Annotated in this window: 54 protein-coding genes, 1 tRNA gene and 1 pseudogene (1 of these 56 running past the window's edge); 23 read left to right on the forward strand and 33 right to left on the reverse strand. The window is 37.1% G+C overall.

The window, feature by feature from the left end:
- Positions 1-326: 326 nt before the first annotated feature.
- From J3U71_RS10495 to J3U71_RS10535, 9 genes are all read right to left on the reverse strand, one after another.
- The gene (locus J3U71_RS10495; protein ID WP_267394196.1) at positions 327-890 is read right to left on the reverse strand and encodes a hypothetical protein; all 564 of its coding nucleotides are present in this window, start codon (positions 888-890) and stop codon (positions 327-329) included.
- Positions 891-907: 17 nt separating this feature from the next.
- On the reverse strand, positions 908-1,951 hold the full coding sequence (locus J3U71_RS10500) for a helicase HerA domain-containing protein (protein ID WP_267394198.1): 1,044 nt from the start codon (positions 1,949-1,951) through the stop codon (positions 908-910).
- Positions 1,952-1,954: 3 nt separating this feature from the next.
- Positions 1,955-2,269 carry a hypothetical protein gene (locus J3U71_RS10505; RefSeq protein ID WP_267394200.1) on the reverse strand — a complete coding sequence of 105 codons (315 nt, stop codon included), beginning with the start codon at positions 2,267-2,269 and terminating at the stop codon, positions 1,955-1,957.
- A gap of 192 nt (positions 2,270-2,461) precedes the next feature.
- Positions 2,462-3,943, reverse strand: coding sequence for a hypothetical protein (locus J3U71_RS10510; RefSeq protein ID WP_267394202.1), 1,482 nt, complete (start codon positions 3,941-3,943; stop codon positions 2,462-2,464).
- 460 nt (positions 3,944-4,403) lie between these two features.
- Positions 4,404-5,231, reverse strand: a complete 828-nt coding sequence (locus J3U71_RS10515) for a hypothetical protein (protein WP_267394204.1) — start codon at positions 5,229-5,231, stop codon at positions 4,404-4,406.
- A 67-nt stretch (positions 5,232-5,298) separates the two neighbouring features.
- Positions 5,299-6,126: a hypothetical protein gene (locus tag J3U71_RS10520; RefSeq protein WP_267394206.1), complete on the reverse strand. Its 828-nt coding sequence runs from the start codon at positions 6,124-6,126 to the stop codon at positions 5,299-5,301.
- Positions 6,127-6,157: 31 nt separating this feature from the next.
- A complete protein-coding gene (locus J3U71_RS10525; protein ID WP_267394208.1) occupies positions 6,158-6,616 on the reverse strand; it encodes a hypothetical protein in 459 nt (152 codons plus the stop codon).
- A 294-nt stretch (positions 6,617-6,910) separates the two neighbouring features.
- A tRNA-Thr gene (locus J3U71_RS10530) sits at positions 6,911-6,983 on the reverse strand.
- A 153-nt stretch (positions 6,984-7,136) separates the two neighbouring features.
- Entirely contained in the window at positions 7,137-7,334 is a 198-nt protein-coding gene (locus J3U71_RS10535; RefSeq protein WP_267394210.1) for a hypothetical protein, read from the reverse strand.
- A 417-nt stretch (positions 7,335-7,751) separates the two neighbouring features.
- Here J3U71_RS10535 and J3U71_RS10540 point away from each other — a divergent pair, with 417 nt between their 5' ends.
- Both J3U71_RS10540 and J3U71_RS10545 read left to right on the forward strand, forming a co-directional pair.
- On the forward strand, positions 7,752-8,453 hold the full coding sequence (locus tag J3U71_RS10540) for an MgtC/SapB family protein (protein WP_267394212.1): 702 nt from the start codon (positions 7,752-7,754) through the stop codon (positions 8,451-8,453).
- Between the two features lie 118 nt (positions 8,454-8,571).
- Positions 8,572-9,771: a DUF2974 domain-containing protein gene (locus J3U71_RS10545; protein WP_267394215.1), complete on the forward strand. Its 1,200-nt coding sequence runs from the start codon at positions 8,572-8,574 to the stop codon at positions 9,769-9,771.
- Between the two features lie 68 nt (positions 9,772-9,839).
- Here J3U71_RS10545 and J3U71_RS10550 read toward each other — a convergent pair whose 3' ends face one another.
- From J3U71_RS10550 to J3U71_RS10565, 4 genes are all read right to left on the reverse strand, one after another.
- The gene (locus tag J3U71_RS10550) at positions 9,840-9,998 is read right to left on the reverse strand and encodes a YtxH domain-containing protein (protein WP_127326213.1); all 159 of its coding nucleotides are present in this window, start codon (positions 9,996-9,998) and stop codon (positions 9,840-9,842) included.
- 169 nt (positions 9,999-10,167) lie between these two features.
- Positions 10,168-11,553: a replicative DNA helicase gene (gene dnaB, locus J3U71_RS10555; protein ID WP_267394217.1), complete on the reverse strand. Its 1,386-nt coding sequence runs from the start codon at positions 11,551-11,553 to the stop codon at positions 10,168-10,170.
- A 30-nt stretch (positions 11,554-11,583) separates the two neighbouring features.
- A complete protein-coding gene (gene rplI / locus J3U71_RS10560; protein WP_267394220.1) occupies positions 11,584-12,039 on the reverse strand; it encodes a 50S ribosomal protein L9 in 456 nt (151 codons plus the stop codon).
- A gap of 11 nt (positions 12,040-12,050) precedes the next feature.
- Positions 12,051-14,072, reverse strand: coding sequence for a DHH family phosphoesterase (locus J3U71_RS10565; RefSeq protein ID WP_267394222.1), 2,022 nt, complete (start codon positions 14,070-14,072; stop codon positions 12,051-12,053).
- A gap of 341 nt (positions 14,073-14,413) precedes the next feature.
- Between J3U71_RS10565 and J3U71_RS10570 the strand changes: the two genes are divergently transcribed.
- Both J3U71_RS10570 and J3U71_RS10575 read left to right on the forward strand, forming a co-directional pair.
- Entirely contained in the window at positions 14,414-14,812 is a 399-nt protein-coding gene (locus J3U71_RS10570) for a MerR family transcriptional regulator (protein ID WP_103752647.1), read from the forward strand.
- Positions 14,813-14,828: 16 nt separating this feature from the next.
- The gene (locus J3U71_RS10575; protein ID WP_267394225.1) at positions 14,829-15,152 is read left to right on the forward strand and encodes a DUF4260 family protein; all 324 of its coding nucleotides are present in this window, start codon (positions 14,829-14,831) and stop codon (positions 15,150-15,152) included.
- Between the two features lie 113 nt (positions 15,153-15,265).
- Here J3U71_RS10575 and rpsR read toward each other — a convergent pair whose 3' ends face one another.
- The 9 genes from rpsR to dnaA all read right to left on the reverse strand — a co-directional run bounded on the left by rpsR (position 15,266) and on the right by dnaA (position 25,305).
- The gene (gene rpsR / locus J3U71_RS10580; protein WP_090093298.1) at positions 15,266-15,502 is read right to left on the reverse strand and encodes a 30S ribosomal protein S18; all 237 of its coding nucleotides are present in this window, start codon (positions 15,500-15,502) and stop codon (positions 15,266-15,268) included.
- Positions 15,503-15,524: 22 nt separating this feature from the next.
- Positions 15,525-16,052 (reverse strand): single-stranded DNA-binding protein, encoded by a 528-nt coding sequence (gene ssb / locus J3U71_RS10585; RefSeq protein WP_103752645.1) that lies wholly within the window; start codon positions 16,050-16,052, stop codon positions 15,525-15,527.
- 50 nt (positions 16,053-16,102) lie between these two features.
- Positions 16,103-16,399, reverse strand: coding sequence for a 30S ribosomal protein S6 (gene rpsF, locus J3U71_RS10590; protein ID WP_220220418.1), 297 nt, complete (start codon positions 16,397-16,399; stop codon positions 16,103-16,105).
- Between the two features lie 198 nt (positions 16,400-16,597).
- Positions 16,598-19,087, reverse strand: coding sequence for a DNA gyrase subunit A (gene gyrA, locus J3U71_RS10595; RefSeq protein ID WP_103752643.1), 2,490 nt, complete (start codon positions 19,085-19,087; stop codon positions 16,598-16,600).
- 9 nt (positions 19,088-19,096) lie between these two features.
- On the reverse strand, positions 19,097-21,061 hold the full coding sequence (gyrB, locus tag J3U71_RS10600; protein WP_103752642.1) for a DNA topoisomerase (ATP-hydrolyzing) subunit B: 1,965 nt from the start codon (positions 21,059-21,061) through the stop codon (positions 19,097-19,099).
- Positions 21,054-22,190, reverse strand: coding sequence for a DNA replication/repair protein RecF (gene recF / locus J3U71_RS10605; RefSeq protein ID WP_267394230.1), 1,137 nt, complete (start codon positions 22,188-22,190; stop codon positions 21,054-21,056). The genes gyrB and recF overlap by 8 nt, the downstream gene beginning before the upstream one ends.
- Before the next feature lie 5 nt (positions 22,191-22,195).
- Positions 22,196-22,417 carry a S4 domain-containing protein YaaA gene (gene yaaA / locus J3U71_RS10610; RefSeq protein WP_267394286.1) on the reverse strand — a complete coding sequence of 74 codons (222 nt, stop codon included), beginning with the start codon at positions 22,415-22,417 and terminating at the stop codon, positions 22,196-22,198.
- Positions 22,418-22,634: 217 nt separating this feature from the next.
- Entirely contained in the window at positions 22,635-23,765 is a 1,131-nt protein-coding gene (gene dnaN, locus J3U71_RS10615) for a DNA polymerase III subunit beta (protein ID WP_267394232.1), read from the reverse strand.
- A 172-nt stretch (positions 23,766-23,937) separates the two neighbouring features.
- Positions 23,938-25,305, reverse strand: coding sequence for a chromosomal replication initiator protein DnaA (dnaA, locus tag J3U71_RS10620; RefSeq protein ID WP_267394234.1), 1,368 nt, complete (start codon positions 25,303-25,305; stop codon positions 23,938-23,940).
- A gap of 433 nt (positions 25,306-25,738) precedes the next feature.
- On the opposite strand from dnaA, the gene J3U71_RS10625 reads away from it, so the two are divergent.
- The 6 genes from J3U71_RS10625 (at position 25,739) to J3U71_RS10650 (ending at position 30,508) form a co-directional block, all read left to right on the forward strand.
- Positions 25,739-27,397: a BglG family transcription antiterminator gene (locus tag J3U71_RS10625; RefSeq protein WP_416381438.1), complete on the forward strand. Its 1,659-nt coding sequence runs from the start codon at positions 25,739-25,741 to the stop codon at positions 27,395-27,397.
- A gap of 2 nt (positions 27,398-27,399) precedes the next feature.
- Complete coding sequence (locus J3U71_RS10630; protein ID WP_258562407.1) at positions 27,400-27,837, forward strand: PTS sugar transporter subunit IIA; 438 nt, start codon at positions 27,400-27,402, stop codon at positions 27,835-27,837.
- A 2-nt stretch (positions 27,838-27,839) separates the two neighbouring features.
- The gene (locus tag J3U71_RS10635) at positions 27,840-28,124 is read left to right on the forward strand and encodes a PTS sugar transporter subunit IIB (RefSeq protein ID WP_220234984.1); all 285 of its coding nucleotides are present in this window, start codon (positions 27,840-27,842) and stop codon (positions 28,122-28,124) included.
- 2 nt (positions 28,125-28,126) lie between these two features.
- A complete protein-coding gene (locus J3U71_RS10640) occupies positions 28,127-29,386 on the forward strand; it encodes a PTS ascorbate transporter subunit IIC (protein ID WP_267394238.1) in 1,260 nt (419 codons plus the stop codon).
- 1 nt (position 29,387) lies between these two features.
- Entirely contained in the window at positions 29,388-30,125 is a 738-nt protein-coding gene (locus J3U71_RS10645; RefSeq protein WP_220268792.1) for a sugar isomerase domain-containing protein, read from the forward strand.
- A 98-nt stretch (positions 30,126-30,223) separates the two neighbouring features.
- A complete protein-coding gene (locus J3U71_RS10650) occupies positions 30,224-30,508 on the forward strand; it encodes a hypothetical protein (protein WP_103752631.1) in 285 nt (94 codons plus the stop codon).
- Positions 30,509-30,600: 92 nt separating this feature from the next.
- On the opposite strand, the gene J3U71_RS10655 is transcribed toward J3U71_RS10650, so the two are convergent.
- Positions 30,601-30,861: a hypothetical protein gene (locus J3U71_RS10655; RefSeq protein WP_267394241.1), complete on the reverse strand. Its 261-nt coding sequence runs from the start codon at positions 30,859-30,861 to the stop codon at positions 30,601-30,603.
- 183 nt (positions 30,862-31,044) lie between these two features.
- Complete coding sequence (locus J3U71_RS10660) at positions 31,045-31,893, reverse strand: helix-turn-helix domain-containing protein (protein WP_267394243.1); 849 nt, start codon at positions 31,891-31,893, stop codon at positions 31,045-31,047.
- 435 nt (positions 31,894-32,328) lie between these two features.
- Here J3U71_RS10660 and rpmH point away from each other — a divergent pair, with 435 nt between their 5' ends.
- From rpmH to J3U71_RS10700, 8 genes are all read left to right on the forward strand, one after another.
- Positions 32,329-32,469, forward strand: a complete 141-nt coding sequence (gene rpmH, locus J3U71_RS10665; RefSeq protein WP_003549412.1) for a 50S ribosomal protein L34 — start codon at positions 32,329-32,331, stop codon at positions 32,467-32,469.
- Positions 32,470-32,520: 51 nt separating this feature from the next.
- The gene (rnpA, locus tag J3U71_RS10670; protein WP_103752628.1) at positions 32,521-32,889 is read left to right on the forward strand and encodes a ribonuclease P protein component; all 369 of its coding nucleotides are present in this window, start codon (positions 32,521-32,523) and stop codon (positions 32,887-32,889) included.
- A 1-nt stretch (position 32,890) separates the two neighbouring features.
- Positions 32,891-33,757, forward strand: a complete 867-nt coding sequence (locus J3U71_RS10675; RefSeq protein WP_220220409.1) for a membrane protein insertase YidC — start codon at positions 32,891-32,893, stop codon at positions 33,755-33,757.
- Positions 33,758-33,856: 99 nt separating this feature from the next.
- Positions 33,857-35,242 carry a tRNA uridine-5-carboxymethylaminomethyl(34) synthesis GTPase MnmE gene (mnmE, locus tag J3U71_RS10680; RefSeq protein ID WP_267394245.1) on the forward strand — a complete coding sequence of 462 codons (1,386 nt, stop codon included), beginning with the start codon at positions 33,857-33,859 and terminating at the stop codon, positions 35,240-35,242.
- Between the two features lie 10 nt (positions 35,243-35,252).
- On the forward strand, positions 35,253-37,151 hold the full coding sequence (mnmG, locus tag J3U71_RS10685) for a tRNA uridine-5-carboxymethylaminomethyl(34) synthesis enzyme MnmG (protein WP_267394247.1): 1,899 nt from the start codon (positions 35,253-35,255) through the stop codon (positions 37,149-37,151).
- A gap of 265 nt (positions 37,152-37,416) precedes the next feature.
- On the forward strand, positions 37,417-39,231 hold the full coding sequence (gene spxB / locus J3U71_RS10690; RefSeq protein ID WP_267394249.1) for a pyruvate oxidase: 1,815 nt from the start codon (positions 37,417-37,419) through the stop codon (positions 39,229-39,231).
- A gap of 106 nt (positions 39,232-39,337) precedes the next feature.
- Entirely contained in the window at positions 39,338-40,723 is a 1,386-nt protein-coding gene (gndA, locus tag J3U71_RS10695) for an NADP-dependent phosphogluconate dehydrogenase (protein ID WP_267394251.1), read from the forward strand.
- Between the two features lie 92 nt (positions 40,724-40,815).
- Positions 40,816-42,372 (forward strand): ClC family H(+)/Cl(-) exchange transporter, encoded by a 1,557-nt coding sequence (locus J3U71_RS10700; RefSeq protein WP_220220405.1) that lies wholly within the window; start codon positions 40,816-40,818, stop codon positions 42,370-42,372.
- 72 nt (positions 42,373-42,444) lie between these two features.
- On the opposite strand, the gene J3U71_RS10705 is transcribed toward J3U71_RS10700, so the two are convergent.
- The 5 genes and pseudogenes from J3U71_RS10705 to J3U71_RS10720 form a co-directional block, all read right to left on the reverse strand.
- Entirely contained in the window at positions 42,445-43,779 is a 1,335-nt protein-coding gene (locus J3U71_RS10705; protein ID WP_267394253.1) for an MFS transporter, read from the reverse strand.
- Between the two features lie 210 nt (positions 43,780-43,989).
- Positions 43,990-45,300, reverse strand: a complete 1,311-nt coding sequence (locus tag J3U71_RS10710; protein ID WP_103752620.1) for an NCS2 family permease — start codon at positions 45,298-45,300, stop codon at positions 43,990-43,992.
- 203 nt (positions 45,301-45,503) lie between these two features.
- Positions 45,504-46,498: pseudogene (locus J3U71_RS10715) on the reverse strand (DASS family sodium-coupled anion symporter).
- 103 nt (positions 46,499-46,601) lie between these two features.
- On the reverse strand, positions 46,602-46,742 hold the full coding sequence (locus tag J3U71_RS11665) for a hypothetical protein (RefSeq protein WP_416381439.1): 141 nt from the start codon (positions 46,740-46,742) through the stop codon (positions 46,602-46,604).
- A gap of 183 nt (positions 46,743-46,925) precedes the next feature.
- Positions 46,926-48,233, reverse strand: a complete 1,308-nt coding sequence (locus tag J3U71_RS10720; RefSeq protein ID WP_267394255.1) for an NCS2 family permease — start codon at positions 48,231-48,233, stop codon at positions 46,926-46,928.
- Between the two features lie 229 nt (positions 48,234-48,462).
- Here J3U71_RS10720 and J3U71_RS10725 point away from each other — a divergent pair, with 229 nt between their 5' ends.
- Positions 48,463-49,257, forward strand: coding sequence for a Cof-type HAD-IIB family hydrolase (locus J3U71_RS10725; RefSeq protein WP_267394257.1), 795 nt, complete (start codon positions 48,463-48,465; stop codon positions 49,255-49,257).
- Positions 49,258-49,260: 3 nt separating this feature from the next.
- On the opposite strand, the gene J3U71_RS10730 is transcribed toward J3U71_RS10725, so the two are convergent.
- From J3U71_RS10730 to J3U71_RS10740, 3 genes are read right to left on the reverse strand one after another with little or no spacing between them, the layout of a single operon-like run.
- The gene (locus J3U71_RS10730; RefSeq protein ID WP_267394288.1) at positions 49,261-50,109 is read right to left on the reverse strand and encodes an amino acid ABC transporter substrate-binding protein; all 849 of its coding nucleotides are present in this window, start codon (positions 50,107-50,109) and stop codon (positions 49,261-49,263) included.
- On the reverse strand, positions 50,099-50,764 hold the full coding sequence (locus J3U71_RS10735) for an amino acid ABC transporter ATP-binding protein (RefSeq protein ID WP_267394259.1): 666 nt from the start codon (positions 50,762-50,764) through the stop codon (positions 50,099-50,101). The genes J3U71_RS10730 and J3U71_RS10735 overlap by 11 nt, the downstream gene beginning before the upstream one ends.
- Before the next feature lie 15 nt (positions 50,765-50,779).
- Positions 50,780-51,421 carry an amino acid ABC transporter permease gene (locus J3U71_RS10740; RefSeq protein ID WP_267394261.1) on the reverse strand — a complete coding sequence of 214 codons (642 nt, stop codon included), beginning with the start codon at positions 51,419-51,421 and terminating at the stop codon, positions 50,780-50,782.
- A 265-nt stretch (positions 51,422-51,686) separates the two neighbouring features.
- On the opposite strand from J3U71_RS10740, the gene J3U71_RS10745 reads away from it, so the two are divergent.
- Positions 51,687-52,937, forward strand: coding sequence for a glycoside hydrolase family 16 protein (locus tag J3U71_RS10745; protein ID WP_267394263.1), 1,251 nt, complete (start codon positions 51,687-51,689; stop codon positions 52,935-52,937).
- Between the two features lie 175 nt (positions 52,938-53,112).
- Here the strand turns inward: J3U71_RS10745 and J3U71_RS10750 are convergent, their stop codons facing one another.
- Positions 53,113-53,826: a MurR/RpiR family transcriptional regulator gene (locus tag J3U71_RS10750; RefSeq protein ID WP_267394264.1), complete on the reverse strand. Its 714-nt coding sequence runs from the start codon at positions 53,824-53,826 to the stop codon at positions 53,113-53,115.
- A gap of 151 nt (positions 53,827-53,977) precedes the next feature.
- On the opposite strand from J3U71_RS10750, the gene J3U71_RS10755 reads away from it, so the two are divergent.
- The 3 genes in view from J3U71_RS10755 to J3U71_RS10765 are tightly spaced (at most 40 nt apart) and all read left to right on the forward strand, a layout consistent with a single transcriptional unit that may run on beyond the window.
- Positions 53,978-54,763, forward strand: coding sequence for a carbohydrate deacetylase (locus J3U71_RS10755; RefSeq protein WP_267394265.1), 786 nt, complete (start codon positions 53,978-53,980; stop codon positions 54,761-54,763).
- Between the two features lie 40 nt (positions 54,764-54,803).
- A complete protein-coding gene (locus J3U71_RS10760; protein ID WP_267394268.1) occupies positions 54,804-56,417 on the forward strand; it encodes a PTS transporter subunit EIIC in 1,614 nt (537 codons plus the stop codon).
- Positions 56,418-56,439: 22 nt separating this feature from the next.
- On the forward strand, positions 56,440-57,671 hold the 5' portion of the coding sequence (locus tag J3U71_RS10765; protein ID WP_267394270.1) for a 6-phospho-alpha-glucosidase. 94 nt of this gene lie beyond the right edge of the window; only the first 1,232 of its 1,326 coding nucleotides appear in the window; the start codon lies at positions 56,440-56,442; its stop codon lies beyond the right edge, outside the window.

The following is a 57,671-nucleotide window of genomic DNA, read 5'->3' on the forward strand; positions in this document are numbered from 1 at the left end:
ATGATTATGGTTGATATACGCCCATTCGATTGCGCCAGAATTATCTAGTATATTAGGGAGTTCTTGGGACTTAACTTTCAAATGGATTAAATCCTGTACATACATGAACTGTCTGGCTCTAATTTCTTTCTTCATTCACGTCACCTCCTTTCTATTGTCTGCACAGTTGCACACTTCGTGACATTTAGATAACGAGCCCCTTAAATGTCACAGTTAGTAACTGATTGGAACTTCTCTCACAGTTGAAGCTTATTAACTCTTTTGTGCCTAATGTGGCGCTTTGCTGCTCCTTTGCTTGCGCAAAAGCAGCAGCGCCACAACGGCAGTTAATAACGAGTTGCTTCTACCTTGTAGTAATTTCCAGTTCGTTCATGTGATGAAAAAATATACTCTGGATTGTTTTCTTTAATTTGCATCAGAATCGTTGGCAATTCTTGGTCAAGATTATTGGTTGCACTTGATGTTTTTGGTAAAAACAGCCAAACTATTAGACTATTTTTTCGCTTGTCGATATACCAGCCTTGAAGTGCCTGATTGAAGGCTCTTTCAACAGGATCATTAATTGGTTGATTTTTCCATTCATTACCAACCTTAACCTGAGTAGTTTTTGGTTGTACTTTTGAAAATCTACGTAAATTATAGGTTTGAACTACCGAACTACAGTAATTTCGGAAGCTATTGCCGCGTTGGTACTTAATTGTTATCACTACCATTGCAAACAAGATTACTAACATCAATATAGTTGCTACAGTTACTGCTTGCTTAATATTATTAAGCAGACCGCTAACGCTGTAAGGTTGAATAAGGATTGTTATTAGTATCGCAACTATTTCAACTAAAGTTACTAATGGTAAATAATATCCAATTTCTAATTTTGAAATACTCTTCATAATAATTACTTCCTTTTTTAATATGTTGGTGCCAGAAATGGCAACACGTTGTATGGATGATCATCATCAACTATCTGGATTATTCCAGTACCCTGACCCATTGGGATTACTAATCCCGTGGGGTCGAGGTCTGGAAAGAGAAACTGGGTGGTTTTCTTGTTGATGTTACCCAGCTGGACGCTGACGTTGACCTGTTCCCTTACTGATGTTGGTACAGCGGTATGATCCAGCCTTTGGCCACATAGGATAAGATGCACCCTAGTGGCGCGACCAAGCAAGGCAATCTGCGATAACAACGCGAAGAACGAATCTTTAACAGACTTATTCAAGCCTTCGGTTAGGGCTAGGACTTCGTCAATTACGATTGTAATTGGCTTGAAATCCTGACTTTGATTATCATATAGAGCTGCCTGCCTGTTATAGATAGTATCCAGTGCCTTGCTTAATTCATCACTTACTGATGAAACATAATCAGACTTAGACGAATTTTCCATTGGATATAGTGCTTGAAAGCCATGATCTCTTGCCCAGCGACTAGGTTGATCTCGTTTGGGATCAATGATGATCAGCTCTGAAACATTAATCAAAGTAGCTAATAGATAAGTAAGGAAATAACTTTTCCCAGCGCCCGAATTACCAGCAATTGCTATACTGGTAACCTTGTCGAAGTTGATTGAGAAATCCTTCATTAATGGGATTATGTTGTCCTTACGCTTGGCGAAATAATTATCAAGGTTTTCAAACTTAAGCCTTTGAGCTGTGCCCTTTCTCCACGGGAAGTAAAGGCCTCGTCTTACTTCGATTGGATTGTCATACAATGGAACGAAGTAGATGCCATTCTGCTTGAGTACCGTATAGTTGGGATAGAGTGCTGCATTGGCTATCTGATATATGCGCTGATACAATTGATCATCTAATAGGTAGCCAGCGGGAAATCTAGGAATGAAGATGAAGCCATTATTCCTAATGCTAATATCAAAGCTGTTAGTATAGGTGGTTTCGCCTTCAATACCTAATGCCATATTGAGGCACCTAATGAGATATTGTCTAATATTCGTCATGTGCTACTTCACTTCTTTCAGTGAATCAGCCTTGAAGTACACTTTGTTGCGAACTTCACAAGCTTCAAGATTGTTGAAATTAACTTTTGATAAATAAACTGGTAGTTTAATTTGATTGTCAAACTTAACTTCAAAGGGCTCCTGTCCCTCTTGGCTAAACCAGGCTCTATATCCAATCACTACATCAGTTGGCCGATTGTCTTGCCATTTGTGCTGCACTTCCGGTTCTGTACTAAGACTATATATTGGTTGGTTATTATCAATATAGTTGTTGGCTGTATCAGCGGAGTAACCGCCGTTTCTTCTTATTGCTTTCATAATAAAAGCTCCTTTTTTTAAAAATTAATGGAGGGATTCCGATCCCAGCACAAGCTCTATTTCAGCTTGTAATTTTATTTTATAGTGTCTTTTTATAATTTTTTTGGAGAATTTCGGTTCACTCTGAATTTAAAATAAAAAAATCCAGCAGTATTTGATACTGCTGGATTAACAAACCTACTATATATAGTCTTAATTATTTAGTATTTGTTTGGCTGATTTTTCTACGGAACTAATAATCGCATTAATTTGGCCCGAAAGCTCATTATCAATTTTAGCTAAATCGGTAATTGGGATTGTCGTTTGCACCCAATTTTTACGACTATTCTTATTTATTTTTGATAATTCTTGCGGTAATTTTTCTTTCAAAATTTTCCGCAAGCTTAAATTGTCGATATCACTCTTTTTTGATTCGATATATTCGATTTTATCCTTAGCAAAACTATTACTTGCGAAATTGTTTGGTTGATATAGCCATTTTATTTTTTGATCAATATAAAATTTCATCTTTCCTTTAAAATAGTTAAACTTCGTTTCTACGGTATTGAAAGCATTGTAGTCTATTTTGACTTCTTGATTATTTTTAAAAAAAGCATGTGATTCTAATTCATCTATTAATGAAAACTTTTCTGTAAATTTAGGTTCAGAAATAGGATAATTTTCATCATTTTTAGCAAAATTATAATCTAAAATTGCATTAAATAATGTTTCGTTAATGTAGGTTTCGCGGTTATTTCTTGCTAGCCATTTTTTATTATTCATCTCAATTTGGCTACTGGATAATTCTATTTTTTGATATTTATTTGAATCTTCATTAATTAACTTTCTTATTTGCTTTCTGATCGCGTTTTTACCAATTTTAATGGCTGGTTTAGCCATTCTATTATTCAATGCCTCTAAGGCGTAGGTTACCGAATAGAATTTTTGATCTTGATTTTTGTTTTCGATAATTCCTGCATTTATTTCTTCATACTGATTAGTTCCTTTCTTTTTGTTATTTTGTAATTTGCTAATCCGATTTAGTATTTGCCAAATTTTCAATAAATAAGCAGAATCGATAACTTCCACGGTACTAGAAGTAGAAGTGTTAGTATCCATGGACTCAGAAGCACCGTCTAATGATTGTGGAATAAATTGGATTTTAGCAGCATTAATAGAATCAATATCTATATTATTTTTTTTGGCAAAAATTTTAAAATCATTGGCATCAGTGTGAATTTTCCGATAATCATTGAAATTATATGGATTTTTAATATAACCATATATTAACTCCCTTAAATTAAAAAATAACTTTCCCCTATCTAAGTTCAAATAAAAACCTTTAAACATAATTTCCTTGTAAATATTGTTTTCCTTAGTTTTATCAATTAGTTTGATTAATTTAGTTAAGTTTTTGACATTTATTAGCTCTACTTTATCCACATCCGCATCTTCTTCATTTTTAAATTTATCATGAGAGTTTTTGGCAAAATCAACTTCATTATGACTTGCTAAAATAAAATCAATGTTATTAGCAATTGAAAAAGACAATAATTCATCGTGGCTCCAGTTCTCATCAATAATAAAATTAAGTGCTGTTATTAGCCACTTTAAGATGCCATTAATACTAAATGTGACTGAGCCATTCATTAAGTCTAGATATGTTTGGGGAGCAAATTCTTTATATTTATACATTTTCAACATCTTTTATATATAATTTCCTATAAAAAAGGCGATTAGAATTTATCCTAATCGCCCCACCAGTATTGAAACTGGTTCAGTATGGTCATATAACTAAAACTAATGACCATAAATCAGCTACACATGAAAATCATGGCTTGCAGGAACTACCAGACCGAAGCATGATAGCACTGCAAATTACGTAGATAGAACAGTTTGCTAGTAGTTACTAAAACTACCAGTAACAACCGTATAATTAGAACGTCTTTTTCGTCCGCAAGCTGTCCAACGGACGGTAAGCAGATGAACCGCTTACAATTAAATTGTATATTATATATATACATAAATCAAGCAAAATTTCCATTAGTTGCAAGATATTAGAAATTAACTAACAATAATAGTTGAAAATAACAACAAACGAACATTACTCATTTGAGTCATTTTAGTCACCTTTCTTGAGATATTTTTGGTTTAATTAATAATCAACACGATTTTTGTATGGTTTGAAACTATGATAATAGTTTTTACCCTTAGTTTTATTTAAAGTACCGATTGATTTGTAGGTTACCTTTGCTGGTTTGAACTGATCAATATCTTCCGTACGAATGTAAACTACACCTAGATTACCATCAACAGAATAGCTATATACTGGATAGTAATCATGATTATCGTTCATATGGATGGCTGTTAGGCCAATGAAGAATCCTTGGTTCTTACCGTGGTCTTGACCGTCATATGAAAGCGTTAACTTTCTGTGACCGTCTTTTCGATCGCTATAAATAGTATTATTCTTCGTGTAATCACCTTCATATTCACCAGAATATTCATCATAGCCATTCCATGATTCAGCCAAAGAACCATAATAACACTCTACTGGTGCATGATTTTTCTTGAATTTGAATCCATAAGGCACATGGTAGAATTCAGCTGGAATAAGCATTTCGACACTGTCACTTTGATGTTCTATAATATATTGTTGACCATGTATATATCCAGCTCCAACAGCTGTAGCCCATTCACGTCCGGGGTTCATTGTAATATTTGCTAATTTATATGGTTTGCTAAGATAGGCATTACCAACATTATTGCCTGGTACCCATGATGCATAGAATTTTCGAGTTCCTATGTAATGCTTGCCAGGCACTTTTGATAGTTGCAATAATTTATTATAATCTTTTGTTTTTGCTGTTTGAAGTGATTCTGCACTAACAGTAGTAGTGTTGAGTGCAGTGGCAGTTACTTCAACAGAACCAAGTAAAGCACCTGCTAGTGCTAACTTAGTGATAACTTTTGTGAATTTCATTTTTATTTCTTCTTTCGTATGAAAATATAACATACGTGAAAACGTATTATTAACGTTTCTGATTTAATTAATAATCAACACGATTTCTATATGGTTTAAAACTATGGTAGTAATTTTTACCTTTTGTTTTATTAAGAGTCCCAATAGATTTATACGTAACCTTTGCTGGTTCGAATTGGTCAATATCTTCAGTGCGGATGTAGACTACGCCTAGATTACCGTTATTAGAATAACTGTATACTGGGTAGTAATCTTCACCATCATTCATATGAATGGCTGTTAAACCGATAAAGAATCCGGGATTCTTTTCACGGTTTTGACCATCATATGCTAGTGTTAACTTTCTATGACCGTCTTTGCGGTTACTGTAGATAGTATTTACACCAGTATAGCCAATCCCATATTCGTCTAAGTAATCATCATAACCATTGTACGATTCAGCCAATGAACCATAGTAGCATTCTACAGGTGCGTGGTTTCTTTTGAATCTAAACCCGTAAGGCACATGGTAAAATTCAGCTGGAATTAGCGTTTTTACACCGCCTTCATTTTGAGTAACAAAGAAAGCACGTCCGTGAATTGTACCTGCACCAATTGTACGGTCCCATTGACGTCCTGGATCAATCATTGGACCTGCTAATTTATATGGATTCATTCGATACCAATCACCAACATTATTACCTGGAACCCAATCATTGAAATAACGTGGTTTTGTATATGTAATTCCTATTTTATTAGCCAATTTTTGCATTTTGTTATAATCTTTAGTTTTTGAAGTTGGGAGCATTGTATGAGCACTGATAGTAGTAGTATTTAGTGCAATTGTAGTTACTCCAACAGAGCCAAGTAACGCACTCGCAAGTGCTAACTTAGTAATAATTTTTGTGAATTTCATTTTGAATTCTTCTTTCGTATTTTTTTTAGCACTATTTTTTTACTTTAGTAAAGTTATTAAATCCGCCGTGATAGCCTAAAGTTAGAACTTTGCCGCTCATCTGTAAATAATTATCATCTCGGTATGGACCGTGTCCTTTCAGGACTGGTTGACCATTCTGAAGTGAAACTAACCTAATAATATGGCTCCGGTGGTCATAACCAGAAGGAACATAGCCAATGAAATGCCATTTTACTTTCTTTGCTGAAACTTTCATTTTCATCGCTGGCACAGCCATATTCTTGTTAATATGTTTTGACTCAAATGAGTATTGTGGTTTTGATTTCCATGTGCCACGCATTTTCTTAGGAATTGTTATGCTAGATGCATGAACCTGATTAGTACCCAGATTATTAGTATTGTTTTTTTCTGCATAGGCTCCTATCCCAAGTAGCAAAGTCATAAAAACAACTGCAATTATTGGTTTAATTACTTTTTTCATTTGATTCATTTCTTTTCTTCTTTTCTAAAAATCCAACTACAACGTTACCAATATATTTAGTATACTATTATATTTTTTTCTGGATTGGAAAATATTAATGTGCACATTCCTGCACACGTAAAAGTGACTAATAACCTTGATATACCAGCTTTTATTTCTATCTAAGAGTTTTTTCACGGAACACGCTATTTTGCGTGTTCCGTTTGTGTTCTTTATTATCTTTTATAAACAAAAATTAACCTTAACTTACCTGCGTAAAACGTTGATAAATTAAGGTTAATGAATTTAAATAATTCTTATTTATGCTGACTAGAGGATTCGAACCTCCGACCTCATCATTACTAGTGACGTGCTCTGCCAACTGAGCTAAGTCAGCATTGTCAAACTCGACAACGATATTTATTAAACCATATCAGTTAGCTTTACGCAAGTACTTTTCACCAGTAAATTTATTTTTTTGTTGCAAAAAAGCGCTTTTGTTGCCAGCTAAACTTAAAAATCGCTATTTCAATCTAATTTACAAATAATTTTACTCGCTTACTGCTGCTTGTTTTGGCTCTTCGATTTTCATGAAGAGCTGAACAACAAAAGTCACGATTGCAGCAATTGCTGCTAAAATTATTGTTGCACGCAGTTCCTCAAAATTGATTTCTGCTGCATCATTGGAAATAATCTTGCGCTGTGTTACACAGTGCAAGGATTTTTCAACTTTATCTTGACTACCCACTATTCAAGAACTTTTTGGGCAAAAAGTCTATCATCCATTCGCTTAACCCCTAAGCATTAACATTAATTTTCCTGCATCAAATTTTGCTATTCGTAAAAGCTGTCCTTAAATATTTACGTTTACAATCACCTATTGTTCTATCTTTTCAATGATTTATTAACTAACGAAGTCGTCAAACATCCAAAGCCAATTAAATATTAGTTAATTAATTATTTACTGCGACCATAGTAAGTAATTTCTCAAGATTACTTAAAAAACAAATTCACTTTACTAATCTATTGAGGCTTAGGACTTCAATGATTTCATTGATCCTTTCAGTCTAATTTTCATAAACATTTAAAAAACTATATTCTAATACTATTTATTTTAGAGTATAATATAACGTGATTTATTTAGAAATGGAGTGATATTGATATAATGGCAAATATAGCACCGATTAATGCCCAATTGCCTTGGTTATTAAGGTTGTTGGTAGCCTCTTTATGCGGGGCCTTAATCGGCTATGAGCGAGCAATACAGAGAAAAAGCGCTGGTGTCAGAACCCACATCGTTGTCGCATTTTCATCTGCGCTATTTATGATCGTTTCCAAGTACGGATTCTATGATGTGATAAAAACTTCCGGCATAGAATTTGATGCCTCACGTATAGCGGCGCAAATTGTATCTGGTATTTCATTTATTGGTGCCGGAACAATCTTGATCAAAAAAGATCAGGTTTCTGGATTGACTACAGCTGCAGGCATCTGGGCAACAGCCGCAATTGGTATGGCTATTGGTTCTGGATTATACTTCTTAGGCATTTTGGCTACAGCCCTGTTATTTGTTATTCAGATGCTATTTCATGATGATAATATTATTGATAAAATCATCATGCATATCCGGTTTAATGTTCAAATTGAGGCAGTTAATCGACCCCATATTTTGGAAACAATTCAACATGAATTAGCTGCAAATCATGTTGAAAATGCCTCTGTCAAAATATTATTTGTTAGTGATGAAAAGATTATTTTCTTTGCCGATGGTATTATTAATAATAATATTGATGAAAATGATATTATTATGGCTTTGCGGAAATATCCTGACATTAAACGAATCAGTTACGATAGTCTCGGTAAATAACTGAATGTTTTACAATAAGCAATAGAAATTAACTATTGCTTATTTTTTGTTTGCAAAAATCAAATTAGCTACAATGGCTGCTGAAAAGTGGTAATTTTAATAAAAAGGAGTAATTTTTATGGCTGGTCCACTTGATTATTTACGTTGGCGCGGTGATCTTACTTTCGCAGAAAAGCCTTTTAACAGTATCGATGCCGCTTTATTATCTTCATTAGTTTATCTTCCCGCAGATGATTCTAGCATTGGACACACATTAGCTGAATTAGCAGAAAAACTGCGTAATTTGGCATCTTTTCAGCACCAAATGCATTCTGAAACTGCTGCAGAAATTATCTTACTTGCCGAAAGTCCTAGAATTGGCAATATTAAAATTCTTGACTGGACTGACAGGCTAGAAGACGACCCGTATCCACTACAATTCAGTGCTGCAACATTTTCAATTACAAAGGATACCATTGCTATCGCCTTTCGTGGTACTGATGGCACCATGATTGGTTGGAAAGAAGATATGCGCATGAACTATTTGCCGGAAATTTACGGTCAAAGCGTAGCGGCAAAATATTTGGAAGAAATCGCGACCAAGTTACCTGAAAAGCGAATTTATCTCTTGGGTCATTCAAAAGGCGGGAATTTTGCCCAATATGCCCTAAGTGCTGCTAAGCCCGAAACACAAGAAAGAGTGGTTAAAGCGCTTAGTTTTGATGGTCCGGGATTTTTCCATAAGGTTTATACTAGTCCCGGTTTTGTCCAGGCAATGCCTAAAATGAAAACCTACATTCCACAGAGTTCAATCTTTGGTGCAATGCTTGACCATCCTGAGCAAACAATTGTTGTCAAAAGTACGGCGGCAATGCGCAACCAGCATGACCCGCGACGCTGGTCAGTTGGTCGTGACAGTTTTACCCTGGCAAAAGGATTATCTTCTGGCAGTCGTGTACTCCGTCATGCTCTAATTAACTTTAATCATTCCATTCCCAAAGAAGAACGCGGTGAAGCATTTTCTGATTTATTCGAAGCCTTTGAAAATGCCGATATTGAGGAAGCACATCAGCTAACAAATAATAAACTGGTTGGAACTTACCGTTTTAGTCGGGTCTTTTTATCACTTGAGCCCCAAGAGCGTAAGTTAATTGCTCAAATTTTAGGTAAGATTTGGGATTCCTATAAAAATAATATGACACTGCCGTTGATGGCTAATAATTATGAACTCTATCCTAAGAGTAATGATTCAAATAAGGCTCCTGTCTTTTACGAATTTTATGATCCGGAGCACCCTAATTTGGAGTTGCCCCCAGAAGTTAAAAACAAATTACGTTAGCAATTAGTTTCACGTGTAACACAAAAAAGAGTTGAGGAAATATTCCTCAACTCTTTTTTTACCAAGTATTATTTTTTCATATTATCCTTGGCGTCATCGACTTTATCTTTGACATTGTCAGCAGCATCTTGGGCTTTGTCTTTCATATCACCTGCAGCTTGCTGTACCTTACCCTTTAATTCTTTAGCTTTTCCTGCTACTTTATCTTTAAATCCTTTATCAGCCATAATTCTAGGTCCTTTCCTAAAAAATAAGCAAAATAATCTATTTACACCTTAATAGTACAATCTTAAATTAACTAAGTCATTAAATATGCTTTATTTTTGGATTGATATCCAGAATAGCAGCTGTAATAATAGTTTTTTTATATGTTAGGTACAAATTATATAGTATTGTTTACTGATCGGGTTGATCGTGACTATAATCGAGGTTTGAAAAGCGGTTATATGGCTTAGAGAACATTAATTTAACCGTCCCCCGGCTACCAGACCGGTTCTTTTCAATAATGACTTCTACTTCACCATTATCATCTTCTGCACCAACTTCTTGTTGATCATCACCATCTTCCTCATTTTCATCGCGGTAATAATCATCCCGGTACAAAAAAGAGACAATATCGGCATCCTGTTCAATAGAACCAGATTCACGGATATCAGATAAGACAGGCCGCTTGTCCTGTCGCTGCTCGACTGAACGTGATAACTGAGACAGAGCAATAACCGGCACATGTAGTTCTTTAGCCAATTTTTTCAATTGCCGCGAAATTGCCGAGACTTCTTGTTGGCGTGATTCGCTGCGTGGTCCTTCAATCAGCTGCAGATAATCGATCACAATTAAGCCTAAGTTGCCTTTTTCCTTGGCAAGTCGGCGAGCCTGTGCCCTAATCTCACTCATTTTAATTCCTGGCGTATCATCAATATAGATGCTGGCATTAGCCAAAGAGCCAGACGCTACGATCAATTTGCGCCACTCCTCTTCGTCCAATTGACCAGTCCTTAGATGCTGCGAATTAATTAGGCCTTCAGAGGCTAGCATTCTTTGTACCAGCTGTTTCCCACTCATTTCCAAAGAAAACATGGCAACCGTTTTGTCAGTATGCAACCCAACATACTGAGCAACATTCAGTGCAAAAGAAGTTTTACCAACACCTGGACGGGCAGCAATAATAATTAATTCATCATCGTGGAATCCCGTAGTCATTTTATCTAGTTCGACAAAGCCTGTGGGCAGACCAGTAACCATGTTGCCGTCTTCAGGAATACTATTGATTTCTTCAATTGCGGCATTAACAATATCCTTGATTCCCCGAAAGCCATTTGCATTGTTTTCCGAAGAAACATTCATGATCTCACTTTCGGCATCATCTAGAATTGCAGTAACATCGTCTGAATCCTGCATTGCGTTCGAAATGATTTTTTGACTGGCAGAAATAAGCCGCCGCAATAATGCCTTACGGTGAACAATCTTGGCATAATAAACGATATGAGCAGCCGTAGGAGTGGCAATGGCAAGTTCCGAAACATAAGCAATTCCGCCAATATCATCCAGCTGATTCTTTTTGGTTAATTCATCTTGTAAAGTTAGCGGATCAATTGCATCTTCGCGATCCGATAAATCAAGCATTGCTTGAAAGATTAATTGATTAGCTTTTTTATAAAAGTCACCCGGCTCAACCTCCGCGCTGGCGTCGGCAATTGCCTCTGGATCAATAAAAATTGCACCTAAAACGGCTTTTTCCGCTTCATCATCGTGCGGTATTTGTTGCGAAACGATATTATCCATTAATCATGACCACTTTTTATTAAATTAAAGTTATTCCTGTTCAGTAACGTGGACACGAATTTTGCCCTCTATGCCCTTAAATAACTTAACAGGTACATTTGTATAGCCTAAGGTTTTAATTGGCTCAGGCAGGTTTAATTTGCGCTTGTCGAGCTTAATTCCGAACTGATTCTCTAAGCCCTCAACAATTTTCTTACCGGAAATTGAACCAAAAAGACGTGAATCTGAACCAGCCTTTGACTTAAAGTTGACTACAGTTTCATCTTGGTCAAGCTGAGCCTTAATTTTTTCAGCTTCTGCCTTTTCACTTTCGTAAGCAGCCTTTTCATTGGCCTCTACACGCTCTAAAGTATGCATGTTGGCCTTATTAGCCTCTTTAGCTAAACCGCGTTTTAATAAAAAGTTTTGGGCGTAGCCATCTGGAACGTTCTTAACTTCACCACGTTTGCCGCGGCCTTTAACATCTTTAGTAAAAATAACTTTCATTTTGCTTACCTCTATTCATTTTCTTTTTCATAAGTATCAACTGCATTAAGCAGTTTGGCAAGTGCCTCTTGAACTGTAACACCCTTAATTTGCGTTGCAGCATTAGATAAATGGCCGCCACCGCCTAATTTTTCCATAATTAGCTGGACATTGATTTCGCCCATCGAACGAGCAGAAATGCTAATGGTGTCTTTACTGCGCCGAGTAATTGCAAAACTAGCTTCAACATTTTCCAAATCAAGTGCCGTATCCGCAGCTTGAGCAGTAATTATCGGGTCAATAATCTGGTCATCATCACCGCACAAAACAGCCATTTTTGGCCTAATCATTTTTAGGCTGCTGACTAGGCGTGTGCGCTCAAGGAAACTATCGATATCCTCCTTAAGCAGCTCGCTTACGCCAACAGAGCTAGCACCAATTGAGCGCAGATAGCTCGCCGCATCAAATGTCCGCGTTCCCGTTCTTAGCGAGAATTCACGTGAATCAACCGTAATACCAGCTAGCATTGCTGTCGCTTCCAAATCGGTCAAGACCCGCTGGCCTGAACTTGGTTGTTGGTATTCTACCATTTCAGTGACAAGTTCACATGCTGACGAGGCATAGGGCTCAACGTATGTCAGCATAGGATTTTCAGGGAATTCTTCACCGCGGCGGTGGTGATCAATTACAATAATGCGATTCTTCAACCGGTCGTATAAATCTTTTGAATAAGTAATCGAATATTTTGAATGATCAACCATAACTAGCATTGACTTGTCAGTTAAACTTTCCAAAGCATCGTCTGGCGAGATAAACATATCGGTGTCTTCCTTAACTTTTTGCATCTTGGCAACTAACCGGCCAACATCATAGTTTGTCTTATTGACGTCTAGCACAAAGTTCGCCTTAACATTATGCAATCTGGCAATCTTAACGACACCAATTCCACTACCCACTGAATCCATATCGGGATTAGCATGACCAACAACAAAAACCCGGTCAGCTTCTTTAAACAATTCACTAATTGCTTGGGAAACCATTCGTGCACGCACACGTGTCCGTTTTTCCATTGGATTAGATTTACCGCCATAAAAACGCGCGGCCTTTCCAGGTTGACTTAAAACAACCTGGTCACCGCCTCGTCCTAAAGCCAAGTCAAGGTTAGACTGGGCTTGGTCAGCCAATTCGGTAATTAAACTACTGCCAAAAGCAATCCCAATCGATAAGGTCAATGGCGTATTATTACGGCTGGTTTCTAGCCGCATTTTATCCAAAACGGAAAACTTATCTTTTTCCATTTTAGCTAAATCCTGCATATGTAACAGTAGCAAGAAATGATCCTCATCAATCCGCTTAAGGTAGGCATTGTAATTTTTGGCGTAATCACTCAGAGTATTTTGCACATAAGAACTCGTAGTCGTAAGTTCCTGATCATGCATCGTTTCGCTTAGTTCATCGTAATTATCAATAAATACTTGGCCAATTGCTAACAACTCATTATTATATTTCTGTTCAATTTTCGCATAACGCGTAATATCAAGTAAATAGATCACACCCAAATTATTCTGGATGACCATTTCAAATTGGTGACCATCCCAATTCACAACGTGATTTTCAGCAGTTTTAGCCTTTAACAAATCATCAATTAACTTATCTAAATCTGGATCAACTGATTTAATCGTGTGTCCAATCAGGTCTTCATCTTTTAAATAAAGCTGTAAATATGGATTTACCCACTGAATTTGTCTGTCCTTGTCATACAGCAAGATGCCAAGAGGCATTTTAATCATCGCTTCTTGTTCGCTGCGCTTAATCCGATAAGACAAACTGACAGCAAAGTTATTCGCGTTACCAGCAAGTATATAAGCACCATAAACGGTACAAGCAACGGTCAAAATAAAAATTAGTACCATTGCCAAACCGAATAATGGATTCATGATCATCGCAACAATACTGCCTAAAAGTGACAGTGCCAAGATGATAATGACAGAAGCTGTCAAACGTGAATCCTTGATAAAAGCAGGAAATTCAAGCTTACGTAAAAAATCTTTCATGTAAGATCCTTCCTAAATTAATGTATAGTACATCATTATTATTATACCTTGTAATCACTTGATAAGAAACTCCTGAATATTAAGCTTTTATTGCTGCTAAGAAGTAGCAGGTACCGGGTTATCTTTAAATTAAGCTAAAATCGACTATTATCGCAGGCTGGAGCAGGCTGCTTGCTTTCCTTGCATCATTCTAATAAAAATTGGTGCTTAAAAATTAAAGTCGGCAAAACAGCGGATAAAAAGACACCTAGCTGGTGGTACTAGGCGCTATTTTTATATTATTAATTCTTGACATTGGAGTATACTCCAATGTGATACTGAATTCATGGAGGCTTTGAATAATGAAAATTGCTGCATTCGCTAAACTAGTAAATATTAGTACTGATACCCTGCGTTACTATGAAAAAATTGGGCTATTGCATCCCCAACGTAACAGAAACGGCTACAGAGACTACACTGATGCCGATGCTGCATTAATGAAGTTTATTACCAATCTGCGTCACGCACAGCTAAAGTTACCAGAAGTTAAACAAGCTGTTGCCTTATATCAAAGCCCTAAAAGCAATTACTGCGACAAAGAGACCTTAAAACTAGTAACGAAAAAAGCACAGGATTGTCAGCAACAAGCCATTTTTTATACCAAAATGACAAAAATTCTAGCTGAACTTAAAAACAAAATTGAAGAAGAAGCCTCCATTGACGAAATCGAAAATAGCTTAAAACAGTTAGGCGAATTATAAACTGGAAGGAAAAAATATGATTGCTTATCTTCGTAAATTGGACTATCTTGCCGCACTAATTTTTCTATTAGTAGCATACTGGAAAAACGATGGTTCATTACTATTTTTTATTGCCTGGTACCTAGTTTTTGATCTTGGGGCAGCTGGCTATGCAATATCGCCTCAGGTGGGAAATGTTCTTTATAATCTCGGCCATTTACTTGTATTTCCGTTAATCTTTTTGACCATTTTGGCTTTGTTCCCCCATTTAAGAACAACCCAGTTAATCAACTTTAACCTAATATGGCTGGCACATATCTGCTTAGACCGGACATTTGGCTGGGGCTTAATGCCGCGATAAAGAATAATTTTAGTATTGGGCGGAAATTAGCTGCCGCTTTACAAAAAAATATTTAATAAAACACAAAAAAGGCGGAAAATTAACTTTTCCGCCTTTTATTTTATTTGACTTAATTAGTCTTCAGTAACGAATGGCAACAAGCCCATAATGCGAGCTCTTTCGATTGCCTTAGCTACTTTACGTTGATTCTTAGCGCTAGTGCCAGTGACACGACGTGGTAAGATTTTACCTCTTTCGGAGATAAAACGTTTCAACAGATCAACGTCCTTGTAGTCAACGTAATCAATGTGGTTGGCTGCGATAAAGTCAACCTTACGACGACGATGGCCGCCTCTTCTTTGTTGAGCCATATCCTAGGTCCTTTCTTTAAAATTAGAATGGAAGATCATCATCAGAAATATCAATCGTGTCACCCGAACCAGCAAATGGATCTTGGGTATTATCAGATTGATTACTGCTATTTAGCGGATTATTCTGATTAGATGGTCCCATGTTTGGCGAATTATTGGTATTTTGATTACCAAAATTGCCGTTATCAGTTGGTGTAAAGCCACCATTTTGACCACGGGCTTCACGATCTTTACGTGATTCAAGCAATGCAAAGTTATCAACGACAACTTCGGTCACATATACTCTTTGCCCATCTTTATTATCGTAACTTCTGGTTTGAATTCGGCCGTCAATACCAACAAGTGATCCTTTAGACGTAAAGTTACAGAAATTTTCTGCTGCTTTTCGCCAAATTACACAGCTAATAAAATCCGCACCTCTCTCGCCTTGAGCGTTAGTATACTGACGATCAACGGCAAGAGTAAACGTAGCAACCGAGATTCCACTCCCAGTAGTACGTAATTCAGGATCACGTGTTAAACGGCCAACAAGTACAACTCGATTAATCATACTTTAGGTCCTTCCTTTCCTAAATCACGAAAACGATAAGTTACTATTTTTTATTCGCCAACTTTGACAGTCATTGAACGCAAAACAGCAGTGTCAATCTTAGATAAACGGTCAAATTCGTTAACTGCGTCAGCGTTGTCTGCAGTGAAAGTCATAACGTGATAAGTTCCCTCACGGTATTTGTTAATTTCATATGCGAAATGACGCTTTTCCCAGTCTTTTGACTCAACCATCGTACCACCATTATCGGCAATAACCTTATCATAGTTTTCAACTAGCGCCTTTTTTGATTCTTCATCAATATCAGGCTTAATAATATAAGTTATTTCATACTTAGTAGTTGTCATTACTAGTGCACCTCCTTTTGGACTAAATGGTTCTTGCTAAAAATTCAAGAACAAGGAGTAATTTAGTTTTATTACTCGCAAGCACTAATTTTAGCACAGAAACAAAAAATTACCAAACTATCTTCACGTGATCCTACAAGGAATTTTTTCATCCCTCATAATTAAATACGCAAAAAAGTCTGATAATTTTTTTCTTAATTATTCTTCTGATTCAGCAGTTGTTTCTTCGTCATTTGCAACTTCTTGGTCTTCTTCAGCAGGCACAACAGCAAGACTTGCAACCTTACTACCATCACCAACTTTAATCAAGCGAACACCAATTGTGCTTCGACCAGTTTGAGAAACATCCGTAATCTTAAAGCGGATCATAATTCCGTCATCCGTAATGACCATAATATCCTGTGAACCATCTACTACAGTAACGCCAGACAATGGTCCATTCTTTTCCGTGACATTCGCAGTCTTAATTCCTTTACCGCCACGGCCTTTAACCGGATACTCACTAGCACTGGTCCGTTTGCCGTAACCTTTTTCAGAAATGACTAAAACTTCATCGCTATCCTTAACGACACCGGAACCGACTACATAGTCATGATCACGAAGATTAATTCCCCGGACACCAGCAGCAGTTCGTCCCATAGAGCGGACAGTTGTTTCGTTAAAGCGAACAGCATAGCCCAAATGAGTACCAATTAAGATATCTTGCTTACCATCGGTTGGTAAGACATTACTCAATTCATCACCATCGCGCAGCGTTAGAGCAATTAAACCACTATTTCTGATATTGGCAAATTCACTAACGTGGGTCCGTTTGACAGTTCCCATCTTGGTAATGAAGAAGAGGTACTTATCATCTGCATCTTCAGGTATATTAATGATTGTCTGGATTTTTTCGCCCTTCTCAAACTGAAGGAGATTGACAATCGGCAAACCCTTAGCTGTCCGACCAAATTCAGGAATTTCGTAAGCTTTCTTAGAGTAGACTTTTCCCTTATTAGTAAAGAATAACAATAAATCATGCGTGCTTGAATACATTAAGTTTTCGATGAAGTCACCATCTTTAATGCCCATGCCTTTAATCCCTTTACCACCACGGTTTTGGGTCTTAAATTCATTAATCAGCATCCGCTTAATGTAGCCACTGTGAGTCAAGGTTAACAAGACATCTTGTTTTTCGATCAAATCTTCATCTTCAATCGAAACAACTTCTCCTTCGCCAATCTTGGTTCGGCGATCATCACCAAAGCGCTTTTGAATATCAAGCAGTTCGTCATAAATAATCTCGTTAATTCGCTCTGGTCGTGCAAGAATATCTTGGTAGTCCGCAATTTTGGCTTTTAATTCTTTATATTCAGCTTCAACTTTATCGCGTTCCAGTCCAGTCAGGCGAACTAACCGCATATCCAGGATTGCTTGCGACTGCTTGTCATCTAATCCAAACCGACTGATTAACGCGGCTTTAGCAATATCACTTGATTCACTTTGACGAATAATATGAACAATTTCATCAATGTGATCTAGTGCAATCTTCAAACCTTCAAGAATATGAGCTCTAGCTTCAGCTTTAGCAAGATCGAACTTGGTTCTTCTAGTAACAACATCTTCTTGGTGTTGTAAGTAGTATTGCAGCATTTCCTTTAAGCTTAGGAAATGTGGTGCGCCATCAACAATTGCCACCATGTTCATGCCGAAGTTAGCCTGCATCTGTGTCTGCTTGAATAAATTATTCAAAATAACACTTGCGCTGGCATCACGCCGAACATCTATGGTAATTCGCATCCCAGATTGGTCGGATTCATCACGAACACCGGTAATTCCGTCAATTGTCTTAGAACGAGCTAAATCAGCAATCTTCTTTACTAATTCAGCCTTATTGACCAAGTACGGAATCTCAGTAACTACAATTCGCTCACGGCCACTTTTTTCGGTTTCAATATTAGTATTAGCCCGAACAACAATGTTGCCCCGGCCGGTTTCATAAGCGCGGTAAATACCGCCTCGGCCCATAATTGTTCCGCCAGTTGGAAAATCTGGTCCCGGAATTGCCTTCATCAACTCTTTAGTAGTTATTTCTGGATTGTCCATCAACATATGCAATCCTTGAATAACTTCAGAAAGGTTATGTGGTGGAATATTCGTGGTCATACCAACGGCAATTCCACTTGTCCCGTTGACAAGCAGGTTAGGAATCCTAGCTGGTAAAACAACTGGTTCATTTTCAGAGTCATCGTAGTTACGTTGCCAATCAATAGTATTTTTATTGATATCACGCAGCATTTCAACCGCGATTTTACTCATTCGTGCCTCGGTATAACGCATTGCGGCTGGTTCATCACCATCGACCGAACCAAAGTTACCGTGACCGTCCACCAGCATATACCGGTAGCTAAAATCTTGTGCCATGTGCGCCATCGCCAAATAAATTGAGGAATCACCGTGGGGGTGAAACTTACCCATAACTTCCCCAACTATTCTGGCCGATTTCTTATATGGTTTATCAGGTGTAACGCCTAATTCGCTCATTCCGTAAAGAATACGACGCTGGACTGGTTTCAAACCATCGCGAACATCAGGCAAAGCCCGTGCTACGATAACTGACATCGCATAATCCAAAAATGAACTATTCATCACGTTGGTCAAGTCAACGTTTCTTATTCTGTGATCTTGACTTTGGTTGTCGTTATCCATTTAAACCTCCTAAGCATCCAAGTTTTCAACGTACTTAGCGTTGCTTTCAATGAAACTACGTCTCGGTGCGACTTCGTTACCCATGAGTAATTCAAACACCTCATCGACATTTTTGGCATATTCCGGACTAACCCGATCTAGCCGCCTATTTTCAGGATTCATGGTTGTTTCCCATAATTGTTCTGGGTCCATTTCACCTAATCCCTTATACCGCTGAACCGTTGGCTTTGGACTTGGCTGCAAGCTGCCTAGGTAGTCATGCAATTCCTCATCAGTATCTAAATATCTGATTACTTTGCCTTGACGAACTTGGTATAGAGGCGGACGAGCGATATAGACATATCCTTTGTCGATCATTGGACGCATATAGTTGTAAAAGAGTGTTAACAGCAGCGTTCTAATATGGGCCCCGTCGACATCGGCATCAGTCATAATAATCAGCTTATGGTAACGGGCCTTAGAAACATCGAAATCAGCTCCAAAACCAGTTCCTAATGCCGTAAATAATGACCGAATTTCTTCATTGGCCAAAATACGATCCATCGAAGCTTTTTCAACATTCAGAATTTTACCACGAATCGGTAAAATTGCTTGTGTTAATCTTGAACGACCTTGCTTAGCAGAACCGCCGGCTGAATTACCCTCGACAATGAATAATTCTGAAATACTTGGATCATTACTTGTATTATCTGCCAATTTCCCTGGCAAATTAGCAATTTCTAAGCCTGATTTCTTTCGGGTAACTTCACGAGCACGCTTAGCAGCAGTTCTAGCACGTTCAGCTAACTGTGCTTTTTCAACAATCTTTCGGCCAACTTGCGGATTTTCCATTAAGAAAGCATTGAAAGTTTCAGAAAATGCCCGGTCAACTGCCGTTCTAGCATCGGAATTACCTAATTTGGTCTTAGTCTGACCTTCGAATTGTGGGTTTGGGTGCTTAACAGAAACGATTGCTGTCATACCCTCACGAATATCTTCACCAGACAAATTATCATCATTATCTTTCAGTAATTTAGTCTTATGAGCATAATCGTTAACTACACGCGTTAAGGCTGTCTTGAACCCTGCTTCATGCATTCCGCCTTCATAGGTATGAATGTTATTAGCAAAAGTCATCAAGGTTGTTTTATAACCCTTAGTATATTGCAAAGAAACTTCGACATTAATGTCGCTGAAAGTCCCCTCTACATAAATTGGTTTATCAAATAAAACTTCATTATCACGATTTAGGAACGAAACGTATTCTTGAATACCACCCTCGTAGTGATAAACATCCGTTTCGGCGCTATCTTTTCGCTTATCCGTAAACGTCAGCTTTAAGCCTTTATTCAAAAAGGCTAATTCACGTATTCTATTTTTTAAGATTTTATCATCAAATGAAGTAGTTTCAGTGAAGATATCAGGATCTGGGAAGAAGTGAACAATTGTACCATGATCAGTCAACGGCACAGTACCAGTCATTTTCATTTCATGATCAACACGACCATGATCAAAGTCAATAAAGTACTTTTTGCCATCACGCATTGTTGTAACATCCAGCTTGGTTGATAATGCATTAACTACTGAAGCACCAACACCGTGCAATCCACCAGATACTTTATAGCCGCCACCGCCGAACTTACCACCAGCGTGAAGAACAGTAAAGACAGTTTCAAGCGCTGGACGACCAGTCTTTTTCTCAATGTCAACTGGAATTCCCCGTCCATCATCTTGAACAGTTACGCTACCATCTTCATTGATGGTAACTTCGATCTTAGTTGCAAAGCCTGCCAAGCTCTCATCAATACCATTATCAATTATTTCCCAAACTAGGTGGTGCAAGCCTTGAGAACTTGTGGAGCCAATATACATACCCGGCCGTTTACGAACAGCTTCAAGCCCGCCTAAAACTTGAATTTGGCTGGCATTATATTTATCAGCTTCTTTTTCATATTGCTTGATTTGGTCGAGGTTGTCTTTCTTCTGATCAGCCATTCAATTTCCCCTCTTCTAAATAAATCTTCCCTGATTTAATCCGGTATATCTTAGGCTTTTTAATTATTTCCCAGGAAATACCTTCGAGATCTGTTGTTGTAATAAAAGTTTGTGTCTTACCATGAATGTAGTTGAGCAGAGCACTTTGACGGTCATGATCAAGCTCACTCATTACATCATCGAGTAAAAGTAATGGATATTCGGCAGTTAAATGATGTACTAATTGGATTTCCGCAAGTTTAACACTAAGCGCAATTGTTCGCTGTTGGCCTTGCGAGCCATATAAATGTGCATCCTTGCCATCTAATTCAAATTCAATATCATCACGATGAGGTCCACTAAGAGTTGTTTTTTTCAGTAATTCGACCTTTTGATTTTTTTGGTAATTAGCAAGTAGTTTGCGATATACCTCTTCGACACTATCAGATTCAGTTACTTCCTTGACTGATGGTCGATAATGAAGTGTCAATTTTTCATTGCTGGAACTTATGTGTTCATATGCATTTTGAGCATAACGATCTAAGTACTTTAAAAATTTAAATCGCCGAACAATCACTTCAGCTGCAACCCCAGCCAATTGATCGGACAAAACATCTAAAAACATCATGTCCCGTGCTTGTCCTTTTGCCAGTAATTTCAGATAGTTATTTTTTTGTTGCAATACCTGTCTGTATTTACCGGCAAAATAAAGATATTCCGAATTAATCTGGCCAAATTCTTGATCCATAAAGCGCCGCCTTTGTGTCGGTGCTCCTTTAATCAAATCTAAATCTTCTGGAGAAAACAAAATTGCATTTAACTGTCCAACATACTTTGACAGTTTGGCTTGTTCGATCCGATTAACCCAGACTTTTTTACCCTTTTTGGTAATTAATACCCTTAAGGATAAATCAATTTGGCTTTTATATACATGGCCAGAAATATTTGCATAATCCTGGTCAAAAGCAATTAATTCTTTATCACTACTTGTCCGATGTGATCTCGTTAATGCCAAAAAGTAAATCGCCTCAAGCAGATTAGTCTTGCCCTGCGCATTTTGCCCGATAAAAATATTGACATTGGGATCAAAAACTACGTCTAATTGCTGTAAATTACGATAATTTTGTGCAATAAAGTGCTTGAGATACATTCAGGTTACCAAAATTCATATCTTTCTTGGGCAACTTCAATCTGATCGCCAGGTCTAATCTTTTTCCCACGGCGATTTTCCTTAATCCCATTCAAGATAACGGGATTTTCTTGCAGATACCACTTAGCTTGACCACCAGAAGAAATGATACTTTCTTCTTTTAAAAATTGACTGAGAGTGACATACTCACCCTTTACCTTAAACTCTTTGATAATATCCACCTTCATCACTTTAATTACCTATAGTTAAGTATATGCGTTTCACAGGTAAAATACAACTTTAAGCGCAATATAAAGCCCTATAAACGATTTTTTTATAAATAAACGTATCACAGTGAATGACAGTAAAAATAGAATAAGACGCCTTTTTTGTCTATTTTGAGAAAATTGCCAAAGAAAAGACCATCATTTCGATGGCCTTTTTCATTATTAACTAAAAGTTTGTTTAAAAAGTTCTAACTGGTGTGATTAATTGCACAAAGTCGATATCATCTTTATCTGGATTTACAGTGAAAGGCCGCAGTGGCTGGGTAAATTCCATTACAACCGAATCAGTTACCGAAGCTCGCAAAGCATCACGCAAATAATCAGGGTTGAAGGAAATCTTTAAGTTCTTGCCTTCCAATTTCTTAAAGGCAACATCTTCTTCTACGTTACCAATTTCTGCCGATTCACCCGATAATTTAGCTGTTTGGTTTTCAGTATCTAGGGTTAAATCAACAACATTGTTGCGGCCAGCGTGAGTTAACAGACTTGCACGGTCAAGTGCGCTAGAAAGCTCAGCTAAATCAAATTCAACACTTGTCGTGCTTTCGCTTGGAATCAAGCGTTCAGTATCAGGGTAGCTGCCCTCAAGCAAACGTGAATAGAACAGAATATTACCAATTTCAAAGAGTACTTGATTTTCACCCGGACAAACTTTAATTTCTGGATCAGTTTCCCCGATAATACGTGCTAATTCAAGCAGGCTTTTACCAGGAATAATTAAGTCAGTTTTAGCTTGTGGTCCATTTTCTAACGTCAATGCGCGACTCGAAAGCCGATGTGAATCGGTCGCTACAGCGTGAATCCGCTCAGGGCCAAAGTCAAAGTGAACACCTGTTAAAACCAGACGACTTTCCTGGGTTGCAACTGCAAATTGGGTTTCATTAATGATTTCACGGAAAGTTTTTCCTGAGATGATAAAAGAGGACTCGTCAGGAATTTCCGGTAATCTTGGGTAGTTATTGGCATCAAGACCATTAATCGTGAATTCACTATTTTCAGAGATGATTTGTGTTTGGAAACTCTCTTTTACTTCAAGTGAAAATTCCTTACCCGGCAAACGTCTAATAATTTCACTGAAAAACCGAGCTGGTAACACAATTGCACCAGTTGATTCAACAGTTAAATCTTCACTTACCGGAATTCTAATTTCGATTGAAATGTCAGAATCACTACCAGTTAAAAGAAGTTCATCCTTAGTTAAGTTGAGTTTAATTCCGCTTAATATTGGTATCGTAGCGCGAGAAGAAATAGCATGCATTACATTGTTTAGATTGTCAACGAACAGATTTCTGTTTACGGTAAATTTCATTTGTTACCTCCTAGATTAGCATTTGTTTTATTTATTAATTATATATTTAATTAAGTAGTATTAGTAGGTCCTGTGATTTCTGTTGAAAAACTTAATTTGCCCTAAAATAACGTAATTATGACGGTTAAGAAAATGTGTACAAGACTGAAAGTTTTCCACACTTAAGCACTTTTTAGCGATCAAGCATTTGCTTCAAATCAAAAACTGCTGTTTTGACATCTGAGTCCGTTTTTATTTCGCGACTAATTTTATCGCAAGCATGCATCACCGTTGTGTGGTCCTTGCCGCCAAATTCTTGACCGATTTTAGGTAAGCTGGAATCAGTTAATTCACGAGACAGGTACATTGCAATTTGGCGCGGTACGACAATCTGCCTTACCCGCTTTTTTCCTTTCAATTCATAAGTTGAAGTTTGGAAATAATTAGCAACGACTTCTTGGATTTTAGAAATTTGTAAGCCTTGATTTTTTTGTACCAGTTTTAGATCTGCTAGGGCTTCGCGAGCTAAATTGACGTTGATGTCTTCATGCTCAATTGTTGCATGCGCCTGGACTTTAACCAAGGCACCCTCAAGCTCACGAATATTGGTATCAACTTGTGAAGCAATGTAATCGAGTGTGCTGTCATCAATAATGAGATTTTCAGCCTCGGCTTTTTTCCGCAAGATTGCAATTCGCGTTTCCAGATCGGGTGGCGTAATTTCAACTTGCAGCCCCCAGGTAAACCGAGATACCAGTCTTTCGGACAAGTCAGGAATTTCGGTTGGCAGCCGGTCACTCGTCATAACAATCTGTTTTTGATCGTTATAGAGCGTTTCAAAAGTATGGAAGAATTCTTCTTGAATGCCCTCTTTTTTGGCAAAAAATTGGATATCATCGACTAACAATAAGTCGCAGGTACGATATTTTTCCCGGAATTGATCCTGCGTTTTATTTTTAATGGAATTAATGAAGTCGTTAACAAAGGTTTCACTTTGGATATAAACGACTTTCGCATTCGGTCGTTCTGCCAGCATTTGGTGACCAATCGCTTGCATCAAGTGTGTTTTACCTAGACCCACGCCACCAAAGATAAAAAGCGGATTGTAAAAACTACCAGGACTATCGGCAACAGCTAAAGCAGCACCTGCTGCAAGTTTATTTCCTTCACCTTGAACAAAGTTATCGAAAGTATATTTATCATTCAGCTTAAGATTGCGGACAAATGCATTGGTTTCTTGTCTTTGCGTCTTTTCATGTAATGGCTGTGTTTGCGGCTTTGGGGTTACGAGCCGTTCAGTACTGCTATCGCCTTCGATCTGAAAAACAGGAATCACTTCAATATTGGCATATCCGTATGCTGACTGAATGAGCTGCGTAGACAAATTCTTTTCCCAATATCCTTTAGTAACCGGATTTTGGACGGCAATTTTTAGTTCATGAGTTTCCTTATCATAGGAAACGGGTTTAGTATTTTTAAACCAAGCATTGTAGGCAACTTCATTAAAACGTTCACGCATTTCATCGTTAAAATGCTGCCAAAATTTATTGATGTCAAACAAAATAAGTCCCTCCGATAACGTTAAGCAAAACTTATTGTACCATCTAAATAAAATGTTTTCCACAAGTGAATAACATTAATCCAAAATCAACAAGTTGTGGATAGATATTTTAGAAAGATACACAAATTTTGCGAGAAATAAATCTTGAAATGAGAAATTTGCAGGTAATCCTGTGGATTGTTTTTATTAATTTACCAGTAAAAGAGATGAATAAGGCTGCGAGATATCCACATGCTGTGAATATCTTTTTTAACAGGTTGTGTCTTGTGGATAAACTTGTGTAAACTGCTGTGTTTAATAAATTGTGGATAAAAAATGCCGGTCTTTTGTAAACAAGAGCAATCAAAAATAGGTGTTCAACTTTTTAGCCAAAAATTTTGTTTCCCTTTGTTCTTCCTAAATAAAGGGTAACTAAATACTATAGGTATAAGAGGTGATAATCTTGGACACACACAAATGTATAGACAGTAAAGAAAGAAAATATTACATTTTGGCTCGTCTGATTAATGGTGAGCATCTTAGTTATCAGCATTTAGCAGATGATTATTATGTTTCTCGAAGTAGTATCGCCAATGATATTGCTGTTTTAAAAAAGCGTTTGGCCAAAGACAATGTTGCCCTGAGTTTTAATAATTCTGGATCATATCTTGGAGGAAGTGAACTTGATAAGCAAAAAATAATTAAACGGGTTGTAATTGATTTATTTGAATTAAATAGTTTAGAACTAAAAAATCTAATCAATTTGTTTGTTGATAGTAATTTGATTTTACAGATACTTCAGTTATTCCGTGGAAAATTGCAAGCATGGAAACTTGAACTGCCCGAAAATTGTCTTAATGACATAACAATATCGACCGCTATTTTGGTATTTAGGGGAAAGAAAGGGCATCAAATTAGCTGGGACAAGTCGATGAATATCTTGTTTCAGCAGATTGAACAGTATCCTTTGGTTTATCAGCTGCTTAGAACGATTGAAGAAGCAGGAATTTATCAACTTAATAATACAGAATCTGAGTATCTTTCATATATTGTGATTGGCAACGGTGTAAATTTTTTTATGAAAAATGACCAGGTACCACTTGGCTTTGTAAACGAAGTTAAAAAGCTCATTGTCAATGTCTGTGATGCTTTAGGTATTGATGTAAATAAGGACACTATTTTAGTTAACTCTTTAATTGTACATTTGTATCAAATGAAATTTCGCCTGCAGTCAAAAACAACGGTTATCAATCCATTATTAGGAGAAATAAAAAATAATTATCCTGATTTATATGGTGTAGTTTGGTATGCATTAAGTGAATTTGCTAAAATTAATGATTTACCTATTTCTGATGATGAAGTAGGCTTCGTTACATTGCATTTTCAAGCAGCGGTTGAGCGTAATAAGGCAATAAATCGAATTCTATTCGTATGTCCTAATGGTATTGGCATGAGTTCGCTAATTTGTGCCAAAATTAAAAGAATTTTGCCAGCTGCAGCTTTAACTGAAGTTGTTTCCAAACATAATCTAATGAAAAAAGACTTGACTAATGTTTCATTAATTATCTCTACTGTTCAGTTGACTGAGCAATCTGTACCAGTAGTTTACATTTCACCATTAATGACAGTTTGTGATATGAAAAAGGTTGCTAATACTTATATTGATGTTGTAATGAAGCACAAAGAAACAATTAAGGATGAAACGGAAATAGATAAAAAAGTAATACCCTTACTAAAAGGAAAAATTATTTTTACCGACAGAAAAGGGCCTAAGCAAATTATTGATTTATTGCTAGAAAATGGTAGTTGGCCTAGTGAACAGATTAAAAATAGCTATGAACAAACAATTATAGAGCGCGAAAAATTGCAGTCTACTTATTTAAGTAATGGTTTTGTAATTCCTCATGGCAACCCTGCACTTGTAGAAAAAAGTAGTATTTCGGTGGCAATTCTCGCTAAGCCCATTAACTGGGGAAATAATCGTGTTGATGTTATTGCTTTACTAATGGTTAATCGTAATGACCAGAGAATAGTTGAACCATTTATGAATTTAATTATGCAGGGAATTAACGATAAGAACTGGTTTATTGCAAAAATGATGGAGGCTAAATAACAGTGTCAGAAACTTTATTTAATGAAAAAAATGTTCAAATAATTGATGGTGCGCATGATTGGCGGGATGCATTATGGCAAGCCAGTTTACCCTTGATTAAAGAGGATGCGATTACAACAGACTATGTTTTAAATATGATTGCAAGCGTTGAAAAAAATGGTCCTTATATGGTTTTAACTGATTATTTTGCATTAATGCATGCAAGACCGGGTCAAGGTGTTAATAAATTGGGGATGAGTTTACTTATTTCTCGTAAGGCTATTGACTTAGAAGGTAAACCAGTAAAAATTTTTTTAGTAATGGCAGCAGTAGATAATACTAGTCATTTGCAAAGCTTACAAAAAGTGGTTTCGATTTTGATGGATCCTAAATCTTATCAAATAATTTTAAATGCTAATAAAAAAGCGATTGTTGCAATGTTTGCGAAAGTGAAGGTATAGAAATGAAAATCTTAGCAGTTTGTGGATTTGGAGTTGGTAGTTCAATGGTTTTAAAAATGACACTAGAAAAAGTTGTTATGGAACTAGGACTAAATGCTGATGTGAAAAATACTGATATTGCTTCTGCAAAAGCCGAAGAAGCTGATGTCTATTTTACTAGTGCTGAATTAAAACCTGATATTGAATCTTCAACATCTAAACCAGTGTATGCGATTAAGCGATATATGGATAAAAATGAAGTTTTACAGGCAATGAACGATTTTTTGGCACATAGGGGAGAAAAGTAATTATGGAAATATTAAAATTCATATCAAATGATATTTTACAAGACCCACCTGTTTTGCTTGGCTTAATTGCTATGCTTGGGCTTATTGTTCAGAAAAAACCGATAGCTGAGGTTGTGAAAGGAAGTATGTCAGCAGCATTTGGCATGATCATTCTGACCGAAGGCGTAAACATGCTAACAGGAGTAGTTGCAGCAATTAATACTGCTATTCAGACTAAAATGGGTATTCAAGTAGCTAAAGGAATGACAGATATTACTTTTACTGCAGAATATGGTGGAGCTGTGGGAATGGCAATGTTTTTGGCTTTGGTTATTCATATTTTAATCGCTCGCTTTACACCGATTAAAACAATTTTTTTAACTGGGCATATGCTATGGTGGGTACCTTTTGTCATTGTCGCTGGAGGTGTAGAAGGTGGATTATGTGGCATTAATTTAATTATAATGAGTGCAATTCTTTCAGCCCTATACTTTTCAATTGCACCTTGGATTATGCGGAAATATGTTTGGGCCGCAACGGGTGATGACTCATTCTTGATAGGTCATCCGACTACGATTCTTTCGTTAATATCTGGTTTTGTGGCTAAACACGTTGGTAATAAAAAGCACTCAACTGAAGACCTAAAAGTTCCCAAAGGTTTATCTTTTTTCCGTGATATTTCAATAACCGGTGGTATTGTAATGTTCTGTGTTGATATTGTGGTTGGGCTGATTGCCCCAACTTTAGTGCCTAAAGGAGGCAACATATTTACAGTGGCGTTGAATGCAGGTCTTACTTTTGGAGGAGGTTTATTAATACTACTTTATGGGGTTCGTTTACTAGTTAATCAAATCATTCCTGCGTTTCAAGGTATTTCTGAAAAATTAGTTCCTGGTGCAAAACCAGCTTTTGATGTTCCTATTCTGTTTAATTATAAACCAAATGCTGTTATTATTGGCTTTCTTTCGGCGTTCATTACTTCAACAATTTTAGTGTTGATTGCTAATGTGACTAATATATTTGGAATTTTAATCGTTCCATTGATGATAACTAGCTTCTTTGAGTGTGGTGGTGCAGCCGTAATCGGCGAAGGCCAGGGTGGCATTCGTGGAGCAATTATTGGAACTGTTGTAGCTGCAGTTGTAATGGTAGCTTTGGTAGGAGTTTCAGCGGTAATGATGGATAGTACTATTAAAAATTGGATTTTAATTTTTGGTGGTAATGATTTGTCGCTTTGGAGCATTATCAGCAAACTGATTGCTAGCTTGCTAGGGGGAATATAGTATGTATCGTTATTTTAATAAAATTGAGAATATTATTGATACTGTCGAAAAAGTCGAGAGGGATAATATTGAAAAAGCAATTACACTAATTTTTAATGCTAATATCAGTAAAAACTCAATTTATATATTCGGTGCTAGTCATGCGGGAATTTTGGCTGATGAAATGTACTATCGCGCTGGTGGCATGATTACAATGAATGCTATTTTTGGACGTGAGGTAATGCTCGATAGGAAGCCAATAACTTTTACAAGTAAAATGGAGCGCTTAGAGGGTTATGGTACTGCATTAGCAAGTACTGTTAATTTTAAAAAGGATGATATTCTAATTCTACATTCAGTTTCTGGAAGAAATCCAGTAATTATTGATTTGGGACTTGCAGCTAAAGCAAAAGGAGTAAAAATTATTGGTTTAACCAATCTTGCTTATTCTAGATCTGTTAATAGTCGTCATTCGTCTGGAAAGCATTTATTTGAAATTGCTGATATTGTAATTGATAACCATGGGGATATTGGGGATGCAGCTTGTCCAATTAAAGGTACAAACCAAAAAGCTGGTCCAACTTCAACCGTCATCGGTGCAGCTATTTTAGATAATATTATTGTTGAAACATGTCAAAGATTAGTAAATCATGGAATTCCAGAGGCACCAATCTTTTATTCAGCCAACCTTGATGACGGAGATAAGAAAAACCAAGAATTAATTGATGAATATAGGGATATGATTCATTATGATTTTTAGAGAAAATAATAAATCACGGGATGTTTCATGTGAAAAATAGTAAAATAGAACTAAATATTTTAACGCAATTACTGAAAAAATAAAGGAGATTTTAGCCAATGAACGATGATTATATCAAAATGGCATTAAAAGACGATGGTAACCTTAAAGTGATTCTTAAGGGATGCGTTGAAAATGTTGCTCAGGAAAAAGTTGGTGTTGTCAGTGTAGTCTACCTTACTAAGGATCCCAAAAAGGCTGAGCAGAAGTTCACTGAATATAATGCTAATAAAGAAGAAGGGGATTACTACATGGTTTATAGTTGCCCATTAGATACCTTTTTGCCGTCATTAGGTCATTATCCATCAATTGAAATTCATCAAGAAGATTTAAATGGAAAGTAAAAAGATAGCAAGAATGTTTACTAGAGCATAATAAAAGCAACAATGCTGCTGCATTGTTGCTTTTAAACTCTTATTGCTATTTATTTTGCCCGTTATTTATTTGGATGATCTTTATAAATATAAAACAATCCTACTAATAAAAACAACATTAAAATAATAGTTAAACTTGGAAATATTTGCTTAAATTTAAAATTATTTGCTACTAAAGTTCCCAATAATACTATCACTGAAAATGCCACTAAAAGTATTCCACGCTTTTTTCTAATAAATATAAAAAAAGAAGTATCTTTAAATATTTTAGAAAGACAGAAAACAATAACTATTACGGCGCTATATACTATGGTTTCAAACATAACTTACCTATCCCTTTATTTATATCTTTACTAATTTAAAAATATTAGATTTTTAGTTTGTATTGAGAGCAATCTTTATGGCTGCTATTATAATTGATAATTTAGGAGAAGAAGGCAATAGATGCATATTTGAACTTTTAAATCATATATGAAAGTAATGTTTCAAATAGGTAAAAAAATTATCTATTTGTTTTGATTGACAAACTCAGTAAGATTCTTACTATATTCCGTCATGCCAATAAATGAAAGAAAATCGATTCCTTTTTGACAGGCTTCAAGATATTCTTTCTGATTTGTGTAATGAAAATTAATCAAATTTTTGAATATTAAAAAAACACTCTTGCAAAAACATAGTTCGGGTTTGATTTTAATAGAATCTGCAACCTTTACAAAAGTCATAACGGCATCATAGCGCTTGTCTTCTATGCATAAAACCATCAAATTAGTAATAATTGCTAAAATTGAATTTTGAATGTCAATATCAGTACTGTTTTGTAATTGCTTTATAATTTTATGTGTAAGCAAAATATTACTATCAATATCATAAAGCCGCATGGACGAGCAATAAATTCTTAAAGAATACTTGTCAAATGAGTGAACACTAAATATTCTGTTTTTTATAATCGAGATAGTTTCTTGATCTAAATTTTTACTATTGTTAGTTGCTAATGCAATAACACCGGTAATTATAAGTAGTAGATTATTTTTATTAGGTAAATTTCCCTGTTCGATTATCTGTTTTAAGCGCTCAAGCTCTTTAGTAGAATTTTGATAATAGGCATTGCTCATTAATTTGCGTAATTCCTGTTCAAATTCATATTCAAGCTGTCTCTTGGGTCTCAATTCATTAAAAAACTGTTCGGGCAAGATATTGTTATAGTCAAGTAGATCAAGCAAATCATTAGTAACGATGTGATTCGCTCCTTGTTCTACTTTTGAGTAAAATGATGGGCTAATTATGGTTCCAACCCATTCTTTTTGGGTCTTGTTCGCTCTTGTGCGATACTGTTTTAATAATTCACCAATATCCATTTTTACCTCCAACTAAACTTTAGGAGTTTCTTAGTTTTCTACTATAGCATAGTAAAATATAATGTTAAGAACAATTGAGATCTATGCCAATTTATGGGAATTTACTTTGCTTGTTGTTTATTGAGACTAACATCCTAGTTGGATACTTGAGGTTACAAAAAATTGGAGTAATAGAAGTAGCTAAGTTAGTGAGTTACAAAATAATTTATCCAATTATGAAACAAAAATCTGCTCTAGAGTAGAATTGCTAAAAATAAAGAATATAAAGCTGATCAAACATTCTAAAGACATGTGTTAGAATCTTTTGGGGCTAAGAACATATATTTAGGTAGTAAATTCGCATTTTTTTCGTTTTCGCTTGGTTTTTTATTTTAATCATGGTATCCTAGATATTAAATTGTGCAGTTAGCATATTAAAAATGGAGGTGTAGTTTAATGACAACTAAAAGAACTTACCAACCTAAAAAGCGTCACCGTTCACGCGTTCATGGCTTTATGAAGCGTATGAGCACATCAAATGGCCGTAAGGTTTTGGCTAGACGCCGTGCAAAGGGTAGAAAAGTCTTATCTGCTTAAACCACTGAATCCCAGTGGTTTTTTTAATATCAAAGAGTGGAATGAAACGTTTTGAGAAAGTCTTATCGAGTTAAAACTGAAAATGATTTTCAGCGAGTTTTTAAATCTGGTAATTCAGTAGCAAATCGGGCGTTTGTCATCTATAAAATAGCTAAACCCGAGAATACTCATTTTCGGGTTGGAATTTCAGTTGGCAAAAAGGTCGGACATACCGCGGTTGTACGTAATCGCCTCAAACGTTATATTCGAGCAGTTCTTACTGAAAATAAGCCTGCAATTGATACACAGATTGATTTTTTGGTAATTGCTAGACCGTATGTACGAAATTTTAGGATGGCAGAAGTCCGGAAGAATTTGCTTCATGCGCTCTTTTTGGCTAATATTATAGAAGAAATACCTGAAAAAGTTGAGGAAGATTAGAGTGAAAGACATTTTAACTAAAAAGAATGTCAAACGTGTACTTGTGCTATTAGCAGTGATGGCAGTTGCCGTTGTACTAACTGGATGTGCTGCTTCAAATGCTAAGCCAGCTCCTGTTTCACATACTAGTGGTAACTGGTGGGATCGTTGGGTAATTTATTACATGTCAACGTTCCTGTTATGGCTTGCGAAGATAATGAACAACAGTTACGGTTGGGCAATTATTGTCTTTACCGTTATTGTACGGTTAATCTTGTATCCACTTAGTGCATTGCAGATTAAAAGTACAACTAAAATGCAAGGGATTCAGCCTGAAATTGATGCGTTGCGCAAAAAATATCCAGGTAATGATACAGAATCGCGAACGCTACTTTCACAAGAAACTAATAAGCTCTATAAAGAAGCTGGCATTAATCCGTACGCAGGTTGTTTGCCACTGATTATTCAGCTGCCTGTTATGTATGCTTTGTATGGTGCGATTTGGCAGACGCCACAATTACAGACTGGCCATTTTTTGTGGATGGACTTAGGTGAGCCGGATCCATACTTTATTATGCCGATTTTGTCGATGATCTTAACGTTCTTATCGACTTACATTAGTCAATTATCAACGCCGAAAGAATCACAAAACTTTTCGACTAAGATTATGACTTACGGAATGTCCGTAATGGTCGGTATAATGGGTATCTACTTCCAATCAGCAATTGTTTTGTACTGGGTAATTTCTAACCTCTTCCAAGTGGTTCAAACCTTTATCTTGCAGAATCCGATTAAATATCGGCATGAACAAGAAGCTAAGGCTGAAGCTGAACGCGAACGTAAGCGGCAACTACGGAAGACTTATAAACGATTAAAACGTAAACATTAATCTAAAGTAATTTTTAGATAAAGTAGTCAAAGTGCTTTATCCATCATGATTATTATTCATGGTGGTATAATGCGCTTTTTTTATTGAAAAGGAGAAATCATGGCACAAACTTTGACTGAATTTGATACGATAGCAGCAATTTCAACGCCGATCGGTGAAGGTGGTATTTCAATTGTCAGATTGTCTGGTGAAGATGCAGTTAAAATCGCCAACCGGGTTTTTAAAGGAAAAGACTTAACTAAAGCTCCTAGTCATACTATTCATTATGGGCACATTGTTGACCCCGAAAATAAGCAAATAATTGACGAAGTAATGGTCTCCGTTATGCTGGCGCCAAAGACTTTTACGCGCGAAGACATTGTGGAAATTAATTGTCACGGCGGAATTGTTGTCACCAATCGCATTTTACAGCTTTTGCTAAGAACCGGTGCGCGCATGGCTGAGCCAGGAGAGTTTACTAAACGGGCGTTTGTTAATGGGCGAATTGATTTAACCCAAGCTGAAAGCGTAATGGATATTGTTCGCGCTAAAACCGATCGTGCAAGGCAGGTTGCCGAAAATCAGCTTGAAGGTGGATTATTAGCAAAAATTCAGGCAATGCGCCAAGAGATTTTAGACACTCTTGCAAATGTTGAAGTTAATATTGATTATCCTGAATATGATGCTGATAAAGTGACATCTGAGCAAATGACTAGGGTTTCGCAATCAGTTATTGGTAAAATTGATGGTCTGCTTAAGACTGCTGCCGAGGGAACGGCGTTACGTAACGGTCTAGCGACTGCAATTATTGGTCAACCCAACGTTGGTAAGTCATCGCTGCTCAATTATTTAACTAAAAGCGATACTGCAATTGTAACGGATATCGCTGGTACAACGCGAGATACGCTTGAAGAATACGTTTCTGTTGAAGGGGTACCGCTAAAATTAATTGATACAGCTGGTATTCGGCACACTGAAAATAAAGTAGAAAAAATTGGCGTGGAACGATCAAAAAAGGCTTTGGATCAAGCTGATTTGGTTTTACTCTTGTTTGATTCAAGTAAGGAGCTAGATCCAGAAGATCGCGAATTAATTGCGGCAACGGCAAACAAAAAGAGAATTGTTATCTTAAATAAAACCGATTTGGGCCAAAAAGTATCAGCTGCTGAAATGAAAGAGTTAACTAACAGCGAAGTAATTCCGACTTCTATTTTGCAGAGAAAGAATTTGAATCAGTTAAAAGAAGCAATTAAAGATTTATTCTTTAACGGTATTGAAAATTCAAACGATCAAGTAATGGTAACTAATCAAAGACAAGTAGGATTACTTGAAAAGGCCAAAAAGCAGTTGCAGGATGTCATTGCTGCGTTAGAAACTGAGGTGCCAATTGACATTGCACAAATTGATTTCAATGGTGCTTGGGATACTCTAGGCGAAATTACTGGTGAAAGTAGTCCAGATGAACTTGTTAATCAACTATTTAGTCAATTCTGTTTAGGAAAATAGGTGTAAAAGAATGATTAAGAATTATGACTCAAACGATTATGACGTAATCGTCGTTGGTGCAGGTCATGCAGGTAGTGAAGCTGCCTTAGCTAGCGCCAGAATGGGCCAAAAGACGCTGCTATTAACAATTAGTTTAGATATGGTTGCGTTTATGCCTTGTAACCCTTCGGTTGGTGGTCCAGCGAAAGGGACAGTAGTACGTGAAATTGATGCCCTTGGTGGTCAAATGGGTAAAAACATTGATGCCACTTATATTCAAATGAGAATGCTCAATACGGGTAAAGGCCCCGCTGTTCAAGCTCTCCGTGCGCAAGCTGATAAGTGGCAATATCATGAGCAGATGAAGAGCGTAATCGAAGAAACACCTAATTTGACATTGCGCCAGGCAACCGTTGATGAACTAATAGTTGAAGACGGTGTATGTAAAGGACTAATTACTAATACGGGTGCCAGGTATCATGCCAAAAGTGTTGTGTTAACTACAGGAACTTCGGCTCGTGGTCGCATTTATATTGGTGAATTAAATTATTCTTCAGGTCCTAACAATACTATTCCGGCAATTAAACTTTCTGAGAATCTGGAAAAACTGGGTTTTAAATTACGTCGTTTTAAAACCGGGACGCCGCCACGCGTCAATAGTAATACGATTGACTACTCTAAAACGGAAGAGGAGCCAGGCGATCAGATACCGCGTCATTTTTCCTTTGAAAGTAAAGATGAGGACTATCTAAAAGAGCAAGTTTCTTGCTGGATGACGTACACTAATAAAAGAACACACAAAATTATTAACGAAAATCTAACCCGCTCACCAATGTTTTCAGGTGAGATTAAAGGTGTGGGTCCACGTTACTGTCCATCAATTGAGACAAAGGTAGTGCGTTTTGCTGATAAGCCGCGCCACCAAATTTTTCTTGAGCCGGAAGGTAAAAATACCAAGGAAGTTTATGTTGGCGATTTTTCAACTTCAATGCCCGAAGAAATTCAATTAAAAATGCTACACACGGTTGCAGGATTAGAAGATGCCGAATTGATGCGTCCGGGTTATGCGATTGAGTATGACGTAATTGATCCTTGGCAGTTAAAGCATACCTTGGAGACTAAAAACATTAAGAATCTGTTTACTGCCGGGCAAATGAACGGTACTTCTGGTTACGAAGAAGCTGCGGGACAAGGCTTAATTGCTGGTATTAATGCAGCTTTACGTGCTTCCAATCGACCTAGCTTTACTTTAGGTCGCGATGAGGCATATATTGGCGTTTTAATTGATGATTTAGTAACGAAGGGAACAGAAGAGCCATATAGATTGCTGACTTCACGGGCGGAATACCGGCTGATTTTACGTCATGACAATGCTGACTTACGTTTAACGGATTATGGTTATCAACTTGGTCTGATTTCGGAAGAGCGCTACTCGAAGTTTTTGGCTAAAAAAGAGCAAATCAAGCAAGCCGAAAATGCTGTAAAGACAATTACTATTCATCCCGATGAAAAAGTGCAGGCATACCTTGCAAGTATTGGTGAAGATAAGCTTAAAGCTGGTGTAAAAGCAGATGTATTCTTACGTCGGCCACGAGTTAAAGTTGATGATATTGAAAAACTGACGGGCGAAACAATTTCAACTGAGCGCTACGTTAAGGAGCAGATTGAAATTAATGTTAAGTATGCCGGCTATATTAAGAAGGAACAGCAACAAATTAATCGTTTGCACCGCCAAGAAGCCAAAAAAATACCAGCTGATATTGATTACCAAGCAATTGAAGGCTTAGCAACAGAAGCACGGGAAAAATTTGAGAAGATTAGACCTGAGACGATCGCACAAGCTGAACGGATCTCTGGGGTAAATCCAGCCGATATGGCGATTTTGAGTGTTTACGTTCAAAATGGTCGTTATGCTAAAATCAAAAAGTAACTTTTAGAAAAAATTTAAAATTCTTTTTCTGAAAATAAATAATTCAAAAAAGACACAAAATAAACGTTAATGATCAGATAATCACAAATATAATTATTGCTCTTATCTTAAAGTGATTATTTATTGATATAAGTTTGTGAAAATAATATTTTTACAAAGCGCTTACATATCTGTCCAACCAATAATTTTACTCACTTGAAATTGTGAAATTATATGTTTTAATACAGTATGTAAGTAAATGTATTTAAGGAGATGCACTTTAAAAATGGCAAAAATTAATGGCGCAAATGCTATGCTCCAAGTTTTATTGGACTGGCATATTGATCATATTTATGGTTTCCCAGGTGGTTCATTCGATTCAACTATGAATGCTATCCACGACTTCAAGGGTAAATTGAAGTATATTGAGGTTCGGCATGAAGAAGCTGCAGCTTTGGCAGCTTCAGCTGAATATAAATTTACTGGCAAAGTTGGCGTATGCTTTGGTTCAGCTGGTCCTGGTGCTGTTCACTTAATGAATGGTTTGTACGATGCTAAATACGACAAGGTTCCAATGGTAGCGATTATTGCTAATGTTCCAACTAGTCGTCAAGATATGGACTTTTTCCAAGCATTTGATGAAAAGCCTTGGTTTGATCCCGTTGCAGTTTGGAATCACCAAATCAAGCGGGCTGAACAAATCCCTGCAATGATGGATGAAGCTATTCGTCAAGCTTATGCTAAGAAGGGTCCAGCAGTTTTAATCTTACCTAAGGACTTTGGTTGGGATAAGATTGATGACAATTTCCGTGTAAATTACAATGCATTGGAAGCGATTCCTAACTATGCAGCTCCTAAGAAAGAAGAGATTGATGCAGCTGTTAAGCTTCTTGAAGAAGCTAAAAATCCAGTTGTTTACTTTGGCTTAGGTATGAAGGGACATGGCGATGTCTTAGAAAAATTCGCTGAAAAATTCAAGACCCCATTGATGTCGTCAGTTATGGCTAAAGGTGTTGTTGAAGATAAGTGTCCAGCATACATGGGTTCAATCGGTCGTGTTGCTCCAAAGCCAAGTGACGATATTCAAACTCACGCAGATGCTGTAATTTGGGTTGGTAATGACTCACCATTTTCAATTTTCTTCTTTGACCCTAAGGCCAAGGTTGTTCAAATTGATGTAGATTCTGAAAAGTTGGGTAAGCGTCACGCAGTTGATGTCCCAATTTTGGCAGATGGTGCCAAGACTTTGCAAGCAATCATCGATGCCGGCAAAGCTCGTGAAGAATCACCACTTTACAAGGCTGCCATTGCAGACCGTAAAAACTGGGAAGACTGGGAAAACAGTTTTGTTGACTCAGACGAAATGCCAATTCGTCGCGAACCAATCTTTGATATTATTAATAAATATGCTGCAGACAATGCACAATTTGCAATTGATGTTGGTAACATCAATATTGATTTCCAGCGTTTAGTAAATCTGCATGATGAACAAACATGGGCAACCTCTGGATTATACGCAACTATGGGCTTTGGCTCCCCTGCTGCTCTTGCTGCTGCAACTGTTCACCCAGAACGTGAAGTTTGGAACTTAGGTGGTGACGGTGGCTTTGCAATGATGAATCAAGAATTATTGACTGAAGCTCGTTACAACATGCACATTTTGAACGTTGTCTTTACTAATGATACTTTAGGCTACATTGAAGCTGAACAAGTTGACGAATCACACCAACCATTATCTGGCGTTATTTTGCCAAACAACGATTGGGCCAAAGTTGCTGAAGGTATGAACGTTAAGGGTGTAACTGTACGTACTAAGAAGGAATTCGAAGACGCAGTTAAGGAATTCAAGCAAATGGATGGACCAATGTTAATCGACATCAAGTTCACTCATGACATGCCTTACTCAACTGAATTGAACACACTTGATGACCCTGAATTTGTTAAGAAGTATCAAGCTGAAGATTTGAAGCCATTCAGCTACTTTGCTGATAAATATGGTTTAGTTGAAGATGCTGCTTCAGGTGCTTCAGAAGCTGAAGAAGAAGAACCTGAACCAGAAGAAGAAGAGCCTGACACAACTTCAGGTGCTTCAGCACACTAATAAATATTATTAGAAATGGAAAAGCGAAACTTTTTGAAAGTTTCGCTTTTTTGCTACCGTACAAGTATAATAATAGAGTATGAAATTGTACGATGGAGGATTAAATATGCAACAATTCGGAATCATTGGCTTATCCGTAATGGGCAAGAACCTTGCTTTAAATGTTAGAAATAGTGGCTTCTCCGTTTCAGGCTTTAGTATTGATAAAAAAGAAGTCGATGCTTTTGCCAAATATCAGGATGATAAATTAAAACCAACTTATACTTGGGAAGAATTTGTCAATTCTCTAGAGAAACCACGTAAGATTTTGATTCAAATTATGGCCGGCAAGCCAGTTGATGAAACTTTACATAAGCTATTACCATTACTTGATAAAGGCGATATTTTACTTGATGGTGGAAATTCAAACTTCCATGATACTAATCGGCGTTTTCACGAAATGAAAGAGCATGGCATTCATTTTATTGGCATGGGTGTTTCAGGCGGTGAAGAGGGAGCTTTAAATGGTCCAGCATTGATGCCAGGTGGTGATGAAGAAGCTTATAAGGAAGTTGCCCCTATTTTAGAAGCAATTGCTGCTAAAAATGATGATGGCCAGCCATGTGTCAGCTTCATTGGTCCTGAAGGCAGTGGTCATTACGTTAAAATGGTACATAACGGAATTGAGTATGGTATCATGCAAGAGTTTTCCGAAGTTTACGATATCTTACGTAAAGTAGCAGGAAAATCTAATGATGAAATGTCCGCAATTTTTGCTGACTGGAATCAAGGCATAGTTAAGGCCTATCTTAGTGAGATAACCTCCGAAGTATTGAAGCAAAAAGATGATTTGACCCCAAATCATGTAATTGATCATATTTTAAACGTTGCTTCATATAAGGGTACTGGTAACTGGATGCTAGAAGATGGAGTTCATTTAGGTGTTCCAATTAGTGTAATAGCCGAAGCAGTTATCAGTCGGTTTATGTCAAAGGCTACTACGCGTGAAGGTAAAGAAATTAATTGGACTGGTGAAGTTCCAGATGATTTAATCGAAAACCTAGGAAAAGCATTGCAGTTAAGCCAGGCTGTTGCATATGCGCAGGGCTTCCAGCAATTAAAAATGGCTGCTGATGCTTACCATTGGGAATTACGTTATCCTGCAATTGCTCAATCTTGGGAAGCTGGCTGCATTATTCGCTCATCGATGTTAAAAGATATTGAAAAAGCTTTTGCTGATGGCAAGAAGCTTGACAATATGTTCCAAGATCCTTACTTTAAGGACTTGATGGAGAAGGATACCCCAGCATTGCGTAAAGTGCTTGAGCTTGCAACCAAGGCCGGGATTCCTACACCAACTTTAAGTGCTTCACTTAACTATTTGGAGTCAATTTTTAATCCAAGTCTGCCAGCTAATTTAATTCAAGGTCAACGTGATTACTTTGGCGCACATACTTACTTCAGAAATGATCGTGATGGAGTTTACCATACTGAGTGGTACGAAGAAAAATAATTCTGTTACACGTGTAACAAAACAAAAACCAGTTAAAATTAGTTTTTGACTGGTTTTTTGCTGTGATGAAACTAGTTCAAAGTGGGTGCGAAATGAAAAATAATAGAATTCAGATTAAGCTGCTGCTAGAGGCAATGCTAGTCGGCCTCTGCAGTGGAATAGTTGTTGGCTTTTTCCGGTTTGGAATAGAGCAAATGTCTAGCTTGTGGCTAATGTTGTTTCATCTGGCTCATCAAAGTTGGTTATGGTTCTTACCAATTGTTATCGGCTTAGCTGCAGTTGGCTTGATTGCGGGCTATTTTGTTAAGCAATATCCCCACGTTGGGGGATCTGGTATTCCTGAAGTAAAATTACAGCTTGCAGGTAAATTGCAACTTAGTTGGTGGCCGATTTTGTGGCGGAAAGTGATTGGCGGCATTCTAGTCATTAGTACGGGCCTATTTTTGGGGCCTGAGGGGCCTTCACTTCAGATCGGGTCAACTATCGGTCAAGGGATGGCAAAAGCCTCTAAAGAGGCTAAAACAAACGAGCGCGTATTGCTATCAACGGGTGCCGCAAGTGGACTGGCAGCCGCATTTGGTGCACCACTTAGTGGAGCCTTATTTGTATTAGAAGAAGTTTTTCACAACTTTTCACCTCGTGTAGGACTTAATGCACTAGCTGGGGCCTTGGTTTCAGATTATGTCGTATCCAATTTCTTTGGTCAAAAACCGGCATTATCTTTAGTTTATCGGCATACTTTTCCTGTTCAATTATACGGACACCTATTGGTATTGGGACTGCTCTTAGGTCTCTTAGGGCATCTGTACAAAGCCGGTTTATTTAAGGGAAAAGAATTTTATGCTAAAATCAAAATTCTGCCTAACTGGTTATATGGTCTTATTCCGCTAGTAATTTTAATTCCAATTGCCTATTTTTGGCCACTGATAACTGGACCAGGCAATCGCTTAATTTTGGCGTTACCAAAGATGATTAAAATTAATAATTGGCAGATGGTAAAACTACTTGTACTTTATTTTGTCATTAGAATAGTATTTTCGATCATTTCATATGACTCTGGCTTGCCAAGTGGAATCTTTTTACCCGTCTTAACCATGGGTGCTTTAATTGGTGCCTGTTATGGTCTAATGATGGTTCAGCTTCATCTTTTGCCAGCCAAGTTAGTAATTAACTTAATAATTTTTGCGATGGCTGGCTATTTTGCTGCGGTAATTCGGGCACCATTTACAGCGATAATGCTGATTACGGAAATGGTAGGATCGCTTCTGCACTTAATGCCGCTTGCAGTCGTTGCGTTTATTGCTTTACTTACAGATGAACTGTTAGGTGGTAAGCCAATATACGGAATATTAGCCCAAAAAATGGCCGAACAAGGCGCATCTGTTACTATTCAAAAATCGGGTAAGGAGGATCAACTAACTGTTCCTGTCTATGAGGACAGTCAACTTGCTGAAAAAACAATTGCCCAAGTTAAGTGGCCAGAAGATACCTTGGTTAAAGCAATCTATCATGATGGTAATTATATCGTTCCTAATGGCCAATCCGTGATCAAGCCGGGAGACTCATTGATCCTAGCACTAGATTCAAACCAACGGGGCCGAGTTTATAGTCAAATGCGGCAACTCCAAGGAATTAAGTATGATGGCTAAAAAAGCACGCTGTTAATTGCGTTGATTTCAATTTCAAAACGATATCAATCAAAGCAAGTGCAGCATGCTTTTTTATTTGTTCTTTTTTAAATATTGTGGTGCAGTTTCTGGTGCCCAAATTAAACAGACAAGAAAGGCGGCGAATAATACGCAGGCGCAAACAAGCATTGCCAAATTGACGCCGCCAACATCGGTCAAAACTGGAAGTAAAAAGGTTCCAGCTGCGGCACCAATGCGGCTAATAGTAATGCACGTGCCCACACCACTAGCCTGGACACTATCGTCAAACAACTCGGTTGGATATGGATAATCTAAAACCAAACCCGATGACAAAATAATTGAGAAAATTGAGAATAGTAGAAGCTTAAATGAAGATGGCGCATTTGGCAGCAGTGCTAGTAGGCCGATTAAAAATGTTGATAGCAAAAAGTTACTAATTAAGAATACGCGTCGACTGAGATGATTGAAAAGAAAGATTCCCAGAAAAATTCCTAACAGCATACTAATATTGTATAAATTTCCTGAAACACGTGGGTTGCTTATGTTCATACCATTTAGCAAAATTGGTAAAAATATACTGATACCAAAGAAGGCGAAAGTCTGACAGGCATAAAAGATTCCGCCAACCATAGTTCTTCGTAGATATTTTTTACTGAATAAAATAGTCCAGGAACTTGAACCATTTTCCTTCGGACGCTTAAAATGCCTGGAAATACCCCATTTGTGTCCTAATATCTTACCAATTACTCGATTAGCAATTTTTATTTTACCTTTATTAGCAAGCCAACCTGGTGATGGCGGTAAGGGGAAAATTGTCCGAAATAGTGCAGTAATAGTAGCGGGAACAGCTCCAGCTGCTAAAATGATCTGCCAAGTACGAGCTCCAAAACCGTTTACGAGGGTTCCAGTAAGATATGAAGCAATAAAGCCAAGAACCCAATAAATCAAGAGATGACTCTGCCTTTTACTGTCTTCTCCTTTAGGTAACCATTCGGTCAGTAGGGCATTACCGGCTGTATAGTCGATTGCCATCATTAAACCAATGCCAATTCGAATAAGAAAGGTCCAGGTAAGATTAGTAGTTGTGAGGTGAAGTAATGATAAAATTGCCAACACATACATGTTGCTCATTAACAGTTCACAGCGCCCAATCTTATCGGACAAACGGCCAATAAAAGCACTACTTGATAAGCCAATTAAACCACCTGCACCAATTAGTCCAGTCCATAAATCACTGATTGCGATATAATTACTGGCATTATTCATTGCCATTCCAGTTATTCCAAGTGAAAAGCCACAGGTAAATTGTCCTAAAGCAATTGCCAACATGACGCGCAAATGTACTTTAGAAAGCGGTGCTTTTTTATAATCTTGTTTAATTCTATGTTTTTTATTTAACATAATCATAGTCCGAAAGGCTTAAATCGTGGGCTATTTGTTGCATCTCCTTTATTTACGCCAAAGTTATTATATAATAACATAACAAAGATTTCGGTTTCTTGCAAAATGTCTTTAAATTACTAGGTCCAATTTTTGTATACCCACAGGTTTGCTAGCAAATTATCAAAATAAAAAAATACCACTTGGTTGGAAGCGGTATTTTTTGCTTATAAAAGATTACATATTTGTCACTAAAAAGAAGATGACAAAGACGATAAATAATGCGTACATCATCGGTGAGACTTTTTTGGCTTGTTTAGAAGCGAGCATTGTAATTGGGTAAGCAATCATTCCTAGTGCCAAACCATCAGAAATGCTGTATGTCAGAGGCATACCAATTACAGTGAGAAATGCCGGAAAGGCAATTTCAAATTTGTCCCAGTTAATTTTCTTTAAATTGCCCGCCATTAACACGCCGACAATAATTAAAGCGGGAGCGGTAACTGTAGTTGGAATCACTGCAAGTAAAGGACTAAAAATCATACTGATTAAAAAGAAAATACCTACAAATACTGCAGTTAAGCCAGTCCGTCCGCCCATAGCAATCCCAGCACTTGATTCCACTGAGGTTCCAAGGGGAGCAGTACCTAAAACCGCTCCTTCAACCATGGCTAGGGAGTCAGAAACAAAGGCTTTACCGATACGAGGTATTTTACCATTTTTATCGACCATTCCAGCTTGTTCGGTCATACCAATAAGTGTGCCGGCGGTATCAAAGAAAGTGACTAATAAAAAGGTTAGAACTACCATAAATAATTGCGGCGTATTAATATCTTTCAAGTGAAAGACGGCTTGACCAAATGTAGGTGCGATACTTGGCGCTGCTGAAACAATAGCTTTTGGTACCGCCACTTGGCCAATAACAATACCAAAAATAGCCGTAACAACCATCCCGATAAAAATTGAGCCGGGAACATTCATTGCCATTAAAATAACTGTTAATGTTAAACCAAAAAGAGTGATCCAAACGGCAGGAGAGTTAAATTTGCCTAAAGTAACGAGGTTTGAGTCGCTGTTGACAATTAATTTGCCGTTTTGCAAACCAATAAAGGCGATGAAGAGGCCGATACCGGCTGAAATAGCATATTTTAAATCTTGCGGAATAGCATCGACCACTTTTTCACGTAGCTTTAAAATCGTAATTAAAATAAATAAGACTGAAGCTACCAAAACAGCAGCTAGTGCAGTTTGCCAATTGATATGCATGCCACCACAAACATTATATGCAAAAAATGCTGCACTTCCGAGTGTGGGAGCTAGTGCAATAGGATAATTAGCAACTAGGCCCATGATAAAACAACCAATTGCAATGGAAACTGCCGTGACAGTAAAGGCAGCCCCCTTGTCAATGCCAGCTGCATGTAAAATATTAGGGTTAACAAAAAGGATGTAGGAGAGACTGACAAAAGTGGTTAATGCAGCAATTAACTCACGTTTGACAGTGGTATGAGCATCGTTTAAATGAAAGACTTTATCTAGTGTCGTCATTTTTCCTCCAAAAAGTTAATTATAAATGAACTATCTAAACTAGTGTAGCACACACAGTCCAGTTTGAATTACTATTTCCCGGGAAATAAAAAAGCAAGCCCTTTCAGACTTACTTTTTTACTTACCACATTCCGATTACTTTCATCCAGGCCAATAACGCCATAGACCAAAACATAAAAAATACCGAAAATAAAACTCATTTTTCACCATTCACTTTGTTTAGCATAGTCGGCAGAAGCCAAAACAGATGAAACGGCACTAGAGTAATGTGTAGTTGATCTCATAATTGCTGGGAATAATGCTAAGAATTGTGCAGCCATTACTTTTGGAGCACCAGCAGCAATTGCAACAGTTAATAATGGCAAGAACATTGCTGAGTTGTGAGCTGTTGCACTAGCAAATAAGTAGTGCGTGTAAAACAGTACTAATGCCAAAATAATTAAAGTTGTTAACCAACTAACACCCTTCATGCTGCTAGAAATACTAGTCGAAATCCAACCGATAAAGCCGAATTGAGTTAGTTTCTCTGCCATAAAGACTAAGATAGACAGCCAAATTAAAATATTCCATGCTCCTGTTTCACTTAGAATATCTTTTGGTGTCAATACGCCAGTTAACAATAAGAGAACAACAGAAATAAAGGCAATTAAAGTTGCGTCAATTCCTAAAGTACTTGAAAGCATCCATAGCGCTAACGTGACTACGAAGATAATAGCCATCATTTTCTCAGGTAAGGTTAACTTACCCATCTCAGCAAGTTTACTAGTAGCCCATTCCTTTGCATTAGGTGTTTCCTTAATCTCAGGCGGATAAATTTTGTAAACAAAATAAGGAACTACGAGTAAATAAATCGCTGCGGGAACGATACTTGCAGTAAGCCAAGGCATCCAGCTTAGTGTTACGCCAGCCTTACCCGCTAAAGCAACTGCAATTAAGTTCGGTACCCAGGCAGTCATAAATAGGGACGAAGTAATGACGTTTACTTGAAAATCAAATACGCTTCCATTTTTCTTCGTGATAGATCGTTAGGATTAGAGCCATAAATTATTACCAATGATTCGATTAATGGATAAACCAAACCACCGGTTCTAGCACCATTAAAAGGAGTTGCTGGCGAAAGGATTAAATCGATTGCTCCGATAGCATAGACTAAGCCTAATGACTTGTGACCAAACCACTTTATGATGTAAAAAGTGATTCTTTAGCCCAAACCGGTTTTGGCTATTCTCTTGAAATCATAAATACCATTACAATTAATCAAGCAGAGGTATTAGAGAAGGCGTTAATTGCCCCTTTTTCAACTAATTGCCGTCAACTACTTTATCTGCAAGTGGTACTAAATCATGACAGATGGTTAATTTAAAACCAATTAACGTGCCCCCAATGCTTGCAATTGGCAATATACTACAGCCGACAAATGTTGCAGTGTAAATTGTTAGCATGTGCGATGCTTGCGCTGTTACACCAGCTGGTCATATCGGTGTTGTGAACCAGAAAACCAGTCCAAATAAAAGCAGAAAAATAGATTTTTCGGTAGTCTATTTTTTCTAACGTCTTCATGACGCTTCTTTAAATCTATTGCAAAATATAATAAATTAACATATTTATTTTATTATATTTTAAATTTAGAAGTTTAAGACCGCCAGAAAAATAATGAAGACTACGAATAGTACCCACATCATTGGGGTAATTTCCTTACCTCTTTTAGCTGCAAGCATACAAATTGGATAAGTAATTAAGCCTAAGGCTAGCCCATCTGAAATAGAGTAAGTTAGTGGCATACCGATTAAGATTAAGAAAGCAGGGACGGCAATTTCCATCTTTTCCCAGTGAATGTGGGCGGTATTTTGTGCCATTAAAACGCCAACGATAATTAGTGCTGGAGCCGTAACATGCGTATTAAACAGACCTAATAGCGGACTAAAAATCATTGAAATTAAGAAGAAGATAGCGACAAAGACAGCCGTTAAACCTGTTCGACCACCAACGGCAATCCCAGCACTTGATTCTACGAACGCACCGACGGGGGAAGTTCCTAAAACAGAACCGGCCATCATTGCAGTGGAATCGGATGCCAAAGCTTTGCCGACACGTGGCATTTTATTATTTTTCATAAAACCAGCTTGTTGAGCCAAACCAATTAATGTACCAGCAGTATCAAAGAAGGTAACTAATAAGAAGGTTAAGACTACGACCCACATTTGAAGTGAGTTGATGTCTTTAACGTGAAAGACAGCTTGACCAAAAGTTGGCGCAATGCTTGGTGCCACTGAAATAATTTTGGTTGGCAGAGCAATTTGCCCTGTGGCTACACCAAACAAAGCAGCTAATACCATTCCGATGAAAATTGCACCAGGAACGTTTAAAATCATCAGGATAACTGTTACTAACAGACCAAAAATAGTAATCCAAACTGCAGGATCATGAAGAGAACCTAGACCAACTAATGTGGATTTATTAGCAACAATAATGCCACCGTCTTGCATACCCAAAAAAGCAATAAAGAGGCCAATTCCGGAAGAAATTGCAAATTTTAAATCTGCTGGAATAGCATTAATGATTTTTTCTCTTAATTTAAACATCGTAATCAGGATAAAGATAATTGAAGCAACGAAAACAGCTGCAAGTGCTGTTTCCCATGAAACATGCATCCCGATACAAACTGTATAGGCAAAGAAAGCATTGATTCCGAGAGCGGGAGCCTCACCAATTGGATAATTGGCAACTATTCCCATTAAGGCTGTTCCCAATGCACTTGCTATCGCAGTCGCAGTGAAAACTGCTCCTTTGTCCATCCCACTAGCTCCTAAGACACTAGGGTTAACAAATAAAATGTATGACATACTGATAAAGGTAGTCAAACCGGCTAGAAATTCCACCTTGACACTAGTCTTGTATTTGTCGAGCTGAAAGTAGCTCTTGATAAAATTCATCTAATCTCTCCTACAAAAATAATGTTCGTGTTTTTATTATAAACTAACAACTATTATAGTGTAGCACGCGAATGGATAATTGCAAATGCGAATTATAGTAAGCAAAAATGACAATATAGGAAAGATTTTCGAACAAATTTAGCTTTGGCATAGATTGACCCGGTAATTCAAATACCGGTAAAATTAGTAAAAGTAACTAAGTAAGCTAAATTATGAAGAGGCAAAAAATATGGCAAAACTGCTATTTTCAGATATTGATGGAACATTAATCAATTCTAAATTAGAGGTAACTGCAAAAACTAAAGAAGCAATCCGGCGACAAATTATTAATGGCAATGTTTTTATACCGGTATCGGCTAGAATGCCCCAAGCAATTATGACAGCAGCGGGACAAATTATGAAAACTTGCCCAATGGTTGCTTATAATGGTGCACTCGTATTAGACGAAATGGGACGGCCATTATGTTCGAAATATATGACAGCAAAGCAGGCAGCAGAAATCTGCACTTATATCGAAGAAAAGCAAAATCAAACTACTTGGAGTGTATATAGTGGCTATGATTGGTATTATTTCCCAGGAAATAATAGTGATTTAATAAAGCAAGAAGAACAAATCGTGAAGGTCAAGGCTAAAGCAAGTTCAATTACACAAATTCAAGAGCTTAAAGGCGTTCATAAAGTGCTGTTACTAGGAAATCCTGAACAGCTGACTGAAGAACAAAGGGAGTTAAGCAGTAAGTATCCAGAACTTGTAATAGTGAAATCTGCACCTAATTTATTAGAAATAATGGTTAAAGACGTTTCTAAAGGTGAAGGCGTTAAAATACTAGCCGAGGAGTTCAATGTTGATTTGAAAAATTGCTGGGCTTTTGGCGATAATTATAATGATGAGCCAATGCTAAAAGCCGTTGGTCACCCAATCATAATGGGGAACGCACCTGCGGACTTAAAGTGTCATTTTACTGATGTAACATCTGATAACAATCATGACGGGATAGCAGAAGTGCTTGATCGGTTAGAATAGTTATCACTTTGCTTTTAATAAAGGTGATTGTGCTTTGTTGCCAAACCATTTACGGTTGATTCGGTCTAAAGTACCATTTCGTGCGAGCTCTTCTAGACCTGCATTGACTTTTCGGCATAAAGTTGTATCGCTTTTCCGCATTCCAACTGCAAATTCTTCTTTGGGGAAAGGACTGTCGACTTCAGAAAATAATTCTGGTTTTTTCTCGTGTGAAATATAATAATTTGCGTAGGTGCTATCTATTAATAGACCTTGAATACGACCAGCATTTAGATCAATAAAGGCATTGGTGAAGGAATCGTAGAGAATTGGATCGTGTCCTTTAATTCTGTTAATAAAAACACGGGGATAATTCATGACATCGTTGTAACCAGATGATCCGGATTGCACTCCGAGTGTTTGTTGTTTCATATCAGCTGGCTTAAAGATTTTATTCCGGCGTAATGCAACTAAAACTTGACTACTATATAAATAGGTTTTGCTAAACCTTACTTTTTTCTTTCTTGCCGGTGTTTTACTAAAACCATTCCAAATTAAATCAATTGTACCGTTGCGCAGCTCAGTTGTATTCATTGACCAGTCAATTGTTTGAAAACTGACCTTTAAGCCGTATAACTTAAAGACAGCATTTGCTAAATCGACATCATAACCCGTTAACCGACCGTTTTTTTGTTGGAAATCCATTGGCACAAATGTATCGTCAACACCGACAATAACATAGCCTCGTTGCTTAATATGAGACCAATTATCGACCGTGTTAGCTCGTTTGTTGAAAGAAATGCCACTGCACCCAGATAACATTACTAGTGCTAAAACTAGAATTATGAGGGCTGGAAATCGTTTAGTCTTCATTTTCATAGCTTTCTCCGTTATCCAAAGCCTTGACTGTAAAAATACGATCAGCAACTTGATTGGCAAAATCCATGTCATGAGTAACAATGATCTGGGTCATACCATGATCTCGTTTTAACTGAAGGATTATTTCGCCGACTTTTGTACGTAAAGCAGGGTCTAGAGCAGATGTTGGTTCGTCATAGCATAAAATCCTTGGAGCCATTGCAAGAGCGCGGGCAATAGCAACCCGTTGCTGCTGACCGCCTGAAAGTTGGTAGGGGTAAAGTGAATCTTTACCAATCAGGTCAAGCTGCTCCAACAATTCTTGCGCTTTTTGCTCTGCTAATTTACGGTCTTCTTTGCGGACTAATATAGGTGCCAAAGTAATGTTGTCTTTAACGGTCAAATTAGGAAATAATTCGTAATTTTGAAAGACGACACCAATAATTTGACTCTTTTGGTTAGGAACGGCTGGGTCAAATTCATGCTTATTCCAGAAGAAGTGACCGGAATCAATTTTTTCAAGACCGCTTAAGCAGCGCAGTAAGGTTGTTTTTCCTGCACCGGAATGGCCAACAATTGCTAAAATCTGTCCGTCAGGAATAGTTAAGTTTAATTTGTTTAGGATGACACGGGAACCAAATTTTTTGGTAATATCTCTTAATTCAAGCATGATAGTTCCTTTTCTCTATTTCCATTTAGAGTAATTATGTTCAATCTTTTTCAATACAAATGAAGCAATTCCTGTCATTAATAAGTAAATTATGCCTACTAAGACCAATGGAACAAGGGTTACGTCACGTGCAGTTGCCACATTCCCAGCTCGTAGCAGTTCGCCTAGGCCGATAACGTACACTAACGAGGTATCTTTTACCAGATTAATTACCTCGTTACCAATTGACGGAATAACAATTTTGCTTACTTGCGGAATAATAATATGTCGCAGAGTCTGCCAGTATGTTAATTGCAATACGTGCGCACTCTCATATTGCCCAGCTGGAACAGATTGAAAACCACCCCGAAAAATTTCGGCAAAATACGCGGTATAGTTTAAAACAAATGCAAAAAGGGCAGCATTGTATCTCTGAAAAATGATACCAATAATTGGCAAACCGTAAAAAATAAAAATTAATTGTAATAACAGCGGCGTTCCCCGCATAATCCATATATAAAATTTCAAGACTAGGCGTAATGGTTTAAAGTGTGAGACTAAGCCTAAGCTGACAATGATGCCAAGAGGAATAGAGATAACTAGTGTCCATATAAAGAGGATTAGCGTCATTTTTGCGCCAAAAAATAGAGAAGGCATGATTGAGATAATATAGTTCATTGTGTTCTCCTCGAATTCAAAAATAGTATATCTGATTGCAAGTACACAAAAAAGATACATTTAGGATAGCATAAATATGTTAAACGGTTTAACAACTTTAGAATCTAGTAAATGCTAGTTATATTTATTAAATTTATCTAGAGTTAAATTAGTACGTTTATTGTCGTTTTTATAATTCAGTTTAAATGGCTTAAAATTTGAATATTTGCTTTTCTAGAAAAATATGATATATTTTTTGTAATCAACAATGAAAGGGGTTACATAAATGAAGAAATTATCAATAATTATATCTTTAAGTGCTGGTTTATTACTAATTGGCTTGCTGTTGCCTACCGTTGCTACAGCCGAAACTGTACCAAGTAAACCAGGGTATACGCTTGATTTTGATGATGAATTTAATGGTCCAACTTTGGATAAATCTAAATGGACAGATTACTATTTACCTCATTGGGCTTCTGATCCCAGCAAAGCTAAAGCAAATTATCGTTTTGCCGATGGCAAATTGATCGAGTATATTGCAAAAGATCAGCAACCATGGTCTCCAGCCTTGGATGGTACGGTCAAGTCTAGTGCGATTATGTCGTTTAATAAAAATTGGGTTCATAATTTTAGTGGTACCGATCAAATCTTAAGTAATCAAAAGACTTGGGAAGGTTATACTACAACATACGGTTATTTTGAATTGCGTGCAAAATTTTCAGATGTTGGTGGCGGTGGACATCAAGCTTGGTGGATGGTAGGTATGCAAAATGACACTAATGACTGGTTTCATTCACAGCAAACAGCAGAAATCGATGTAATTGAGTCATTTTTTAGTAAGCCAAAAACTTGGCGAATTGCTGCCTTTGGTTGGAATGATCCATTCTTTGAAACCGATTGGGAATTGCATGAGGACCCTGTGCCAAGTGGTAATCCAACCCAAGACTATCATACTTATGGTTTAGATTGGGAACCTGGGTCCTTAAAGTTTTATTATGATGGTAAATTATATCGTCAAATTAATGAAGCACCAGATTATCCAATGGGTACAATTTTGAATATCTATACTGATGCTGGTTCTGGTAAAGGAAATGCAACGTTTCCTAAATCCTGGTCGATTGATTATTTTAGAGTCTACAAAAAGAATGGTGGCTATGCTATCCCTAAAAAGACTTTACAGAATATTCCTAGTAAAAAATATCTGACACTTGATCCAAATAAGGATCAAGTAAGTTTAACTGATATGTCATCAGACTATTCGAAATGGCAATTAGTTCCAAAAGGAAAGTACTTTTTGATTCAGAATGCAAAGAGCAAGGAACTATTGCATATCGAAAGCATGAAGAATTATGTGGAACATGGTCATGTTCCAGCAACCAATTGGAGTGCACAGTGGCAGAAATTAGATTATGGCGGACAGATTTATTTTATTAATCGCTGGAAACCAAACCAGACAATCGCTTTTGATCCAAAAACAAATTCTTTGCTTAATCAAACCTTTACTGGACCAAATGAAGCTAATCTTTGGCAAAATTAATTTAGATTATTATGCTTGAATAAGCCAAGAAAAATAAAAGTTCCTACTGAAAAATTGAAGAGCAATTAAAAGGTTAGACATTAACCTGACTATCAGGAGCACTACATGATTTCAGTAGGATTTTTGTTTTGGAAAAGTTTTAAATGGTTACAGACTGTCTTAAGTATAACTAGTCTTAAACGTATTGATTAATGAGGTTTTCAAGTAGGTTAATGGTGTTGCCATAGAAAAAATTGAGGCTGACGTTTTCAGGATCAGGGTTATTTGTTCCGCTATCCACGATAAAAGACAGATCTCCCACTGAAGCATATGTACTATTTGCTGAGGCAGTGATAGTGATAATGTTACCGCCGTCTTTTTTGCAACCAGCAATTTTAATTAAACCATTTTTATTTTCACCAGATTGGGAAAAAGTAATCAACGTGTGTGGTGCTTGATCAGAAGCAATTGAAATTTCCACTCCATCTAAATCAATACCATAGATACGTTTGAGTAGCAACTTGCGGTAGACATATTTTACTAAAATCGTGCAAAACCCTTCTCCAAAAAGATAAACTCGCTTTTGTTGACGAATTTTTTTAAAAAAAGCTGCGATTTTCTCAGGGCCGTGATTACAGTGAACAAAAGGGAGATTGTTAAAAGAAGTTAACGGTTCCGTTTTGAACTGCGAGGATAAAAAGAAAATAAACTCTTTGAAGTTACTGAACCCGGCACGTCGAACGATTCGACTAATCGAAGCGGGGGAAATATAGTTCTTTTGTGCTAGAGTTCGAATATCCAATGATTTTTTAGTTGTAATTGAGTTAATAATTGACTCAATAATGGGAATGTCCTGTGAGCGGAGACTATTATTGGGGAATAAACGATCGATCTGAAAAATTTGTGTCATAATTTCAACCTATCTGAAAATATTTTCTATTTTTGAAAACGATATCAAAAAGGAAAAGACATATTGTAGAAGCTTTTTAATTATACTATATTAGTTTTGTTAAAAGAAAGCGCTTAATAAAATTAAATCAAAAAAGAAAGGCTGTGATTGAATGAAGCAAGTTATTATTAATGCTGATGATTTTGGCTATTCGTTAGCTGTAAATCGTGGTGTTATTAAGGCTTTTAAAGATGGAATGGTTTCATCAACAACATTAATGGCAAATATGCCAGGTTGCCAGGAAGCGATTAAGCTTGCAAAAGAAAATCCTGATTTGGGAGTTGGGTGTCACCTGAATATCACTACTGGCAAACCTCTAACAAAGGTAAAAACTTTGGTTGACGAAAATGGTGAATTTTATCATTTACCAGGTTATGAAGCTCATAGAGAAACGATGGATCCTGAAGAGATTTACAAGGAGTGGTGTGCTCAAGTTGATTACTTATTAGAGCAAGGAATAAAGTTGACTCATTTGGATAGCCATCATCACATTCATTCATTTGCTGAAAATTTAGATATTACTGAGCGGATATCCACTAAGTATCGGTTGCCAGTGAGAAACTGCTATGATATTGAAAAACAGGTTAATTTGTCTTTCCAAAGAAAAATTGAGGGCTTTGATGACTTAATGAATTATCCACATATTCGTAGTTTAGAAAAGTCATATCATGCTGATCAAAAGCAATGCCTGCAAGAAATTCAAGTAGTGCTTGACCGGCTAAAAGAGGATGAAGTAACAGAATTTATGGTTCATCCCGCATTTGTTGACGAGACGCTCTACTTTGGTTCCTCGTTTAATGTACCAAGAATTAAGGAAGTAGCAATTTTATGCGATTCAACCTTTAAAGCCCAACTGCGTGATAATGGAATTGAGGTTATTCCTTATCCTATTGTGTAAAGCGGTAACGATTGATACTTAACAAAGGGAGGTAATAATTGTGAAAGGCAAGTTTATGAAGTCCGCAAATGTTTTTTCGCGGGCAATTATTCAACCAGTTATGTTCATGGCTGTGACAGGAATCATTTTATCTGTTTGTGCCATATTAAAGCTAGATTTAATGCCAACTATTTTTAAAGATACCGGTAATTTTATTTATAATATCTTATCAAGTGGCATGATTGGACAATTAAGCTGTATTTTCTGTGTTGGAATTGCAACAGCTTTAGCAAAACCAAAATATAAGACTGATGCAGCTATTTTGGGAATAGTAACTTATTTAATCTTTTTATTCGCCAATAATTCATGGCTTCAACTGACTCATCGGTTAGCAAAGCCAGGTACTCAGGGGTTATATGGAACTGGACAAAACATGGTCTTTGGTGTTCAAGTTACTGATATGGGTGTCTTTTTAGGAATTATCTTGGGAATTTTAGTTGGTTGGATGGTCAATAAATGGGGTAATATCAAACTACACAAGTATCTTTCACCTTATGCTGGTACAAAATCAGTTTATATTATTCTAGTCTTTGTAACTATCTTGTTTGCTATTGTAATTACTTATGTATGGCCAGCAATCAACACTTTGATTGAGGATATTGTTAAAGTAATGTCAACTACTGGTTCAATTGGCTTTTTCCTGTATGGACTGCTAAATCGGTTGCTATTGCCAGTAGGCTTGCATCACTTCTTATGGATGCCATTGTTTTATACTCCGTTAGGGGGCACAGCAAAAATTGCTGGTAAGTTATATACCGGTGCATTTAACATTTGGTTGGCAGAATTAGGCAACCCTAGTCATATTACTGCAATGCATCCTTCGATTGGCTATTTGTCTAACTTTGGCTCAATCTCTTTACCGATCGGAATTGCATTTGCATTCTGGAAAATGGCTACGCCTAAAAATCGGCAAAAGGTTGCAGCAATTTTAATTCCGACTGTAACAACTGCGTTTTTGGCAGGGGTAACGGAACCACTTGAATTCATGTTTCTCTTTCTTTCACCGATTCTCTGGCTAGCACACGCAGTTGTCTACGGTATTAGCTTATTCTTAACCAACTTAGTAGGAATTGATATTCAGTTCGATACCGGAATTAACATGATTATTAATAGTTTTGCTTTTCCGGCAAGGCTCGGACATCAGTATTTGATTCCGATCATGTTCGTCATTACTGCTTTGCTTGAATATTTTGTTTTCGTCTATGTTATCAAACGCTTTAACATTCCAACAATCGGACGTGCGAATGCTGATCCTGCACTTTTGAATGGTGCAGAAACCGAAGATGAAGAAGAAGACCAAGTTGAATTTGAAAATGAGGCTAAAAATAATTCAGTCTCCACTAAACATTTTGATAACCAGACTAAAAACATTGTAGCTGGTTTGGGTGGTCCAGATAATATTAGTAGCATGATTAATTGTTATACTCGTTTGCGGGTTGATGTAAAAGACGCAAATAAATTGAATATGGAATTGTTAAAACATAAAACTGGTGCTAGTGGCATTATGCAAAAGGATAATAATATTCAAATTGTTTTGGGAGTTGGTGTTGAAGAAGTTCATGAAAAAGTAGACAAGTATTTAGAATATTTAAAGCAACATTCAACGCAAAACTAAATAAACTGGAAGGTATATAATTATGGCAAATAAATTTGTAATTATCGGTGGTGGCTCAACTCAATCACCAAGTATTTTGGAAGTTTTACGGCAAAGATCTGCAGACCTGGAAATGAATGAACTGGTTTTGTATGACACTGATAAAGAACGTGTATCGCTCTTAGGTCAATATACTAAAATGTACTACAAAGAAACAGGCTCACCGGTCAAAGTCTCTTATACAACTAATCTCGATGAAGCTTTGCAAGGTGCGAACTATCTCTTTATGCAGATTCGTCCAGGTCTAAATAAACAGCGTGCGATTGATGAAAAAATTTGCATTCGTAATGGCGTTATCGGGCAGGAAACTTGCGGTTTGGGTGGCTTCTCGTTTGCAATGAGAGTTATTCCAGCAATTATTGACATCATTAAAAAAGTCAAAGAAATTTGTCCGGACGCTTGGATTCTCAACTACACGAATCCAGAAGCGATTTTGTCAGAAGCAATTTACCGCGAATTTCCTGAAGCAAAAGTTATTTGTATTTGTGATATGCCAATTTCAATTGAGGGTGCGATTGCGCAATACTTTCATAAAGACTTGAAAGATATCACTTTTAAGTACTTTGGAATGAACCACTTTGGCTGGTGGACTTCAATGATTGATGAAAATGGTCATGATTTATTGCCAGACTTACGCAAAGACGTTGAGGATGGCAAAATCGACACGTTAGCGCAATGGAATGACGAAACGCTTGATGATAAGTACTGGATCGATACTTATAAACGAATGATTACGATCTTTAAGCGCTTCCCAGAATACTTCCCCAACTGCTACTTACAATATTACTTAATGCCTGATGTAATGATGGCTGAATCGGATGTCAACTTTACTCGTGGCGATTGGGTAATGCAAGGCCGTGAAAAACGGATTTTTGACGAATGTCGTCGCGTTTTAAAAGCAGGCACGGCCAAAGGATCATCGTTAAACTCTGGTGTTCATGGCAATTATATTGTTGATATCGCCAACGCAATCATTCACAACACGCGTGAGCGGTTCACAGTTAACCAAAAGAATAATGGGGCAATTGCTAATTTTGATACTGATGCAGTTGTTGAAGTGCCTGCATACATTGGCAGCATGGGGGCTGAAACAATTAACATTGGCAAGATCCCAACCTTCTATAAAGGAATGATGGAATTGCAAAAGGCTTATGAAAAACGTACTGTAGATGCAGCCCTGTCTGGTTCATATCAGGTGGCTTTAGAAGCCGTCGT

Origin of the sequence: Lactobacillus sp. B4015, assembly GCF_026536055.1 — a bacterium.
Lineage (GTDB): Bacteria > Bacillota > Bacilli > Lactobacillales > Lactobacillaceae > Lactobacillus > Lactobacillus panisapium.

What these genes read in the sequence shown, in the direction of transcription:
- J3U71_RS10500 (WP_267394198.1), bottom strand. Translation starts at nt 1,951, where the DNA reads ATGACGAATATTAGACAATATCTCATTAGGTGCCTCAATATGGCATTA.
- J3U71_RS10525 (WP_267394208.1), bottom strand. Translation starts at nt 6,616, where the DNA reads ATGAATCAAATGAAAAAAGTAATTAAACCAATAATTGCAGTTGTTTTT.
- spxB (WP_267394249.1), top strand. Translation starts at nt 37,417, where the DNA reads ATGGCAAAAATTAATGGCGCAAATGCTATGCTCCAAGTTTTATTGGAC.
- rpsF (WP_220220418.1), bottom strand. Translation starts at nt 16,399, where the DNA reads ATGACAACTACTAAGTATGAAATAACTTATATTATTAAGCCTGATATT.
- J3U71_RS10745 (WP_267394263.1), top strand. Translation starts at nt 51,687, where the DNA reads ATGAAGAAATTATCAATAATTATATCTTTAAGTGCTGGTTTATTACTA.
- ssb (WP_103752645.1), bottom strand. Translation starts at nt 16,052, where the DNA reads ATGATTAATCGAGTTGTACTTGTTGGCCGTTTAACACGTGATCCTGAA.
- yaaA (WP_267394286.1), bottom strand. Translation starts at nt 22,417, where the DNA reads ATGAAGGTGGATATTATCAAAGAGTTTAAGGTAAAGGGTGAGTATGTC.
- J3U71_RS10565 (WP_267394222.1), bottom strand. Translation starts at nt 14,072, where the DNA reads ATGAAAGATTTTTTACGTAAGCTTGAATTTCCTGCTTTTATCAAGGAT.
- J3U71_RS10550 (WP_127326213.1), bottom strand. Translation starts at nt 9,998, where the DNA reads ATGGCTGATAAAGGATTTAAAGATAAAGTAGCAGGAAAAGCTAAAGAA.
- J3U71_RS10495 (WP_267394196.1), bottom strand. Translation starts at nt 890, where the DNA reads ATGAAGAGTATTTCAAAATTAGAAATTGGATATTATTTACCATTAGTA.
- rplI (WP_267394220.1), bottom strand. Translation starts at nt 12,039, where the DNA reads ATGAAAGTTATTTTTACTAAAGATGTTAAAGGCCGCGGCAAACGTGGT.
- J3U71_RS10650 (WP_103752631.1), top strand. Translation starts at nt 30,224, where the DNA reads ATGAACGATGATTATATCAAAATGGCATTAAAAGACGATGGTAACCTT.
- J3U71_RS10520 (WP_267394206.1), bottom strand. Translation starts at nt 6,126, where the DNA reads ATGAAATTCACAAAAATTATTACTAAGTTAGCACTTGCGAGTGCGTTA.
- J3U71_RS10660 (WP_267394243.1), bottom strand. Translation starts at nt 31,893, where the DNA reads ATGGATATTGGTGAATTATTAAAACAGTATCGCACAAGAGCGAACAAG.
- J3U71_RS10645 (WP_220268792.1), top strand. Translation starts at nt 29,388, where the DNA reads ATGTATCGTTATTTTAATAAAATTGAGAATATTATTGATACTGTCGAA.
- rpsR (WP_090093298.1), bottom strand. Translation starts at nt 15,502, where the DNA reads ATGGCTCAACAAAGAAGAGGCGGCCATCGTCGTCGTAAGGTTGACTTT.
- gyrB (WP_103752642.1), bottom strand. Translation starts at nt 21,061, where the DNA reads ATGGCTGATCAGAAGAAAGACAACCTCGACCAAATCAAGCAATATGAA.
- mnmE (WP_267394245.1), top strand. Translation starts at nt 33,857, where the DNA reads ATGGCACAAACTTTGACTGAATTTGATACGATAGCAGCAATTTCAACG.
- J3U71_RS10710 (WP_103752620.1), bottom strand. Translation starts at nt 45,300, where the DNA reads ATGACGACACTAGATAAAGTCTTTCATTTAAACGATGCTCATACCACT.
- J3U71_RS10720 (WP_267394255.1), bottom strand. Translation starts at nt 48,233, where the DNA reads ATGAATTTTATCAAGAGCTACTTTCAGCTCGACAAATACAAGACTAGT.
- J3U71_RS10510 (WP_267394202.1), bottom strand. Translation starts at nt 3,943, where the DNA reads ATGTATAAATATAAAGAATTTGCTCCCCAAACATATCTAGACTTAATG.
- gndA (WP_267394251.1), top strand. Translation starts at nt 39,338, where the DNA reads ATGCAACAATTCGGAATCATTGGCTTATCCGTAATGGGCAAGAACCTT.
- J3U71_RS10635 (WP_220234984.1), top strand. Translation starts at nt 27,840, where the DNA reads ATGAAAATCTTAGCAGTTTGTGGATTTGGAGTTGGTAGTTCAATGGTT.
- J3U71_RS10725 (WP_267394257.1), top strand. Translation starts at nt 48,463, where the DNA reads ATGGCAAAACTGCTATTTTCAGATATTGATGGAACATTAATCAATTCT.
- rpmH (WP_003549412.1), top strand. Translation starts at nt 32,329, where the DNA reads ATGACAACTAAAAGAACTTACCAACCTAAAAAGCGTCACCGTTCACGC.
- mnmG (WP_267394247.1), top strand. Translation starts at nt 35,253, where the DNA reads ATGATTAAGAATTATGACTCAAACGATTATGACGTAATCGTCGTTGGT.
- recF (WP_267394230.1), bottom strand. Translation starts at nt 22,190, where the DNA reads ATGTATCTCAAGCACTTTATTGCACAAAATTATCGTAATTTACAGCAA.
- dnaB (WP_267394217.1), bottom strand. Translation starts at nt 11,553, where the DNA reads ATGGATAATATCGTTTCGCAACAAATACCGCACGATGATGAAGCGGAA.
- J3U71_RS10505 (WP_267394200.1), bottom strand. Translation starts at nt 2,269, where the DNA reads ATGAAAGCAATAAGAAGAAACGGCGGTTACTCCGCTGATACAGCCAAC.
- J3U71_RS10735 (WP_267394259.1), bottom strand. Translation starts at nt 50,764, where the DNA reads ATGCTTGAATTAAGAGATATTACCAAAAAATTTGGTTCCCGTGTCATC.
- J3U71_RS10755 (WP_267394265.1), top strand. Translation starts at nt 53,978, where the DNA reads ATGAAGCAAGTTATTATTAATGCTGATGATTTTGGCTATTCGTTAGCT.
- J3U71_RS10545 (WP_267394215.1), top strand. Translation starts at nt 8,572, where the DNA reads ATGGCTGGTCCACTTGATTATTTACGTTGGCGCGGTGATCTTACTTTC.
- J3U71_RS10730 (WP_267394288.1), bottom strand. Translation starts at nt 50,109, where the DNA reads ATGAAGACTAAACGATTTCCAGCCCTCATAATTCTAGTTTTAGCACTA.
- J3U71_RS10705 (WP_267394253.1), bottom strand. Translation starts at nt 43,779, where the DNA reads ATGATTATGTTAAATAAAAAACATAGAATTAAACAAGATTATAAAAAA.
- J3U71_RS11665 (WP_416381439.1), bottom strand. Translation starts at nt 46,742, where the DNA reads ATGCTAACAATTTACACTGCAACATTTGTCGGCTGTAGTATATTGCCA.
- dnaN (WP_267394232.1), bottom strand. Translation starts at nt 23,765, where the DNA reads ATGAAATTTACCGTAAACAGAAATCTGTTCGTTGACAATCTAAACAAT.
- J3U71_RS10655 (WP_267394241.1), bottom strand. Translation starts at nt 30,861, where the DNA reads ATGTTTGAAACCATAGTATATAGCGCCGTAATAGTTATTGTTTTCTGT.
- J3U71_RS10750 (WP_267394264.1), bottom strand. Translation starts at nt 53,826, where the DNA reads ATGACACAAATTTTTCAGATCGATCGTTTATTCCCCAATAATAGTCTC.
- gyrA (WP_103752643.1), bottom strand. Translation starts at nt 19,087, where the DNA reads ATGGATAACGACAACCAAAGTCAAGATCACAGAATAAGAAACGTTGAC.
- J3U71_RS10575 (WP_267394225.1), top strand. Translation starts at nt 14,829, where the DNA reads ATGATTGCTTATCTTCGTAAATTGGACTATCTTGCCGCACTAATTTTT.
- J3U71_RS10515 (WP_267394204.1), bottom strand. Translation starts at nt 5,231, where the DNA reads ATGAAATTCACAAAAGTTATCACTAAGTTAGCACTAGCAGGTGCTTTA.
- J3U71_RS10640 (WP_267394238.1), top strand. Translation starts at nt 28,127, where the DNA reads ATGGAAATATTAAAATTCATATCAAATGATATTTTACAAGACCCACCT.
- J3U71_RS10700 (WP_220220405.1), top strand. Translation starts at nt 40,816, where the DNA reads ATGAAAAATAATAGAATTCAGATTAAGCTGCTGCTAGAGGCAATGCTA.
- J3U71_RS10740 (WP_267394261.1), bottom strand. Translation starts at nt 51,421, where the DNA reads ATGAACTATATTATCTCAATCATGCCTTCTCTATTTTTTGGCGCAAAA.
- J3U71_RS10570 (WP_103752647.1), top strand. Translation starts at nt 14,414, where the DNA reads ATGAAAATTGCTGCATTCGCTAAACTAGTAAATATTAGTACTGATACC.
- J3U71_RS10540 (WP_267394212.1), top strand. Translation starts at nt 7,752, where the DNA reads ATGGCAAATATAGCACCGATTAATGCCCAATTGCCTTGGTTATTAAGG.